Annotated in this window: 67 protein-coding genes and 1 tRNA gene (2 of these 68 cut by a window edge); 33 read left to right on the top strand and 35 right to left on the bottom strand. The window is 62.7% G+C overall.

Annotated features, from left to right (window positions below; translation table 11 throughout):
* The 22 genes from RFN30_RS06915 to RFN30_RS07020 all read left to right on the top strand — a co-directional run.
* Positions 1-95, top strand: the final stretch of a protein-coding gene (locus tag RFN30_RS06915; protein ID WP_320261357.1) for an undecaprenyl-phosphate glucose phosphotransferase. It extends 1,441 nt beyond the left edge of the window; only the last 95 of its 1,536 coding nucleotides appear in the window; its start codon lies off the left edge, out of view; it ends in the stop codon at positions 93-95.
* A complete protein-coding gene (locus RFN30_RS06920; RefSeq protein ID WP_320261358.1) occupies positions 92-1,417 on the top strand; it encodes an O-antigen ligase family protein in 1,326 nt (441 codons plus the stop codon). The genes RFN30_RS06915 and RFN30_RS06920 overlap by 4 nt, the downstream gene beginning before the upstream one ends.
* A gap of 461 nt (positions 1,418-1,878) precedes the next feature.
* Entirely contained in the window at positions 1,879-3,114 is a 1,236-nt protein-coding gene (locus RFN30_RS06925) for a site-specific integrase (protein WP_320261359.1), read from the top strand.
* Positions 3,114-3,611, top strand: a complete 498-nt coding sequence (locus RFN30_RS06930) for a hypothetical protein (protein ID WP_320261360.1) — start codon at positions 3,114-3,116, stop codon at positions 3,609-3,611. Before RFN30_RS06925 ends, RFN30_RS06930 begins: the two co-directional genes overlap by 1 nt.
* A 67-nt stretch (positions 3,612-3,678) precedes the next feature.
* Entirely contained in the window at positions 3,679-3,891 is a 213-nt protein-coding gene (locus tag RFN30_RS06935; protein WP_320261361.1) for a helix-turn-helix transcriptional regulator, read from the top strand.
* Complete coding sequence (locus RFN30_RS06940) at positions 3,888-4,079, top strand: hypothetical protein (RefSeq protein ID WP_320261362.1); 192 nt, start codon at positions 3,888-3,890, stop codon at positions 4,077-4,079. Before RFN30_RS06935 ends, RFN30_RS06940 begins: the two co-directional genes overlap by 4 nt.
* Positions 4,076-4,246, top strand: coding sequence for a hypothetical protein (locus RFN30_RS06945; protein WP_320261363.1), 171 nt, complete (start codon positions 4,076-4,078; stop codon positions 4,244-4,246). Before RFN30_RS06940 ends, RFN30_RS06945 begins: the two co-directional genes overlap by 4 nt.
* Before the next feature lie 106 nt (positions 4,247-4,352).
* Positions 4,353-4,574, top strand: coding sequence for a hypothetical protein (locus tag RFN30_RS06950; RefSeq protein WP_320261364.1), 222 nt, complete (start codon positions 4,353-4,355; stop codon positions 4,572-4,574).
* Positions 4,561-6,270, top strand: coding sequence for a DUF3987 domain-containing protein (locus tag RFN30_RS06955; RefSeq protein ID WP_320261365.1), 1,710 nt, complete (start codon positions 4,561-4,563; stop codon positions 6,268-6,270). Before RFN30_RS06950 ends, RFN30_RS06955 begins: the two co-directional genes overlap by 14 nt.
* Before the next feature lie 169 nt (positions 6,271-6,439).
* Positions 6,440-7,492, top strand: a complete 1,053-nt coding sequence (locus tag RFN30_RS06960; RefSeq protein ID WP_320261366.1) for a hypothetical protein — start codon at positions 6,440-6,442, stop codon at positions 7,490-7,492.
* Positions 7,493-7,621: 129 nt separating this feature from the next.
* On the top strand, positions 7,622-8,047 hold the full coding sequence (locus RFN30_RS06965) for a MerR family transcriptional regulator (RefSeq protein WP_320261367.1): 426 nt from the start codon (positions 7,622-7,624) through the stop codon (positions 8,045-8,047).
* Positions 8,048-8,166: 119 nt separating this feature from the next.
* Positions 8,167-9,264 carry a phage portal protein gene (locus tag RFN30_RS06970; protein WP_320261368.1) on the top strand — a complete coding sequence of 366 codons (1,098 nt, stop codon included), beginning with the start codon at positions 8,167-8,169 and terminating at the stop codon, positions 9,262-9,264.
* A complete protein-coding gene (locus RFN30_RS06975; protein ID WP_320261369.1) occupies positions 9,261-9,794 on the top strand; it encodes an HK97 family phage prohead protease in 534 nt (177 codons plus the stop codon). Before RFN30_RS06970 ends, RFN30_RS06975 begins: the two co-directional genes overlap by 4 nt.
* Positions 9,795-9,797: 3 nt before the next feature.
* Positions 9,798-10,931 (top strand): phage major capsid protein, encoded by a 1,134-nt coding sequence (locus tag RFN30_RS06980; protein WP_320261370.1) that lies wholly within the window; start codon positions 9,798-9,800, stop codon positions 10,929-10,931.
* A 71-nt stretch (positions 10,932-11,002) separates the two neighbouring features.
* On the top strand, positions 11,003-11,386 hold the full coding sequence (locus tag RFN30_RS06985) for a hypothetical protein (protein WP_320261371.1): 384 nt from the start codon (positions 11,003-11,005) through the stop codon (positions 11,384-11,386).
* A 167-nt stretch (positions 11,387-11,553) separates the two neighbouring features.
* Positions 11,554-11,922: an HNH endonuclease gene (locus RFN30_RS06990; protein WP_320261372.1), complete on the top strand. Its 369-nt coding sequence runs from the start codon at positions 11,554-11,556 to the stop codon at positions 11,920-11,922.
* Between the two features lie 286 nt (positions 11,923-12,208).
* Positions 12,209-12,403 (top strand): hypothetical protein, encoded by a 195-nt coding sequence (locus RFN30_RS06995; protein ID WP_320261373.1) that lies wholly within the window; start codon positions 12,209-12,211, stop codon positions 12,401-12,403.
* A gap of 127 nt (positions 12,404-12,530) precedes the next feature.
* Positions 12,531-12,821, top strand: a complete 291-nt coding sequence (locus RFN30_RS07000) for a head-tail connector protein (RefSeq protein WP_320261374.1) — start codon at positions 12,531-12,533, stop codon at positions 12,819-12,821.
* On the top strand, positions 12,818-13,159 hold the full coding sequence (locus tag RFN30_RS07005) for a phage head closure protein (protein ID WP_320261375.1): 342 nt from the start codon (positions 12,818-12,820) through the stop codon (positions 13,157-13,159). Before RFN30_RS07000 ends, RFN30_RS07005 begins: the two co-directional genes overlap by 4 nt.
* Positions 13,156-13,650, top strand: coding sequence for a CHAT domain-containing protein (locus RFN30_RS07010; RefSeq protein WP_320261376.1), 495 nt, complete (start codon positions 13,156-13,158; stop codon positions 13,648-13,650). The genes RFN30_RS07005 and RFN30_RS07010 overlap by 4 nt, the downstream gene beginning before the upstream one ends.
* Positions 13,651-13,766: 116 nt before the next feature.
* Positions 13,767-14,063, top strand: a complete 297-nt coding sequence (locus tag RFN30_RS07015; protein ID WP_320261377.1) for a phage terminase small subunit P27 family — start codon at positions 13,767-13,769, stop codon at positions 14,061-14,063.
* On the top strand, positions 14,023-15,735 hold the full coding sequence (locus RFN30_RS07020; RefSeq protein ID WP_320261378.1) for a terminase large subunit: 1,713 nt from the start codon (positions 14,023-14,025) through the stop codon (positions 15,733-15,735). Before RFN30_RS07015 ends, RFN30_RS07020 begins: the two co-directional genes overlap by 41 nt.
* A 5-nt stretch (positions 15,736-15,740) precedes the next feature.
* Here the strand turns inward: RFN30_RS07020 and RFN30_RS07025 are convergent, their stop codons facing one another.
* From RFN30_RS07025 to RFN30_RS07035, 3 genes are all read right to left on the bottom strand, one after another.
* A complete protein-coding gene (locus RFN30_RS07025) occupies positions 15,741-16,286 on the bottom strand; it encodes a lysozyme inhibitor LprI family protein (protein ID WP_320261379.1) in 546 nt (181 codons plus the stop codon).
* 71 nt (positions 16,287-16,357) lie between these two features.
* The gene (locus tag RFN30_RS07030; protein ID WP_320261380.1) at positions 16,358-16,795 is read right to left on the bottom strand and encodes a hypothetical protein; all 438 of its coding nucleotides are present in this window, start codon (positions 16,793-16,795) and stop codon (positions 16,358-16,360) included.
* 68 nt (positions 16,796-16,863) lie between these two features.
* Complete coding sequence (locus RFN30_RS07035) at positions 16,864-17,139, bottom strand: hypothetical protein (protein WP_320261381.1); 276 nt, start codon at positions 17,137-17,139, stop codon at positions 16,864-16,866.
* On the opposite strand from RFN30_RS07035, the gene RFN30_RS07040 reads away from it, so the two are divergent.
* The 3 genes from RFN30_RS07040 to RFN30_RS07050 all read left to right on the top strand — a co-directional run bounded on the left by RFN30_RS07040 (position 17,138) and on the right by RFN30_RS07050 (position 18,673).
* Positions 17,138-18,010 (top strand): ATP-dependent DNA ligase, encoded by an 873-nt coding sequence (locus tag RFN30_RS07040; protein WP_320261382.1) that lies wholly within the window; start codon positions 17,138-17,140, stop codon positions 18,008-18,010. The genes RFN30_RS07035 and RFN30_RS07040 overlap by 2 nt on opposite strands.
* Positions 18,011-18,049: 39 nt before the next feature.
* Positions 18,050-18,361: a hypothetical protein gene (locus tag RFN30_RS07045; protein WP_320261383.1), complete on the top strand. Its 312-nt coding sequence runs from the start codon at positions 18,050-18,052 to the stop codon at positions 18,359-18,361.
* A gap of 105 nt (positions 18,362-18,466) precedes the next feature.
* On the top strand, positions 18,467-18,673 hold the full coding sequence (locus tag RFN30_RS07050; RefSeq protein WP_320261384.1) for a hypothetical protein: 207 nt from the start codon (positions 18,467-18,469) through the stop codon (positions 18,671-18,673).
* Between the two features lie 92 nt (positions 18,674-18,765).
* On the opposite strand, the gene RFN30_RS07055 is transcribed toward RFN30_RS07050, so the two are convergent.
* From RFN30_RS07055 to RFN30_RS07065, 3 genes are all read right to left on the bottom strand, one after another.
* Positions 18,766-18,842: transfer RNA gene (locus tag RFN30_RS07055), tRNA-Pro, on the bottom strand.
* 69 nt (positions 18,843-18,911) lie between these two features.
* A complete protein-coding gene (locus RFN30_RS07060) occupies positions 18,912-19,370 on the bottom strand; it encodes a YbaK/EbsC family protein (protein ID WP_320261385.1) in 459 nt (152 codons plus the stop codon).
* 172 nt (positions 19,371-19,542) lie between these two features.
* The gene (locus RFN30_RS07065; protein ID WP_320261386.1) at positions 19,543-19,809 is read right to left on the bottom strand and encodes a helix-turn-helix domain-containing protein; all 267 of its coding nucleotides are present in this window, start codon (positions 19,807-19,809) and stop codon (positions 19,543-19,545) included.
* A 304-nt stretch (positions 19,810-20,113) separates the two neighbouring features.
* Here RFN30_RS07065 and RFN30_RS07070 point away from each other — a divergent pair, with 304 nt between their 5' ends.
* A complete protein-coding gene (locus RFN30_RS07070; protein ID WP_320261551.1) occupies positions 20,114-20,713 on the top strand; it encodes a hypothetical protein in 600 nt (199 codons plus the stop codon).
* A gap of 231 nt (positions 20,714-20,944) precedes the next feature.
* On the opposite strand, the gene RFN30_RS07075 is transcribed toward RFN30_RS07070, so the two are convergent.
* The 7 genes from RFN30_RS07075 to RFN30_RS07105 form a co-directional block, all read right to left on the bottom strand.
* Positions 20,945-21,247, bottom strand: coding sequence for a glycine zipper domain-containing protein (locus tag RFN30_RS07075; protein ID WP_320261387.1), 303 nt, complete (start codon positions 21,245-21,247; stop codon positions 20,945-20,947).
* Between the two features lie 105 nt (positions 21,248-21,352).
* Entirely contained in the window at positions 21,353-21,892 is a 540-nt protein-coding gene (locus RFN30_RS07080; protein ID WP_067000781.1) for a MerR family transcriptional regulator, read from the bottom strand.
* Between the two features lie 126 nt (positions 21,893-22,018).
* The gene (locus RFN30_RS07085; RefSeq protein WP_010915609.1) at positions 22,019-22,342 is read right to left on the bottom strand and encodes an integration host factor subunit alpha; all 324 of its coding nucleotides are present in this window, start codon (positions 22,340-22,342) and stop codon (positions 22,019-22,021) included.
* 104 nt (positions 22,343-22,446) lie between these two features.
* Positions 22,447-23,418, bottom strand: a complete 972-nt coding sequence (locus tag RFN30_RS07090; protein ID WP_320261388.1) for a beta-ketoacyl-ACP synthase III — start codon at positions 23,416-23,418, stop codon at positions 22,447-22,449.
* A 9-nt stretch (positions 23,419-23,427) separates the two neighbouring features.
* Complete coding sequence (plsX, locus tag RFN30_RS07095) at positions 23,428-24,498, bottom strand: phosphate acyltransferase PlsX (protein WP_320261389.1); 1,071 nt, start codon at positions 24,496-24,498, stop codon at positions 23,428-23,430.
* 130 nt (positions 24,499-24,628) lie between these two features.
* Positions 24,629-25,177, bottom strand: coding sequence for a YceD family protein (locus RFN30_RS07100; RefSeq protein WP_320261390.1), 549 nt, complete (start codon positions 25,175-25,177; stop codon positions 24,629-24,631).
* Between the two features lie 11 nt (positions 25,178-25,188).
* Positions 25,189-25,731, bottom strand: coding sequence for a ubiquinol-cytochrome C chaperone family protein (locus RFN30_RS07105; RefSeq protein ID WP_320261391.1), 543 nt, complete (start codon positions 25,729-25,731; stop codon positions 25,189-25,191).
* A 117-nt stretch (positions 25,732-25,848) separates the two neighbouring features.
* Between RFN30_RS07105 and RFN30_RS07110 the strand changes: the two genes are divergently transcribed.
* A complete protein-coding gene (locus tag RFN30_RS07110; RefSeq protein ID WP_320261392.1) occupies positions 25,849-26,370 on the top strand; it encodes an outer membrane protein assembly factor BamE in 522 nt (173 codons plus the stop codon).
* A gap of 142 nt (positions 26,371-26,512) precedes the next feature.
* Here RFN30_RS07110 and RFN30_RS07115 read toward each other — a convergent pair whose 3' ends face one another.
* From RFN30_RS07115 to osmF, 5 genes are all read right to left on the bottom strand, one after another.
* Positions 26,513-28,654 carry a sodium-translocating pyrophosphatase gene (locus RFN30_RS07115; RefSeq protein ID WP_320261393.1) on the bottom strand — a complete coding sequence of 714 codons (2,142 nt, stop codon included), beginning with the start codon at positions 28,652-28,654 and terminating at the stop codon, positions 26,513-26,515.
* A gap of 252 nt (positions 28,655-28,906) precedes the next feature.
* Positions 28,907-29,656, bottom strand: coding sequence for an ABC transporter permease (locus tag RFN30_RS07120; protein ID WP_320261394.1), 750 nt, complete (start codon positions 29,654-29,656; stop codon positions 28,907-28,909).
* Positions 29,653-30,588, bottom strand: a complete 936-nt coding sequence (locus RFN30_RS07125) for an ABC transporter ATP-binding protein (RefSeq protein WP_320261395.1) — start codon at positions 30,586-30,588, stop codon at positions 29,653-29,655. Before RFN30_RS07125 ends, RFN30_RS07120 begins: the two co-directional genes overlap by 4 nt.
* Entirely contained in the window at positions 30,585-31,748 is a 1,164-nt protein-coding gene (locus tag RFN30_RS07130; RefSeq protein ID WP_320261396.1) for an ABC transporter permease, read from the bottom strand. The genes RFN30_RS07125 and RFN30_RS07130 overlap by 4 nt, the downstream gene beginning before the upstream one ends.
* Before the next feature lie 249 nt (positions 31,749-31,997).
* Entirely contained in the window at positions 31,998-32,909 is a 912-nt protein-coding gene (gene osmF / locus RFN30_RS07135; protein ID WP_320261397.1) for a glycine betaine ABC transporter substrate-binding protein OsmF, read from the bottom strand.
* 208 nt (positions 32,910-33,117) lie between these two features.
* Here osmF and RFN30_RS07140 point away from each other — a divergent pair, with 208 nt between their 5' ends.
* The gene (locus RFN30_RS07140) at positions 33,118-33,690 is read left to right on the top strand and encodes an NADPH-dependent FMN reductase (RefSeq protein WP_320261398.1); all 573 of its coding nucleotides are present in this window, start codon (positions 33,118-33,120) and stop codon (positions 33,688-33,690) included.
* Positions 33,691-33,751: 61 nt separating this feature from the next.
* On the opposite strand, the gene RFN30_RS07145 is transcribed toward RFN30_RS07140, so the two are convergent.
* The 15 genes from RFN30_RS07145 to RFN30_RS07215 all read right to left on the bottom strand — a co-directional run bounded on the left by RFN30_RS07145 (position 33,752) and on the right by RFN30_RS07215 (position 48,046).
* Positions 33,752-34,969 (bottom strand): MFS transporter, encoded by a 1,218-nt coding sequence (locus tag RFN30_RS07145; RefSeq protein ID WP_320261399.1) that lies wholly within the window; start codon positions 34,967-34,969, stop codon positions 33,752-33,754.
* Positions 34,966-35,460 (bottom strand): transcription antitermination factor NusB, encoded by a 495-nt coding sequence (gene nusB / locus RFN30_RS07150; RefSeq protein ID WP_320261400.1) that lies wholly within the window; start codon positions 35,458-35,460, stop codon positions 34,966-34,968. The genes RFN30_RS07145 and nusB overlap by 4 nt, the downstream gene beginning before the upstream one ends.
* The gene (gene ribH, locus RFN30_RS07155; RefSeq protein WP_320261401.1) at positions 35,457-35,951 is read right to left on the bottom strand and encodes a 6,7-dimethyl-8-ribityllumazine synthase; all 495 of its coding nucleotides are present in this window, start codon (positions 35,949-35,951) and stop codon (positions 35,457-35,459) included. Before ribH ends, nusB begins: the two co-directional genes overlap by 4 nt.
* A 139-nt stretch (positions 35,952-36,090) precedes the next feature.
* Positions 36,091-37,098 carry a methyltransferase gene (locus tag RFN30_RS07160; protein WP_320261402.1) on the bottom strand — a complete coding sequence of 336 codons (1,008 nt, stop codon included), beginning with the start codon at positions 37,096-37,098 and terminating at the stop codon, positions 36,091-36,093.
* Positions 37,099-37,179: 81 nt separating this feature from the next.
* Positions 37,180-37,797 carry a riboflavin synthase gene (locus RFN30_RS07165; protein WP_320261403.1) on the bottom strand — a complete coding sequence of 206 codons (618 nt, stop codon included), beginning with the start codon at positions 37,795-37,797 and terminating at the stop codon, positions 37,180-37,182.
* Between the two features lie 60 nt (positions 37,798-37,857).
* Entirely contained in the window at positions 37,858-38,985 is a 1,128-nt protein-coding gene (gene ribD, locus RFN30_RS07170; protein WP_320261404.1) for a bifunctional diaminohydroxyphosphoribosylaminopyrimidine deaminase/5-amino-6-(5-phosphoribosylamino)uracil reductase RibD, read from the bottom strand.
* Positions 38,986-38,987: 2 nt separating this feature from the next.
* On the bottom strand, positions 38,988-39,467 hold the full coding sequence (nrdR, locus tag RFN30_RS07175) for a transcriptional regulator NrdR (protein ID WP_059184872.1): 480 nt from the start codon (positions 39,465-39,467) through the stop codon (positions 38,988-38,990).
* A 116-nt stretch (positions 39,468-39,583) separates the two neighbouring features.
* Entirely contained in the window at positions 39,584-40,174 is a 591-nt protein-coding gene (locus tag RFN30_RS07180) for a hypothetical protein (protein WP_430698760.1), read from the bottom strand.
* Positions 40,175-40,253: 79 nt separating this feature from the next.
* Positions 40,254-41,567: a serine hydroxymethyltransferase gene (gene glyA, locus RFN30_RS07185; protein WP_320261406.1), complete on the bottom strand. Its 1,314-nt coding sequence runs from the start codon at positions 41,565-41,567 to the stop codon at positions 40,254-40,256.
* A 127-nt stretch (positions 41,568-41,694) separates the two neighbouring features.
* Positions 41,695-43,335 carry a Na+/H+ antiporter gene (locus RFN30_RS07190; protein WP_320261407.1) on the bottom strand — a complete coding sequence of 547 codons (1,641 nt, stop codon included), beginning with the start codon at positions 43,333-43,335 and terminating at the stop codon, positions 41,695-41,697.
* Positions 43,336-43,511: 176 nt separating this feature from the next.
* The gene (locus RFN30_RS07195) at positions 43,512-44,765 is read right to left on the bottom strand and encodes a L,D-transpeptidase family protein (RefSeq protein WP_320261408.1); all 1,254 of its coding nucleotides are present in this window, start codon (positions 44,763-44,765) and stop codon (positions 43,512-43,514) included.
* Positions 44,766-45,096: 331 nt separating this feature from the next.
* A complete protein-coding gene (locus tag RFN30_RS07200) occupies positions 45,097-45,549 on the bottom strand; it encodes a hypothetical protein (RefSeq protein WP_320261409.1) in 453 nt (150 codons plus the stop codon).
* A 174-nt stretch (positions 45,550-45,723) separates the two neighbouring features.
* The gene (gene ldtR, locus RFN30_RS07205) at positions 45,724-46,239 is read right to left on the bottom strand and encodes a transcriptional regulator LdtR (RefSeq protein ID WP_126094237.1); all 516 of its coding nucleotides are present in this window, start codon (positions 46,237-46,239) and stop codon (positions 45,724-45,726) included.
* Positions 46,240-46,583: 344 nt separating this feature from the next.
* Complete coding sequence (locus tag RFN30_RS07210; protein WP_320261410.1) at positions 46,584-47,006, bottom strand: DUF6163 family protein; 423 nt, start codon at positions 47,004-47,006, stop codon at positions 46,584-46,586.
* Positions 47,003-48,046 (bottom strand): 3-hydroxyisobutyryl-CoA hydrolase, encoded by a 1,044-nt coding sequence (locus RFN30_RS07215; protein ID WP_320261411.1) that lies wholly within the window; start codon positions 48,044-48,046, stop codon positions 47,003-47,005. Before RFN30_RS07215 ends, RFN30_RS07210 begins: the two co-directional genes overlap by 4 nt.
* A 167-nt stretch (positions 48,047-48,213) precedes the next feature.
* Here RFN30_RS07215 and RFN30_RS07220 point away from each other — a divergent pair, with 167 nt between their 5' ends.
* Both RFN30_RS07220 and hemB read left to right on the top strand, forming a co-directional pair.
* On the top strand, positions 48,214-49,029 hold the full coding sequence (locus tag RFN30_RS07220; protein WP_320261412.1) for a DUF2066 domain-containing protein: 816 nt from the start codon (positions 48,214-48,216) through the stop codon (positions 49,027-49,029).
* A 227-nt stretch (positions 49,030-49,256) separates the two neighbouring features.
* A complete protein-coding gene (gene hemB, locus RFN30_RS07225) occupies positions 49,257-50,288 on the top strand; it encodes a porphobilinogen synthase (protein ID WP_320261413.1) in 1,032 nt (343 codons plus the stop codon).
* Between the two features lie 112 nt (positions 50,289-50,400).
* On the opposite strand, the gene RFN30_RS07230 is transcribed toward hemB, so the two are convergent.
* Positions 50,401-51,105 (bottom strand): glutathione S-transferase family protein, encoded by a 705-nt coding sequence (locus tag RFN30_RS07230; RefSeq protein ID WP_320261414.1) that lies wholly within the window; start codon positions 51,103-51,105, stop codon positions 50,401-50,403.
* Between the two features lie 108 nt (positions 51,106-51,213).
* Here RFN30_RS07230 and RFN30_RS07235 point away from each other — a divergent pair, with 108 nt between their 5' ends.
* Positions 51,214-52,422, top strand: a complete 1,209-nt coding sequence (locus tag RFN30_RS07235) for a polyhydroxyalkanoate depolymerase (protein ID WP_320261415.1) — start codon at positions 51,214-51,216, stop codon at positions 52,420-52,422.
* A 175-nt stretch (positions 52,423-52,597) separates the two neighbouring features.
* A complete protein-coding gene (locus tag RFN30_RS07240) occupies positions 52,598-53,245 on the top strand; it encodes a dihydrofolate reductase family protein (RefSeq protein WP_320261416.1) in 648 nt (215 codons plus the stop codon).
* Positions 53,246-53,443: 198 nt separating this feature from the next.
* Here the strand turns inward: RFN30_RS07240 and ppk2 are convergent, their stop codons facing one another.
* On the bottom strand, positions 53,444-54,376 hold the full coding sequence (gene ppk2, locus RFN30_RS07245; RefSeq protein WP_320261417.1) for a polyphosphate kinase 2: 933 nt from the start codon (positions 54,374-54,376) through the stop codon (positions 53,444-53,446).
* 265 nt (positions 54,377-54,641) lie between these two features.
* On the opposite strand from ppk2, the gene RFN30_RS07250 reads away from it, so the two are divergent.
* A protein-coding gene (locus tag RFN30_RS07250) for an aldo/keto reductase (RefSeq protein ID WP_320261418.1) crosses the window boundary here: on the top strand, positions 54,642-54,670 show its start. The gene runs 1,015 nt beyond the window's last position; 29 of the gene's 1,044 nt are visible here — the first part of the coding sequence; its start codon is at positions 54,642-54,644; its stop codon lies off the right edge, out of view.

Here is a 54,670-nt window from a genome sequence, read left to right on the forward strand (position 1 = left end):
ATCTCTATTACATCGAGAACTGGTCGATGCTGTTCGACCTGCGCATCCTGTTCCTGACGCCGGTCCGCCTGCTCAACACGGAAAACGCCTATTGAGCGCCGTCGCACATGACCTGCCGGCGGCCGCGGTCAACAAGTTGCCGGCGTCAGCGGTCAACGCCAAGCTGATCGCGCTGGTTTCGTCGGCCGCGATCGTCGTCGGCATTCTTCTCTCCGGCTTCGTCATCAGCGAGCCCGCGCCTTACGAGATCTACATGGCCGGGCTGATCGCCGTCTGGGCGCTGTTCGGCCTGAGAATATCGCGCGCGATCGTGCCGCTGCTGGTGCTCCTGGTGGCGATGAACATCGGCGGCATGATCGCGATGACGCAGATGGCGGAGCTCGCCAACACGCCGCTCTATCTCGCGGTTTCGCTGTTCCTCGCCTTCAGCGCGGTCTTCTTCGCCTCGGTGACGTCGACACAGCCCAGCCTCAACCGGCTGATCTTCATCGCCTATGTGGTGTCGGCGGTCGCGACGTCGCTGCTCGGCATCGCCGGCTATTTCCACGCCTTCCCGGGCGCCGAGATGTTCACCAAATACGACCGCGCCGCCGGCGCCTTCCAGGACCCGAACGTGTTCGGTCCGTACCTGGTGCTACCCGGCACCTATCTGCTCTATCTGCTCTTGACCGGTCCGGTGTCGCGCATGCCGCTGCTGGCGGTGCCGCTGCTGATCATTGCAGCCGGCATCTTCTTTTCCTTCTCGCGCGGCGCCTGGGGCATGTTCGCGGTGTCGGCGGTGCTGCTCACCGGCTGCCTCTTCCTGCAAAGCGCCAGCGGCATGTTTCGGCTGAGGGTCGTGGTGCTGACGATCGCCGCTGTCGCGCTGCTCGTCATCGCCATCCTCGTCATCCTGCAGCTGCCCGGCGTGTCGGACATGTTCACGCAGCGCGCGCAGCTCGAGCAAAGCTACGACACTGCGCGCCTCGGCCGCTTCGCCCGCTACACGATCGGGTTCCAGATGGCGCTGGAGCACCCGTTCGGCATCGGACCGCTGGTCTTCGGCACGATCTATGGCGAGGACACGCACGACATCTGGCTGAAGGCGCTGATGGACTATGGCTGGCTGGGCTTCGTCTCGTTCCTGACGCTGACGCTATGGACGATTTGCGCCGGCTTCCGCATCCTGCTGCGCGACCGGCCCTGGCAGCCCTATCTGCTTTGCGCCTATGTCGCCTATCTCGGCAATATCGGGCTCGGCACTTTCATCGACATCGACCACTGGCGCCATCTCTATCTGCTGCTCGGGCTGATCTGGGGCGCGATCGCGCTGGAGTACCGGCATCAGAAGGAATTGCGGCTGACGCGGGCTGTTCCTGTTCCGGCAAGAGCGGCTTTACCGGCAAGGCAGGACTTCAGGGGACAAGGCTTAGGTTAAAAATGGTCGGAGTGGCCGGATTCGAACCGACGACCCCTTGACCCCCAGTTTTAAAATATACCTTATATAGCCATTCCAAGCGTTGCATTGGATGGCCAAAACCAGCATAAATGCAACGTTTTGCAACATAGGCCCGCTTGACTATTTTGTCACTACCTCCTAAATACTGGCTATAATTTGGCTATAAAAGGAAGGACGGACGTGACTAGGGCGGGCGGAATAAATAAAGCGGCAAGCCTCGGAATCTCGCACGGTGGCCGCAAATCAAATGTCATATCGGCCAAGACAGCGCGCAAGATAGAGAGGGCTACGCGCAAGGAGGATATCGCGGCGAGCAGGGCGGAGCGTGCGGCGCGCAAAGCCGCGATCGCGGCTGCGCATGCCGAGAAGGCTGCGAGGGCCAAGGCGCGCAAGGCGGAGCGAGCCGCTCTCGCCGCGACGCAAGGGAAAGACCTCTAGCCATGGCGACGATCAGCATCACGGCGGACACGGTTTCAGCCGTCATGAAGGCGGCGACGCCGAACAAGACAAAATTCTACTTTGACGATGACCTGGCGGGGTTTGGGTTTTATCGCACGACGAAGGGCACCGGCACATGGTTCGCTGAGTTCCGGCCGGTGGCGGGCGGTAGCAAGCGTCGGCTGAAGCTCGGCCGTGTCGGTACCTTAAAAGCCAACGAAGCGCGTGAAGCGGCACGCAAGGCGATAGCCAATGCGGCCTTGGGCAAAGATCTTGCAAAGAGCCGATCCGATGAGCGCGCCAGTGGAACGGTGAAAGAGCTTGTTGAAGCCTATATCGCCGGCAAGGCAATGAAGGAATCCAGCCGCGCATTCTACAGGACCACGCTGAAGACCCAGATAGAGCCGCACCTTGGATCCACGAAGGCGGTTGCCGTGCTACGCGTCGATGTCCAACGCGCGCACGACAAGATGTCGAAGAAGGCGAAATATAGCGCCAACCGTGCAATGGCGTTGCTGTCTGCGGCTTTTGTGTGGGGCTCGAAACGAGGCTACGTGCCGGAAGGCATGAATCCGGCATCGGCAATCGAGCGCAACCGCGAGGAAGCGCGCGAGCGCTACTTGACCGCTGACGAAATGGCGCGGCTCGGTGATGCACTACGCGAGGCTGAGACGAGCGGCATTCCGCACAAGGCGTCGAAATCCAAACACGCGCCAAAGGAGAAAAACCGCACCGTGTACGGCCCGCACGTTACAGGCGCTATCCGCCTGTTGATGCTGACTGGTTGCCGCTTGCGGGAAATCCTGCATGTCCGCTGGGACGAATACGACGAGAAACGCGGGCTGCTTTTGCTCCCAGATAGCAAGACGGGCAAAAAGACTGTGGTGCTTTCGGCTGCGGCACAGGCCGAGATTGATAGCCTGCCGCGCGTGGGCGTGTACGTCATCGCTGGCCAGTCGGCGGCGACCGAAGATGAGAAGCCCCGCGCCGATTTGAAGAAACCTTGGGCAGCAATTGCCGGACGGGCTGGGATCGGCGACGTTCACATCCACGATTTGAGGCACACTTTCGCCAGCGTGGGCGCCGGTGACGGCATGTCACTCCTGACCATCGGCAAGCTGCTTGGCCATGCCGACACCGCCACGACGCAGCGCTATGCCCACGTCGACGTCAACCCGACGCGTGCCGCCGCCAACGCGATCGCAGGACAGATCGCGGCGGCGATAGGAGGCAGGTGATGGCCAACGACGAAAGCTTGCCGCATTGGGTTGACGTCCTAGGTCGCGGGCCTATGGCCGTTGACGAAGGCACCAGCGACGATGAACTGGCCGCCGAAATGGCGGAGCGGCTGCAGGCGCTGCTCGCGTCGCACAATGGGCTGGAGCCAACGGCAGATGGTTGGCGACAGTTAGCATTGGAACTCGCACTGAAACACGAACCGGCTTTTCAGATCGAGACGCCGGTTGACCGCAATGGGCGAAGCGGAATCGGCGGCCGCCCGGTAGGCTGGCAAACATTCGTGCTGCGGTCGCTGATGCGCGCCGAAATGCGAAAGGGCGCCAACCAGAAAGAGGCGGCGCGCAAGGTCGCCCGCAGCACGGGAAAGGCCGCAGGAACACTCAACAACGTCCTGTCGCGCAGAGCGCAGGCGCCGGACTCTATGCGCCGCGCGCCTTTCGAATGGAAGGCCGAACGTGCGGCGAAATTGGCCGCGCGGAAGCTGTCACAAGAATGACCCCCGTTTAGTGTGAGGCGAAAACGCTTACTTACGGGTTGCCACACAACGAAACGGAGGCAACTCGATGGCAAACTTACGGGTACGCGATGCCGCGACTTACTGCGGCCTTTCCAAATCTACTCTCGACAAATTTCGATGCTATGGCGGCGGGCCGGCCTATATCCAACTCGGCTCCATTGGCGCCGTCATCTATTCAACTGACGACCTCGACAAATGGCTTGCCGCCAACCGTCGCGCCAGCAACGACAACGCACGTGCGATGAGCGTCGCTGCATGACCAAGACCGTCGAAAACAGGTTGCGCCGCGAAGCTAGCCGCCAGGGTATGCGACTGCAGAAATCACGGACGACTGGCGGCTACATGCTGGTCGACGGCCAAACGAACGGCGCCGTTTTGGGTGCGTGGCCATCGGCGTTTAGCGCCTCGATTGAAGATGTTGAGGGGTATCTTGGGGAGGAGACATGACGGAAGATTACGAAGAGCTTTTGGCACGGTTCAAGGCACGTCGCCGCGGCCACGTCGACCAGTTGGTGCAGGACGACGAACACACCACTGCGGCCGTGCTCGCCGACATTCAACTGTGCATCGAGGCCATTGAGGCCGTTATCGAAGAGGCGAAAAGCTTCTCTTAATTCCGGAAAATTTTCCGGATTTGACCCGCCCGCGGCCACCGTCCGGTCGCAACCCATTGCCGCAGTGCCGCGGGCGGAATTCCACAACATCAAGGGAGGTTTCCTTTTGGAGATCGTAAATCACCGGCCTGCACGGCCGGGCAATAACGTACGCGCGTTTTTTGACGTGCGATTTGATAACGGCATTTTTGTTCGAGACCTTCGGCTCGTCGAAACGCGCAGCGGCCTGCGCGTTTACGGGCCGACAAAGGGAGGCGAGACGATCGTCACCATTCCGCCGGCAGTCGCCGACATCATCGTGGAGGCGGTTGCCCATGAGCGCGCCTGATACACGCCGTGAAAAAAGCCAGGCATTCCTTGAACAACTCTGCGACCGCTACGGCGGCGAGATCGATTACCCGTACCTGAAGGGCTGCGTGGTCGCCGGTCAGTTATGCGACCTCTATATCGCGGCGGCGGGGAATGTCGTCGCTCAGACGAAGGCTGATGGATATTCCTGGCGCGAACTAGCGAAGTTCGTGCGCATGGATTTCGGATTGCCGGATCCTCGTGGGCAGGCGGCGAACCAGAATGGTCCGGTCGATCTATGGGCTAATCGGGCCAGTCCCGCACTGCCGCCTGATCTCTTGCCAGGCCAGATATCGGATTTCGCCGACATCATGGCCGACACCATGGGCGTTGACCCCGGTGGGCTTGCCATGGCCGCGCTGACGGTGTGCGCCGCTGTAGTACCAGACAGCATTAAAATACAGCCAAAGGAACACGATCCGTCATGGGTGGAATCGGCGCGCATCTGGACGGCAGCTATCGGCTTGCCGTCGACAAAGAAGTCGCCACTGATAGCGGCGGCGGCACGTCCGCTTAAGGCGATTGACCGCGGAATGTATCAATCCTTCGTCGAGGCAAAAGAGCGCTACGATGCACTCGACCCGAAGGACCGCAAGACTGCTGATAAGCCGCGCCACGAGCGTCTAAGGCTCGAGGACACCACGACCGAAGCCGCGCAAGATGTTTTGAGAGACAGCCCGGAAGGGCTTCTGCTCATACAGGACGAATTATCGGGATGGTTCGGAGCGATGGACAAGTACGGCGGCGGCGGACGCGGTGCGCAGAAGGACCGCGCTTTTTGGCTCCAGTCGTTCAATGGCGGGAGCTACACGGTCAATCGAGTTGGACGTGGCTCGTCGTTCATTCCGAACCTGTCAGTTTGCCTGCTCGGCGGTATCCAGCCTGAGTTAATCCGATCGATTGCGCGCGATACGCATGACGACGGCCTTCTCCAGCGCTTGTTTCCAATAGTGCTGCGGCCAGCCAAGCTCGGCAAGGACGTGCCACAACCGGATGTAGCAAAAGTCTATGAAGCCTTGGTCTCGAAGTGTCACCAACTGCGCAAACCGCTTCGCGGTGGCATGCAGGACGTGCCGGTTCGCTTTTCCGGCGCGGCCCAGCGCATATGGGGGGATGTAGCTCGCCGCAACTTCGAACTCGCGGCAAGCTGGGAAAGCGTAAACGTCAAGCTTGCCGCGCACATAGGCAAATACGATGGATTGTTCGCGCGGCTTTGCCTTGTGTGGCACTGCATCGAATCTAGCGGTGAACGCCCGGCCAGCATCATCAACGAAGATGTTGCGGCTCGCGTGCGAGATTTCCTGTTCCGATATCTCTATCCGCATGCCGTCGCCTTCTACACTGACGTGATCGGACTGTCGGACAGGCAAGACAAAGTTCTTGCCGTCGCCGGCTGGATACTGGCGCATAGGCCGGCGAGTGTCACCATCCGCGCCGTGCGACGTGGCGACAGGATTATGCGTGGCATGGACAACGACGAGGCGGAAGCTGTCCTGCATCAGCTTGACGCGTTTGGGTGGCTGGACCCCGTGCCGACAATCCGCCGCGACAGCAAGGAATGGCACGTAGACTCAAGGGTTTATGAGTTATTCGACGAGCGAGCCGAAGAAGAAGCCGAACGTCGTTCCACTATCCGCGAAATTATAGCTAGCAACGACGAATTGCGAGCGGCATAAGTTTAGCTGTCACCAACTGTCCCTTGCGTACGCGATTCACAGAGTAAAAGGGGATTTCTCTTTCTATGCGAAATCTACTTTTATGACTCTCGCGCGCAAGGGCCGCTTGGTGACACTTCGCCCCACCATCAGCCGCCAGAGAGCGGCGACCACACGGGAACCATATCTGATGACCTACAATCTTCCGGCCGTTCGCTGGCTGGCCAAGAAAGACCCTGATGCAGCGCTTGCCGTGCTTCAGCGCATTCGAGACACGACATGCACCTTCGGGGCAGAAGTCGAGCCCGGATATCTTGATCCGCGGGACCGCAATGCCGACGACATGGAAACGCACATTGTGCCCGAAGCGCCAATAACCGGCGCCACCATGAGCGAGCCAGCCCAGGACGGGCCAGATGAAGTCCACCCGGAGATGCTGCACGAGATAAAGCCGGACCTGCATGAGATGCTGCGTTCGGCTGGAGGTGTTGCGTGGCCATGGTGTGGCAGACGCGGCAAGCGGCGTGGAAAGGTGCGGTGGGTTGGCGAGCCGTGGGCTTATCTATTCTGCCTGCTACCCCACGGCACAGACCCGCACGTCCTTACGCTAGGCGGTTTGACGTTCTACACGCGGCCTGGCGCACGGCGTAGTGCTGACGGCGGCTTGCTGGTCAGCTACACCGACGCGCATGGCGCGGTGCAGCGGCCATACTACCGCGCCACCAAGCCCCGCGGAGGCAAACGGCCACACAGGACGAAGGAAGCCGCACAGGCCTACCTCGATCTGCCTTGCGCCGTAGCGCCACCCATGGACGCGCAGCCGTATCAGCGGCCGATGTCCGGCGAGCCAGCGCTACCTCCAATGCTCGACCCCACAGTTGCATGCGCGGCGGCCAAGAAAGAACTAGATGCGGCTTATGCCAATACGCCGGTACTACCGCCCGTCACATACTATGAGCCCGGCCTGCCTTGGAAGGGCCTGCGCCTCATTGCCGGCATATCCGGCAGAAGCCAAACGGCATCGGCTGGCGTCATCGGCAAGGTCGAGGAACCGGCGAGGCTCGACGCCAGGACTGAGGACGTTCTGGACGAGGTTGCAGCCCGCGGCACGCTGGCATCGATCGGTGCGCGCCTTGGCTACCGCGGCGGCTCGAGAGATCGTGCGGGCGGCAAGGCGTTGTTGCAGGCTGGTCGCGCTCTTGTGGCTGCTAACGATAATTCCGAAAGAAAAGTCGCAGCATAGGTGCCAAATCTAGCGCGCATGGCGCGTATATAGTGAGGGAATAGTGTTCCCCTTCCTGTGATTTCAAGGCGGCTTCGGCTGCCTTTTCTTTTGCCCAATTTAAATTCTTACAAATCAAAGGAGGCAGCAATGCCTGAAACCTGGCGTATGCGCTGCTTCTCGACAGAAGAGGCAGCGCAGATATCCGGCATGCGCCGCGGCACGCTTGACTTGTGGATTTTCCGCGGCCCGGAAACGCTATTCAGCGCGAAGCGCGGCAGCCGGCGTTACTTCAGCCCGCAGGACATCGCCACCTTGGCCGTGTCGCGTGAGCTTGAACGCGGCGGCGTGGTGATCCTGACCGCGGTCGCTTGCGCGTTCGAGCATCTTCAGGAGCCGCCAGCCGAGAACGCAATCCTGATTGTGCGCAACGGCGCGATATCCGCCAGGACCGGCGAAATCATCAGTCCGGCCGATATCCCGCGCGCGGTCCACCATTCCATCCAACTCATCCCGATCGGCAAGATCGTCGCGGAAATCCGCGCCGCGTGCGCGAAGCTATATGGAGGCGCCTAGTGTGGCCTTTTCGAAGATCCACCACCGCCGTTGAAACCAAATCCGAACTCACCGATCCCACGTCGGACTCTTGGGCCACGCTCGTTAGTTGGTTTATGTCATCGTCAACCGGCGTGACCGTGACGGCAGATGCCGCGATGCGCGTTCCTGCTGTCAACGCGGCCGTAAGCCTGATTGTCACCTCGATCGGCACGCTGCCCGCCAAGGTGTACGAAGCCGGCGCAGCCGGCAAGGAACCGGCACCAACACATCCGGCTTACCCACTCGTGCATGACGACGCGAACGACTGGCAGTCAGCCGGCAAGGTTCGCGAGCTGGTCACAGTCGACGCGGTGCTGCATGGAGACGGCTTTGGCTTCGTCAATAAGATTGGCGACAAGCTGGCCGAAATCACGCATCTGCCGCGGCACGCCATCACCGTCGAATGGCTCGATAGCGGGGAACCTCGTTACAAGGTCGGGCAGACCTATTATGGCCCGGATCGTATTCTCCATATCCAGGCACCATCGCTGGACGGGAAGCGCGGCGTTGGCTTGCTCCATGCGGGCCGTGAGGCGATCGGCCTCTCCATTCTGCTGGAACAGACCAGCGCTCGCCTGATGAAGAACAACAGCCGCCCCGGTGGCGTTCTGTCGTTCGATGGCAAGCTGACTGCGGAAGCCGCAACACGCATAGGTGCTTCGTGGAAGGCAACGCACGGCGGCGACAATTCAGGCGGCGTGGCCATTCTCGACAATTCCGGCAAGTACGCCCCTGTGGCGTTCACGTCGGTTGAAAGCCAGCACGCCGAACAGCGCGCATTTTCCATTGCCGAGGTAGCCAGGCTCACGCGCGTCCCTGTGACGATGCTTCAGGCGCTTGAACGCGGCACGTACAGCAACACCGAGCAGCAGGCGCTTCAGTTCCTGCAGCTTTGCCTGCTGCCGTGGCTGAAGGCTTGGACGGACGCCTATCGGCGCTGCCTCCTGAACAAAGAGGAACGCGGCCGGCTCTCAATCGAGTTCATTGTGGACGACTTGCTCCGGGCAGACACGGCAACGCGCGCGGAAGCTTACGGCAAATTCCGCAGCATGGGCGCCTTCACGGCGAACGACGTCAGGCGGCGCGAAAACATGCCCGCTCTGCCGGATGGAAACACCCTGGCCAGCCCATACACGACGCCAGCATCACCAGCCGCCAATGACAACAAACCCAAACCAAAGGAGGCCGCCGCGTGAGCGTAGCCACCAAGCATGGTCTCATTCTTGAGATCGACACCAAGGCCGTCAGCGAAGACGGCCTTTTTTCTGGCTATGCCTCAACGTTCGACGTTCTGGACAGCCACAAGGAAATCGTCGCCGCAGGCGCTTTCACCAAGAGCTTGGCGTCTCGCCCGGCCAACAAGGTGAAGATGCTTCGCGGCCACGACCAGAGCGAGCCCATCGGCGTTTGGGAATCGCTATCCGAAGACGCCCGAGGGCTGAAGGCAACCGGTCGGCTAATCCTCGATACTGCCAAGGGACGTGAAACTCACGCCCTGCTCAAAGCAGGCGCTCTGGACGGCCTGTCCATCGGCTTCCGAACCATACGGGATCGTCTGGATAAGACCAAGGGCGCTCGCATTCTGGAAGAACTCGACCTCTGGGAAATCTCAGTCGTCACTTTCCCAAGCAACGCTCAATCGACCGTCACCGCGGTCAAAAACACCACTTCATTTTCCGAACTCGTTGCGGCGATCAACTCCGCCCGCACGACGCTGAAAGGCTAATCCATGACTTTCCATTCCACCAATTTCCCCATTCTCGAAACCAAAAACGCTGCTGATGACGTCGATCCCATCATTGAGGTCAAGACCGCGCTCGACGCTCTGACTGCCGACGTGAACAAGAAGACGGCTGGCGTCGACAAGATCACAGAACGCCTGGACGGCATCGAGGCCAAGCTTGCCCGGCCGAATATCCAGACCAAGAAGGATGACGAGCCGTCCGCCGAAACGAAGGCGTTTGCGGACTATCTGCGGATGGCCGATCGTGCGCCGGAACTGAAGACGCTGACGGTTTCCAGCGATCCGCAGGGCGGCTATTTGGCGCCGGCCGAAATGAGCGCGGAGTTCATCCGCAATCTGGTCGAGTTCTCGCCGATTCGCGCGATTGCCAGTGTCCGCACCACGGGCAATGCGTCGGTCCTATACCCGAAGCGCAATACCGTTACGAATGCTTCCTGGCGCGGCGAGACGCAGGCTCAGACTGCCTCCGAGCCGACCTTTGGCCAGCATGAAGTCGTTATTCGCGAGGTTAACACCTACGTCGATATCTCGAATGCGCTGCTTGCGGATTCTGCCGGCCAGGCTGAGGCCGAAGTGCGCCTCGCGCTTGCTGAGGACTTCGGCCAGAAGGAAGGCGCTGCCTTCGTGAACGGTACTGGCGTTCTCGATCCCGAGGGCTTGATGACCAACCCCGATATCGGGGAAACCGTCTCGGGTGGCGCTTCGACGCTGACGGCCGATGGCCTCATTAATGCCATGTACGCCATCCCTGCCGCTTATCGCAACGCTGGCACCTGGCTGATGAACGGCACCAGCTTGGCCGCTGTCAGAAAGATGAAAGACAGCGTCACCGGGGCCTATATCTGGCAGCCGGCCCTTGCGCTCGGCCAGCCGGAAACCCTGCTTGGCCGCCCCGTTGTCGAGGCCGTCGACATGGACGATGTTGGCGCTGGTAACTATCCGGTGCTGTTCGGCGACTTCAGCGGTTATCGCATCGTCGACCGTCTCGCGCTGTCGATCTTGGTCAACCCCTACGTCCAGGCGACCAACGGCATCACCCGCATTCATGCAACCCGTCGTGTAGGCGGTGGCGTGATCCAGCCGGCGAAGTTCCGCAAAATCAAGGTCGCGGCTTCCTAATCAAACGGCGTTGGGCGGTCCTTCGCGGGCCGCCCGTTCCTCATCCATTCTCATAATTTTAGGATTGTCTAATGCGCGATCTCGCGAATAACATTGCCGCCGTGCAGGCCGTGGCGCCCGCCGTTCTCACTGCCACCAACACCTCCGCCGCTATCGACCTTCTCGGCTACAACAGCGCTGCCGTCATCATCAACACGGGTGCGATTGTCGGCGCCGGCAACTTCACACCGAAGCTGCAGGAGTCGGACGCGTCGGGCAGCGGATACACCGACGTTGCCGCCGCAGACCTTGTTGGCACGTTCCCTGCCGCTCTTGCCGCGGCCAGTGTCGTCAAGGTCGGCTACACCGGCAACCGCCGTTATGTGCGCACGGTTCTTACGCTCAACAGCGGCACGTCTATTGCGGCGGGCGCCGTCGTTATCAAGGGCAACGCGGCGTCGAAGCCTTCCGCCTAAAATTCACGGCGGGTGTTTGAACGGTGCTGGCCCGCGCCGTGGAAAGATCGCTGCGGCCCGCCAACCTTACCGCATCGATCACGGCAAGTGGGAGTAGTGACCCCGCGCAGAACTGCGGGCGGATATGCAGGACGCTATCCGCCCGCTTTTTCACACAGGAGATCACCATGCCATTGAAAGGCCCGCGCCTGTGCGCGTGCGGTCGAGTCGTGCCGGCTGGTCAGATGTGCGTGTGCGCTTCGGCGCGCAAGGCGGCAAGCGACGCTGCCCGTCCATCGGCCCGCGCTCGCGGCTATACGTCCAAATGGAGCCGCGAGTCGAAGGCGTTCCTGGCTTCGCTGGGAAGCCCGCTATGCGCCTGTGGCTGCGGCAGACCGGCGAACATGGTCGACCACAAGGTCGCGCCGAAAGGCAACATGACGTTGTTCTGGGACCGCACCAATTGGCAGCCGTACAATTCAACCTGCAACACCCGAAAGGCCATCCGCCACGAAGGCGGATTTGGCAAACCGGTCAATAGAGGAGAGAAAGCATGAGACAGAATGTCAGAGAATGTAATCCCGATCGAGCAATTCGAAGCTGAATACAAATGCGTCTATGACAATGGCAAAGTAGAGTGGCTACCTTGCACTGTCGTTGGTGTCACCTATGTCGACAGATGGTCTGATGGCCAGTTCATTACCATCATCGAAGGCACTGACGGCTTGCTCTATCCGTATAGCTCTGGCGCAGTTCGCAAGCCAGAGACTTACTATCCACGAAGGCCAACCGCATGACGGTCACCGCTCCGATTGGTGGCGCCAACCGTCTCGGGCGCAGCGTGTGCTTCTGACCACTGGGAAGCACGAGATGAAACCAACAATTGCCGAACGCCTTCACGATATCGCCGATCGCCTGGCACGCCTCACGCCATCACACCGCGATCCGCATCGCTATCACGAAGACAAAAGCGAACTGATCGACGCCTTGCGCAGGCTCGCAAGCGAGGCGCCACAGTCGGCCACGCAAGCCCGCTGACGCTCGTTAGGGCCCGGGCGAAGGGTCGGACTTTGGCCAAGGCCGCCGAGACCGGCGTGCCCCCATCGCGCGCGAAAAACCCAAATTGGGCCGTTCACTAAAATTGGACAATGAAAAGGAAACGTCAATGGAATTGATAACACTAGCCGAATTCAAGGAGCACGCCCGCATCGTGGCGACCGACGAGGATTCCGCCATTCAACTGAAGGTCGACGCCGCAAACGCCTACGTTTCGAGCTTCCTGCCGGCGCCGACAGACCCGCCTGCGGCAATTCCTGACGAGGTGCGGCAGGCGACGCTCCAGATCGCCAGCACTTGGTGGGAGACTCGGGAAGATATAGTCCCCGGCCAGATAGCGGAAGTCCCGCTCGATGCCATGGAAATCCTGATCAACCATCGTGAGTGGAGCTTCGGATGACCGCCCGTCCTGGCCAGTTGCGTGAATCGGTAACACTGCAGGATTTCATGACCATCGACGATGGACACGGTAATGAAATTTCTGATTTTTTTGACGTGGCAACGGTCCCGGCACGCATCCAATTCTTGAAGGGTAGCGAGGAAGTCATTGCCGCCCGTTTAACCGGCACCCAGCCGATCGTCATCACCATCCGCAACGGTGGCCCATCCGCAGCCGTTTCAACTGACTGGCGGGTGATCAACGATCGTACCAGTGAAACCTACAATATCCGTTCAATCATCCGGTCAGAGCGCGGCGACTGGATTGAATTACTTGTCGAATCTGGAGTTGCGACATGACCTTGAAAGTTAAGGGACTGCGGTTCTTCGATGAGGATGACGGCCGCAATGGTTTCTTTGTGCTGGCCCACGCTGAAATCGAAGTAGAAGAACTGGAAATGAACTTCTGCGGTGTGACGCTGGCATGGTCAGCAGAACGCGGCTACACGGCCCTTGCGCCGATGGGACGCGACAAGTCTGGCGTTCGATCGGTCGTCTGGAATTCGGACTCTCCGTTCGCCCAATTGGCCGCGAAACGGATGCGTGAAATGTACCGCCGCATGGGCGGCAAGAATCCACCCGCGGCTGACCTTCAACATGCCAAGGAACGCGAAGCTGCCATCGCGAAAGCCAAGTCGGGCGAGATCGAGCACCGCCTTTTTCCTGCGACATTCACCATAAAAGAAAGCATGTCGGTGGCCCGCGAGCCGGAAGCGGACGACGCTGCCGGCCTACACCGGATGCTTGGCGTTGACCCGGTTTCGGAAACGATGGCGAGGGCTGGGCTGTGAGCCATCACACCAGAGGCCGGAAGGCCGACCCGAAGCCGGTTGCCGATGCCGTCCGCAAGGTTCCGAAACCGCCTACGGAAATGAGCGCCGAGGGCAAGGCCGAGTGGAAACGCGTTATGCCTGTGCTCGTGGAAAGGCGCGTCCTATCCCAAGCTGATATCGGCGCCGTCGAGCGCTTCTGTGAGGCTTCCGGCGATATTCGCATTGCGCGGGCCGCCATCGCAGCGGACGGCGCCTATGTCGAGAACCGATTAGGCGAACTGAAGCGCCACCCCGCCTTCGCCACGCTGCGCGAGGCCACGGCCGAAGCCCGCCGCTGGGCTGCTGAGCTTGGGCTTACGCCGGCAAGTCGCAGCCGTGTCGGCTCGTCCGATGATGGAGATGACAGTGCCGGCAGCGCAATGGACCTCTGACCGCAGCGCAAAAGCTGACGTAAAGCGCCTGCAACGGCCGGCGAACGACAATACCGCTTCGCATGGCGGGACATTTCCAACGTGGATCTTTGACGGCAGTGAAATCGCCGACCCGTTTGGCTACGGCCAGCGGGCGGTTGATTTCCTGCGGATGTTGAAGCACCCGAAATCGCGCCTGCCGGATAGGGCCTTCCAGCTTGATCCTTGGCAGGAGCGGATTGTGCGCCGTATTTACGGGCCGCGCGATTCAGACGGCCAACGGCAGGTGCGGACTGTGTTCGCGCTCATTCCCCGCGGCGCCCGGAAAACTGCTCTAGGCGCGGGCTTGGCCTGCCTTCATACGTTCGGCCCCGAGCGCGTGCCGCACGGCCAAGCCGTGTCGGCAGCCGCCGACATGAAGCAGGCGCGGATTGCCTATGACGAAGCTTTCGGCATCGTCCAGGCGGATTCAAGCATTGCGTCACGGCTGAAACTTCGGCCCGGAACATACAAAATCCAGCATCCGCGCAAGGGCGCCACATACGAGGCAATTTCTTCGGATGGCGCGACCCAGCATGGCCGCAGCGTGAATTTTCTTTTGAGTGATGAAATCCACGCCTGGTCTAAGCGCGACCTCTGGGAAGCATTGCGGACCAGCTTGGCCAAGACGCAGGAGTCGCTTCACATCATCACGACGACGGCCGGACGCGGGCAGGAAAACCTGGCGTTCGACACTTATGATTATGCGCGTCGTGTCGCGAAGGGCGAGATTGACGATCCGTCGTTTCTGCCAATCCTGTTTGAACCGTCGCCGGATGCCGACTGGCGCGACGAGGCCATGTGGCATTTTGTTAATCCCGGCTTGTCGCTCGGGTATCCCGACCTGAAGGGCCTACGAGCAATGGCGCGGGAGGCCGAAAATCGGCCCGCCGAACGGGAAGCTTTCAAGCAGTATCATTGCAATTTCTGGCTGGACCATAGCGCCGCTCCATTCGTTGACATGGCCGTTTATGACGAAGGCGCGGAGCCGGTCGACCTTACCGAACTTGAGGGCGAGCCTTGTTGGCTGGGCTGCGATCTTTCGTCATCCGGCGATTTGACGGTAATCGTCGCGGCATTCCGCGTTGGCGACGGCTATGTGGTTGTGCCATGGTTTTTTTGCCCGAAGGAAAATCTTCGTCAGCGGCAGGAAGCTTCCGGGGCGCCTTATGTGCGCTGGGCAGACGAGGGACTGATAACGGCCACGCCTGGCAACGTGGTCGACTTCCGGGCGGTCGAGGGGAAGATTCGCGAACTATGCGACCAGTTCGACGTGCGGGAAATTGCGTTCGACCCGGCATTGGCCCGCAACACTCTCAACAACCTCTTGGAAGACGGCTATCCGGCCGTGGAACATCGGCAGGGTAGCTTGTCGATGATGCCTGCGATTCACGAATTGGAGCGCGCGATCGTTGCCAGGCGGTTCCGACATAGCGGGCACGAAATCCTGCGTTTCTGCTTCTCCAACGTGGAGGTCGAGACGAACAGCCACGGCCACAAGGTGAGGCTGCACAAGGGCAAGCGGCATCTATCTATTGATGGCGCAATCGCCGCGGCAATGGCCGTGAATCGTGCGGCTGCAGGCGGCTCGGCCGAGAGTGGAAGCCTGTACGACGATCCGGCTTGGGAGACGGCGCTGGCGGCGTTTGGGTAGCGCGATCAGTTCAGCCGTTTGTAAGCCTCGATTTGTTTCTCGTAGCAGTATTTGACCATGCGATAGTCGTACCCAGCGGGTTTTCGCCATTCGTTAGCGCACTTGCCTAGAATTTCACGCTCAACGGGAGTCGCTGAGTCTGCCACCGGCTTCATCGCTTGCAATGCTTCGACCTGTTGGTTGATGCAGTACTCTTGCATGCTGTAATCGCCTTGCCATTCCGCCGCGCAGTTGGCGCGGATTTCTGACAAGGTGGAATCCGTCTTCGCGGGCTCGGGCTCGGGTTTCGGCAGTTGAGCGCCAAGCACGCCAAAATCAAGAACGGCCTGCGTCTGTGCATTGGCGATGCAGTCAATGTCGGCACCGCAGGCCGCTCTAGTTTTGAGGAAGGAACGTGCCGCAGCTAATGCGGCCTTCCGGTTCTTGGCCTTGGCTTGGTTGAAAGCGTTCGTAGTTAGCTGGTCGTTTTTGGCAAGTTGCTCGTTGCCGCAAATGGCCTTTTCATCCGCTTTAGTTGCCCCGTGGCAATCAAAACTCGGGGACGTAGCCAAGGCGGGTCCTGCGCTAATCAACAGAACGCCAGCGGTCTTAAGCACGAGTAGTTTGGCGGGATGTGTGGGCATCATAGTACGCCGTATTGCTTGCACGTTGCCATGACTGCGTAGGTTTCGGAATCGGTCCCACCGATTCCGCTCACCGCAAAGACTCGGAGAACCTTGTCGCCAGCCTTTAGGTGCGTCAGCATGCCCATAAACGGCTCATCACCCGTATAGCCGCCAAAGCTATTCTTCGCGTTGACTGTGCCACAAACCCACGAATGATCATCACCTTCCTGCGCCGCGGCCATAGCACCAAACCTGGCACTATCGGGATCCTTCAATCTCTCTCGAACACCTTTCTGAATCACCGCGACTTCTTCGGCGGTGAGTTGTCTTTTGACCGTCTGCTTGACGGTTGGCTGAACGGTTGGTTGAGGAGAATAAGTTGATGGTGGCGGTGTCTGACATCCCACAAACATCGCCCCGCAAAATGCGAGCGCAGAAATTGTTCTGAACTTCATGATTTCCCCCCTTGCCCAGCGCTATGTTGAGGGCGGGTGGGGTAGGGAGTCAATTGGCTTACTGCGCTTCAATCGGCTCCGGCCAATTTCTCAACCGTGGCAATGATGGCTTTCGCAAGCGCTTCCGCCTCACCAAGCAGGGTCGGCCCAAAGGTGGCGTTCACGGCTTCTTCGCTTGGCAGCACTCCGGGCGGGCAATGTTCCTCGATAGTCATCCTGATCAACTGGAGCGCGGCACGACAGTCCGGATCGTTCTTCATAACCGCTCCTACATACAATTTTGCTAAAATATGCGGAACTGGATTGCCGCGCTCGGCTTGAATCGCGGTTGGGGTTTTGTGCATGCGTAACGCCAAAGAGCAGCTGAAGTTCATCAAGCCGATGGAGCCCGAGCTGGTTGAGCAGCCGCCCAAGAGCGACGGATGGAGCCACGAGGTCAAGTTCGACGGCTATCGAACGCAGGTGATCAAAGATGCTGACGGCATTCGCCTTTACACCAAGACGGGGATCGACTGGACGTCGAAATACCAGCCGCTTGCCGCCGAGGCGAAGAAGCTCGAGGCCGAAAGCTTCATCATCGAAGGCGAGATGATTGTCACCAACGAGGCCGGGCTGTCGGACTTCCATTCGCTGCGCTCGACCATCACGAGGCGACCACAAGACCTTTATCTGGTCGCTTTCGACCTCCTGCACCTCAATGGCCACGATCTTCGCGACATGGCGCTGAAGGACCGGCGCGACATCCTCCAGGCGCTGATCCCCGCCAGCGGCCGCGTTCAGTTCAGCGAGGCTCTGCCGGGCACAGGCGACGCTGTATACCATCTTGCCTGCGAAGCGAACCTTGAAGGCATCGTTTCGAAGCGGTTGGACAGCGTCTACCGCAGCGGCTCAACGATGAACTGGCGAAAAATCAAGTGCTACGTCGAAAAGGAAATGGACATCATTGGGGTCAAACGGGAAACCGGCAAACCGGCGATGGTGCTAATGGCGGACAAGGGCCGTTACATGGGTGGCGCCTTTGTCACCTTCAAAGCCGACAAGCGGCAGGCCCTGTGGGACCGCGTGCAGGGCAAGGCTGGCGCTCCTCCACCAAAGGGACTGGCGAAGGAGAAGGCCGAATGGTTGCGGCCAGGCTTGATCGGCCGCGTGAAGTTTCTGAAAGGCGAGGAAAAGCTTCGCCACGCCTCGCTGAAGGACTTTTGGGAGCGGGATTGAGGGCTTGACGGAACAGGAAAATGTTCCTCTTCTGTTCTCATGCCCGAGACCTATGCCCCGAAGCGGAAGGACTTCCCGCTATCGAACCTCAATGACAGCATGCGCCTAGTTCGCGTGCGCTGCGCCTACTGCAAGCGCCAGCATTGCTATTTCCCGTCCGACCTTATCCAGATTTTCGGCGACGTTGACGTCGATTCGCTTGCCTACCGTATGAAATGCGAGAGCGACCCCGCCCACGGCTTGCTCAACGTCGAGGCTTTCTGGCCGACAGGCGAGGAAGCCGTCAACCTGCGTATCCGCCGATTGGTCGCGATCAAGATTCAGCGCATTCCTGTTTGGCGGGAGGAATAGCCGTAATGCTCTACCGCTTTCTCAATCGGCAAAATACGACAAACGCGATTGGCACCAACGCTCACTCAGGTTACGGATGCATTGATTAAGCAGAGGCACCCCGTCATGAGATATTCCGTACTGGTCGACGGCAAGCCGGTTCCCGATCTGAAATTTCTTCGCGTGTTAGCGGACGCGAAGTTGCGCGGCGAAAAGATCGCAGCGGAAAACGTTGCAGCCGAGGTTCAGATCGAGGGCTACCCGGAGCAACCCGGAATAATGCTGACTTGGCGCTTGGACCGAGAAGTGAACGCCTGGGTCGAAACCCGCTGAAAGCCACTCGTTTGTAGCCAAGTCTCTGGCTACAAACTGGCTACAAAATTTATAGCCACCTCTGGGGGAAATGACTAAGGCTCTGATTTTATTGGTCGGAGTGGCCGGATTCGAACCGACGACCCCTTGACCCCCAGTCAAGTGCGCTACCGGGCTGCGCTACACTCCGGACCGGCTGGCGATGTATCTTGATAACCCTGTGCGGGTCAACCGAATTCGGTGCCTCCTTCAGCAATCCCTACTGGCAAACATCGACCCATACGGCGCCGACCAGATCGGCCATGCGTTGCGGCGCGATCCGCACTGCGGCATTGGTGGCGCCCGCAGCAGGAACAACCTCGTCGAAAGCTCTGAGCGTCACGTCGCAGTAGACCGGCAGAGGCGCCGGCAGGCCGAACGGGCAGACACCGCCCGGCGGATGGCTGGTCGCCGCCAGCACCTGCTCGCCGTCGAGCATGCGCGGCTTGCCGCCGAGCGTGTCCTTGCACTTGCGGTTGTCGAGCCTGGCGGTGCCGCTGGTCACGACCAGCATGGTCTCTTCGCCGACGCGCAGGCAGATGGTCTTGGCGATCTGGGCCGGCATCACACCATGGGCGTCGGCCGCCAGAGCCACGGTCGCCGAGCTCGCTTCGGTGACCAGGACCTCGATGTCGGGCGCATGTTCGGCAAAGAAGGCGCGGACCGATTCCAAGCTCATAAGCGACCTCTCGTCAGATATGTCGGCCGGCGCCATCCGAATCGCGGCACCGGTCGGGATTGGCACATGCCGCCTCGGCTGTTGGCAAGAGCCAGGGACCTTGCACGGAAGGCGCAAAAAACCCGCCAGGACTGGGCCGTGGCGGGCTTTTCACGCGGACGCTTCGGCGTCTCTATTGCTGTGTGGGCCGATTCTCTTCGGTCGGCACTCTGATCAATTCCTCTTCCGGTACCTGCAGCGCGGAAGCGATTCGCCTAAGCTTGGCGGGATCGGCGTCCTTGCCGTCCTCGATGTCGACGATCTCGCCTACGGCCAAGCCGCAGGTCAAGGAGAGCTCATCGATCGTATATCCCCTCGTTTCGCGCGCGGCTTTCAGCGGATTGAGGCCGGACGCGGCAATGATGTTGTTGGAAACAGCGTTCCTTGCGGTGTTGGGCATGGCAACTCCTTGGGATGAAACAAGACAGATGAAATGTGGCGTTGCCTGAGACGGGCGGGAGAATGGCCGTTAACAGGTGATTTGCCAAGAGGGACCGTTGCGGCCGTCACGCCATCGTGAACCGGTCCTGTCGACCGGGGCCGAGCCGCAGGCCACCAACATGTAAGGTGGCGCAACGCCCAATCAAGTTCTTTTGAAGCGCTGGAGGCCGGACCCGCCGGCATTTTGCCCGCCCCAATTCGTTAGAGTTCTGTCGCTGGTCGACGGCGGGCGGCGTCAAAACCCTTTGGAAGGATCGGATGCCATGAAACTGAAATTGTTCGCGATCGTGCTCGCCTCGGTCTCAAGCCTCGCGGGCGCGGCGCATGCGGACACCGTGCGCGTGCGCGGCACGGTGGTCGACCTCGCCGGAACGGCGCTGACAGTGAAAGCCCGGGACGGCAAGACCGATACGGTCACCCTTTCCCCCGGCTGGATGATCTCCGGCGTCGCCAAGGCATCGGCCGCCGATATCAAACAGGGCGATTTCCTCGGCATCGCATCGGTTTCCAAGGCCGATGGCGGCAGCGGCGCGCTGGAGGTCGTGATCTTTCCGGCGGCGCTGAAGGGAACGGGAGAAGGCGACCGTGCCTGGGACTTGCAACCCAACAGCCGGATGACCAACGGCACTGTCGCCGACGTGACCCAGGTCAGCGGCCGGACAGTGACACTCACCTATGGCAACGGCCAGAAGAAGCAGATCGCCATCCCGCAATCGACACCGATCGTGAAATTCGCGACCGCCAAACCGGCGGACCTCAAGCCGGGTATGGCGGTGTTCGTCAGCGCCGAGCGCGGCAGCAACGGCAAGCTCGTTTCACGCCGGGTGGTGGTCGGGAACCACGGCATCGCTCCGCCGATGTGAGGCGCGAGGCCGGCGCGCCGGCTCCAAAAATCATGATGCTGAAGCGCCCTTTGCGCGTCCGAAAGGGCGCGCGGCGCGACTGAACGAGGCTAAAAGCGGATTCCATCCCGATGAAGTCGGGAGAAAGCTTTCCGAAAACCCGATTCCCCTATTCGGGGCCACGTCGTAGTGGCACGGAAATGGCGGCTGGCTCGAACTGCCGCCATTTCTGTTTTGCAGTCCGTCGAAAAGTCAGCGCCGGCTGATGAGAAGGCCGGCAAGCAGTCCAACCACGACCAGCCCCACGGCGGCCGCGGTGGCCGGATGGTCGCGCGCGGTGCGCTCGACCGCCCTGCCCTTGCGCCGGATTGCCGGCAGCGCCTCGTGCAAGCGATCGGCGAGCTGCGAATAATAATCGGACGCCGTCCCGCGGCCGTCCTCGTAATAGGCATCGCCGCGTTTGGCCAAGGCCTTCCTGAGATCGTCAAGCTGGCGCGAGAGCGCTACAACCTGCCTGTCCAGATCCACATCGGAAAGCGTCAAAAACAATGCCATGCCTGATGTCCTTCTCCTGCAGAGAAGGGCTAACGCATGGACGCGACGGCAGTTCCGACCGTCGGAGACGCCGGCCATTCATCCCGCAGGAGCGGCAAACGAAGCTCAACGCACCTGGTCGAGCAGGCGCTTGCACTCCAGGAGGTCGAAGAGCGCCTCCTGCAGCAAGGCCCGGTTGTCGCGCGACAATTTCGAGGAGTCCGGCTGCACGGGACCTTCGTCGTCGCCCTTGCCGAGGCCGAAGAAACGACGGCTGGGCTTCACCTTGGGCTGACCGACCAGCGCATCCTCGTCGCCGCGCGGCTGGGCAGCCGCGGTCAGCGGCACCTGCTCGGCCTGCCGGCGTTGCGCGATCGCCTCGACGGCGGCCATGTCGCCGTTGCCGATGGCGACCAGGAAATGATTGCCGTTCTCGCGCAGGAGCTTCTGCACGCCTTTGATTGTATAGCCCTGATCGTAGAGCATGTGCCGGATGCCCTTGATCAGTTCGACATCCTGCGGCCGATAATAACGGCGGCCGCCACCACGCTTCATCGGCTTGATCTGGTTGAAACGCGTTTCCCAGAAGCGCAGCACGTGCTGCGGCAGGTCGAGATCTTCCGCGACTTCGCTGATGGTGCGGAAAGCATCGGGGCTCTTGTCCATGGGCGAATCCTCACGCTGGACCGAGATCCGGAGTTGATCCGAATCGCGGCTTATTTCAGCGGTTTATGAAACAATATTCAAGCCCGGCGTCAAAGCGGGCCGCGGTTTTCAACCGGCATTCGCGGGTTACTTGCCGCCCTTGGCCTTGCTGTTCTGGTGCGAACGCAGGATGCGGTTCTTCAGCACGTTCGACGATTTGAAGGTCATCACGCGGCGCGGCAGGATCGGCACTTCCTCGCCGGTCTTGGGATTGCGGCCGATGCGCTCATTCTTGGAGCGGACATGGAAAGTCGCAAAGGAAGACAGCTTCACCGTCTCGCCACGAACGATGGCTTCGCAAATCTCATCCAGGACGGCCTCGACGAGCTCGGCCGATTCAGTTCGCGACAAACCAACCTTGCGGTAAACGGCTTCGGCAAGGTCGGCACGCGTAAGTGTCTTTCCCCCCATGCAACCGTCCCATCAGCTCAAAAAAACGTAAATCGATACAGCCAGCGGCAGAGCCTAAGTAATTGATCCGTCAAGGTCAAGGACCGAACCGGCGCGTTCGGCACTTACCAGCGGAGCAATACCGCGCCCCAGGTGAAACCTCCGCCCATCGCCTCAAGGAGGACGAGGTCGCCCTTCTTGATGCGGCCGTCGGCGACGGCCACCGACAAAGCGAGCGGCACGGAAGCAGCCGAGGTGTTACCGTGCAAATCGACGGTGACCACCACTTTCTCTTCGGCTATCCCGAGCTTCCTGGCGGAAGCGTCAATAATCCGTTTATTGGCCTGATGCGGCACGAACCAGTCGAGGTCTTCCGCCGTGATGCCGGCCTGGGCGAAGGTCGCTTCGATGACATCGGTGATCATGCCGACGGCGTGCTTGAACACCTCGCGGCCTTCCATCCTGAGATGGCCGACCGTCCCCGTCGTCGACGGGCCACCGTCGACGAAGAGCTTTTCCTTATGGACGCCGTCCGAGCGCAGGCTGGCGGCCAGCACGCCGCGATCGGCGATGCCGCCCTTCCCCTCCTGCGCTTCCAGGACGACCGCGCCGGCGCCGTCGCCGAAGAGCACGCAGGTCGAGCGGTCGTTCCAGTCGAGGATACGCGAGAAGGTTTCGGAGCCGATGACCAGCACGCGCTTGGCAAGGCCGCCGCGGATATAGAGATCGGTGGTGGCGACCGCATAGACGAAGCCGGAGCACACGGCCTGCATGTCGAAGGCGAAGCCATGATGCATGCCGAGCCGGTTCTGGATCTCCACCGCGGTCGCGGGAAAAGTGTTGTTGGGCGTCGACGTCGCCAGCACGATCAGGTCGATGTCGGCAGGCGTCAGGCCGGCGCTGTCGAGCGCGGCACGCGCCGCGGCTTCGCCCAGCGAGGCCGTCGTCTCATCATCGGCCGCGACGTGGCGCTGGCGAATGCCGGTGCGCTGGACGATCCACTCGTCGGAGGTCTCGACCATGCCTTCGAAGTCGGCATTCTTCATGATGCGGCGGGGCAGCGCGGCACCGTTGCCGCGCACGACTGATCTGATCAAGGTTCGTTCCTATTCCTCGGCGTCGACGGCGACGCCGGATTTCCTGTTTGCCTGGGCATTCGGATTGCGCGCATGGAACAGATCGAGATCGGCCTCGATCCGGTCAAGCAGATTGTTGCGCACCATGTCGTAACCGAGCTCGATCGCTGCCGCGAAGCCATCCGAATCGGCGCCGCCGTGGCTCTTCACCACGATGCCGTTCAAGCCCAGGAAGACGCCGCCATTGGAGCGGCCGACATCCATCTTCTCGCGCAGCCGGTCGAAGGCGCCCTTGGCGAAGACGTAGCCGATCCTGGCCATCAGCGTGCGGCTCATGGCGGCGCGCAGGTAGCCGGCGATCTGCTTTGCCGTGCCCTCCGCGGTCTTGAGCGCGATGTTGCCGGCAAAGCCTTCGGTGACGACCACGTCGACCGTGCCCTTGCCGATGTCGTCGCCCTCGACGAAGCCGCGATAGTTCATCGAGGCCATGTTGGCCTCGCGCAGCATGCGCCCGGCGTCCTTGACCTCTTCCTGGCCCTTGATCTCCTCGACGCCGACATTGAGCAGGCCGACGCTCGGCCGCTCGATGCCGAATACCGAGCGCGCCATGCCGGTGCCAAGGATGGCGAAGTCGACGAGCTGATGCGAATCCGCGCCGATGGTGGCGCCGACATCGAGCACCACGCTCTCGCCGCGCGTCGTCGGCCAAAGTGCTGCGATCGCCGGGCGATCGATGGTGGCCATGGTGCGCAGGCAGAATTTCGACATCGCCATCAACGCGCCTGTGTTGCCGGCCGAGATGCAGGCCTGCGCGGCGCCGTTCTTCACCGCCTCGACCGCCTTCCACATCGAGGATTTCCAGCGGCCGTGGCGCAGCGCCTGGCTGGGCTTGTCGTCCATCCTGACTGCGACCTCGCAATGGATGAACTCGCTGACCTCGGCGAGCTTGGGAAACTTGGCCAGTTCGGGACGCACGGCGTCCTCTCGGCCATAGATGACGAAGCGGATGTCAGGGCGGCGGATGGCGACCGTCATCAGCGCGGGGATGACGACGCCTGGTCCGTGATCTCCGCCCATGGCATCGATGGAAATCCTGATCACGCGGTGTTTTTCTCACGGTTTGCCTGGCTAGCGGCGCGCGCATGCCAAGGTAAGGGGGCTCGCGAAGGTTCGGCGAAAATAGCGGTTTTGGGCTGCCGCACAACCAACTTTTCCAAAATCCAGGCCGCCTTCAGGATTTTCCGAGCAGCGAACGCAGCTTTTTCTGGAATTCGCTTTCTTCCGGCTGATCGTCGCCTGCGGTATCGAGCGAGGCGCCGGGCTTGCGCGGATAAGGATCGATCGCCAGGCCGAAAAACTGCTCGGCGAGCGCGCCGACATCGATGGTGTCGCCGGAAAATGTTTCCGGGCTGTCCGGCCCGTCGGCGTCGAGGACGATCTCGCCGCCACCCTCGAAGCCTTCGCGTCCGAGCTTGGACTGCTCCGGCAGGAACAACGCCTCGACGGGCTCGTCGATGTGGGCGGCGACCGGATCGAGGGTGACGATGCAGGCCTGGGTGATGTCGGCCTCGACGTGGCCGCTGACCTTGACGCCGTTGCGTTTCCAGGACGCCACCAAGAGTTCAGCGCGGTAGCTCTCGACGGAAAGCAGGTCATATTCGGCGGCAAGCGCCGCGCGCTGCCGTTCGTCGGCCTCGATCATGACCGGCAAACCCTTTTGCGGCAGACGGGCGACATTGGCGACGAAGGATACGGGGCTTCGCTGTTCGGCGTGTTTCATTCTCGCCTCCATCACGCGGTTCCGGCCACCGGGAACGCGACGGTGCCGGACACGATCGATTCGGTCGGCTGCGCGGCAAGCTGCCCGGACGCAGCGGAAACATAGTTGGCCAGCAGCGGCGCCTCGGGCCACTCGCCGGCGTCGGGCCTGACGTTACGGGAGAGCGCCGCGGCAAGGGCGGCGCGATCGTCTTCCCGCAAGGCGTCGTCGTAGGCCGCCGTGCGGCCATAGAACATCTTTGCCAGCTTCTTCATGCGCTTCGGCACACCGACATCGCTGATGCCGAGTTCCCTCAGCGAATGGTCGACATCGAGGAAGAACTCATCGATCAGCACCTGCGCAACCTCGGCCGCGGCTCCGCCTTCCCCGCGCAGCCGGTGCTGGATGAGGTACATATGCAGCGACAGCATCTCGAAGCGGCCGAGCGGCATATCCGGCACATTCCAGTCGGAATAAAAGACGGTTTGCCGCGCCGCCGCCACGATTTGTGCGTAGAGCGCCTCGGTGATGGCGCGGTTGGCGTGACGTTCGCGGCCAAAAAGGCGCTGGAACATTGAGGGCGGTCTCCCGGGGACCTGTTGTTTGATTTGGCCTTGTTGCATCGGCATGCAAGCTGGTTTACCGGTTTTGCGGCCCAGCGCAAGTTGCGGGGATGTGATGGAGAATTGTTGTTGGGTGCGCTGAAATTCAAGTCGTTTCTTACGCCTGTGCCGGCGGGCGTAGCTTCTCTGCTGGTGGTGGTGTCCGCGCTTTCGGGCTGCAATTCGTCCAAGATGATCGGCGACCTCAGCCCGAGCGAGACGCTGACGCAGGGCTATGTCATTGACCAGGCGGCGATCGACTCGGTGCCGGTCGGCTCGAGCCGCGAGCAGGTGCTTCTGGCGCTGGGCACGCCGTCGACGACGGCGACCTTCGACAATGAGGCCTTCTATTACATTTCACAGACGCGCAAGCGCTATGTCGCCTTCGACAAGCCGCATCTGGTCGACCAGCATGTGCTGGCGGTCTATTTCGGCGCCGACGGCCGCGTCACCCAGATCGCCAATTACGGCCTGAAGGACGGCAAGATCTTCGACTTCATCTCGAGGACGACGCCGACCGGCGGCAAGGACCAGAACTTCCTCAGCCAGATCATCAACGGCGCCAGCAAGCTGGCGCCCGGCATCCCGGGCGGCGGTGGCGGCACGCCCTGAGTCCGGCTGACAGGAATTCAGACAAGCAAGACCCGCCAAATCGCACCGGCGGGTCTTTTTGTTTCAACGAAACCAGTCGGTCCAAAACAAAACCCGCGGGATCGCTCCCGCGGGATCTCTGTCTTGAAACAAGCAGCTTGGCTCAGCCGTGCGCGAGCACAGCCAAGAGCAGCAGCGCCACGATGTTGGTGATCTTGATCGCCGGATTGACGGCGGGGCCGGCGGTGTCCTTGTAGGGATCGCCGACGGTGTCGCCGGTAACCGAGGCCTTGTGCGCCTCAGAGCCCTTCAGGTGCTTGACGCCGCCCTTGTCGGTAAAACCGTCCTCGAACGACTTCTTGGCATTGTCCCAGGCTCCGCCGCCGGAGGTCATCGAGATGGCGACGAAGAGGCCGTTGACGATGACGCCGAGCAGCGAGGCGCCGAGCGCGGCGAAGGCCGACGCCTTCGAGCCCGAGATCAGGAACACGCCGAAATAGACGACCATCGGCGCCAGCACCGGCAGCAGCGACGGGATGATCATTTCCCGGATCGCCGCCCTGGTCAGCAGGTCGACCGCGCGCGCGTAGTTCGGCTTCGACGTGCCGGCCATGATGCCCTTGTCTTCGCGGAACTGCTTGCGCACCTCCTCGACGATCGAGCCCGCCGCGCGGCCGACGGCCGTCATGGCGATGCCGCCGAACAAATACGGGATCAGGCCGCCGAAGATCAGGCCGGCGACGACATACGGGTTGGAGAGGTCGAAGGAGACCTCGCCCATGCCCTGGAAGTAAGGGAATTTGTCGCCATTGGCGGCAAAGAACTTCAGGTCATTCGAATAGGCGGCGAACAGTACCAGCGCGCCGAGGCCGGCCGAGCCGATGGCATAGCCCTTGGTCACCGCCTTGGTGGTGTTGCCGACCGCGTCGAGCGCGTCGGTCGATTGGCGCACTTCCTTGGGCAGGCCGGCCATTTCGGCGATGCCGCCGGCATTGTCGGTGACCGGGCCGAAGGCGTCGAGCGCCACGATCATGCCGGCAAGGCCGAGCATGGTGGTGACGGCGATCGCGGTGCCGAAGAGGCCGGCGAGTTGGAAGGTGGCGATGATGCCGCCGACGATGACGATGGCCGGCAGCGCGGTCGATTCCAGCGAGACCGCCAGGCCCTGGATGACGTTGGTGCCGTGGCCGGTCACCGACGCCTGGGCGATCGAGTTCACCGGGCGCTTATTGGTGCCGGTGTAGTATTCGGTGATCACCACGATGAGCCCGGTCACAGCCAGGCCAATCAGCCCACAGATGAACAGGTTCTTGCCGGTGATGGCGAGGCCGCCGACAGTGCCGATCTCGCCCCATCCCAGCACCGCCGACGTGGCGAGCGCGAGGCCTACGATCGACAGCAGGCCTGTGACGATCAGGCCCTTGTAGAGGGCGCCCATGATCGAGCCGTTGGACCCCAGCTTGACGAAGAAGGTGCCGACGATCGAGGTCAGGATGCAAGCGCCGCAGATGGCGAGCGGATAGAGCATGGCGGCGCCCAACACTGCCGTGCCGCCGAAGAAGATGGAGGCCAGAACCATGGTGGCGACGACAGTCACCGCATAGGTCTCGAACAGGTCGGCGGCCATGCCGGCACAGTCGCCGACATTGTCGCCGACATTGTCGGCGATGGTGGCCGGGTTGCGCGGATCGTCTTCCGGAATGCCGGCTTCGACCTTGCCGACGAGGTCGCCGCCGACGTCGGCGCCCTTGGTGAAGATGCCGCCGCCGAGACGGGCGAAGATCGAGATCAGCGAAGCGCCGAAGCCGAGCGAGACCAGCGAGTCGATGACGACACGGTCGTTCGGCTGCAGGCCGAGCGGGCCGGTCAGGATGGCGTAGTAGATGGAGACGCCGAGCAGCGCGAGGCCCGCCACCAGCAGGCCGGTGATGGCGCCGGACTTGAAGGCGATGTCGAGGCCGGCGGCGAGGCTGTTGGAAGCGGCCTGCGCGGTACGCACATTGGCACGCACCGAGACATGCATGCCGATGAAGCCGGCAGTGCCCGACAGCACGGCGCCGATCAGGAAGCCGATCGCCGAGGTGATGGAGAGCAGCCACCAGGCAAGCAGGAGCACGACGATCCCGACGACGGCGATGGTGGTGTACTGGCGCGCCAGATAGGCCTGGGCGCCTTCGCGGATGGCGGCGGAGATTTCCTGCATGCGCTGGCTGCCCTGATCGGACGCGAGGACCGAACGTGTCGCCCAGATGGCGTACAGGACTGAAAGCAAGCCGCAGGCGATGACGGCGGTAATGATGGTCATTGCCGGATTTTCCTCGATTGTTGGCCCAGAAGAACCCCTCCCTGGGCCGTTGGGACGGAGATGAACGCCGCGCGCGGAATCCACCCCTTGGCTGCGGTGTATGCGAAACAGGGCCCGGAACGTCAAGATATTGTTCGGTTTTTGCCCTGCTTTCGCCGGAAAGACGAAGACGGCGATGTCCGCCCAAGCAAGAGATTCTAATTAGATCGATTGAAATGACGCAAGGGCAATTGGGCGATCAGCAGTTGCCCGCTACTCCGCCTCCCGCCCCATCCGGCGCGCGGCGTAGCGCTCGATCGCCGACAGGCCATCATAGATCAGCACAGCAAGCGCCGCGACGATCAGGCCGCCCTGCAGCACAAAGGCCAGGTTGTTCGAGATCAGGCCGGCGATGATCACCTCGCCCAGCGTCTTGGCCGCCACCGTGGAGCCGATGGTCGCGGTGGCGAGGCTGATGACCACCGAGAGCCGGATGCCGCCGAGAATCACCGGGGCGCTGAGCGGCAATTCGACCTTCATCAGCCTTTGCCAGCCGGTCATGCCGGCGCCGCGCGCGGCTTCCATGACATTGCCCGGCAGCGTGGTGAGCGCGGTCAGCGCGTTCTCGAAGATCGGCAACAGCCCATAGAGGAAGAGCGCGATCAGCGTCGGCTTCTCGCCGAAGCCGACCGCCGGCACGGCGAGCGCCAGCACCGCGACGGGCGGAAACGTCTGGCCGATGTTGACCAGGCTACGCGACAGCGGCAGGAACTCGGCACCGACGGGCCGGGTGACCAGGATGGCGAGCGCCACGGCGACGATCGTCGCGGCGACCGTGGCGACGAGCACGGTCCTCAGATGCAGCAATGTCAGCGTCAGCAGGCTCCCCTGGTTGTAGATTGCCGGCGCACCGTTTTCGGTCAGGGGCTTCAGCAACGGCTCGAACCAGCCCGGATTGGCGATGAAGACCACCAGCAACACCAGAAGCGCCAGCCTCAACAGCGCGGGCAGCCAGGCCCTCATGCGGGCCTCGCGCGCTTCACCAGCCCTTGAACGGTGACGCGCCCGAGCGGCTTGCCGTCGGCGCCCTTCACAGGCAGCGCCGGACGGCCCGTCCACAGAAGCTCGGCCAGCGCGTCGCGCTGGCTGGCGTCGCCGGGGATCGCCTCGCCCTCGGCGCCGCCGGGCTCCACGGCATCGCGCACGCGGCCAAGCGACAGAAGCCGGAACGGCCGTTCGCTGGCGCCCACCAGGGTTTCGACGAAGCCGTTGGCGGGCCTCGCCAGGATCTCCGCCGGTTTGGCGTATTGCAGGACCTTTCCGGCATCCATGACGGCGATCTTGTCGCCCATATGCACTGCCTCCTCCATGTCGTGGGTGACGAGGACGATGGTGGTGCCGAAGCGCTTCTGGATCGCCAGCAGATCCTCCTGCGCCTTGGTGCGTATAATCGGGTCGAGCGCGCCGAAGGGCTCGTCCATCAGAAGCACGTTGGGCTCGGCGGCTAAAGCGCGGGCAACGCCGACACGCTGTTGCTGGCCGCCGGAGAGTTCATGCGGATAGCGCGGGCCATAGGCCTGCGGATCGAGCTGGTAGAGCGTCATCAATTCCTCGACGCGCGCCTTGATGCGGTCCTTGTCCCAGCCGAGCAGCAGCGGCACGGTGGCGATGTTCTGCGCCACCGTGCGGTGCGGGAACAGGCCATGGCCCTGGATGGCGTAGCCGATGCTGCGGCGGAGCTGGTGTCCGGGCAGCGAACGATTGTCGGCGCCGTCCAGTTTGATTACTCCGGCAGTGGGCTCGACCAGCCGGTTGATCATCCTGAGCAGCGTCGTCTTGCCGGAGCCGGAGGTGCCGACGATGACGGCAATGGTGTGCGGCTCGACGACCATCGAAACATCGTCGACAACGGCCGTGCCATTATAGCGCTTGGTGATGCCTTCGATCTCGATCATTCGGTGCCTGCCCTGCGCTTGGTGGGGGTCATTTCGATGACCGCGTCGAGGATGATCGCGGCTGCAAAGGCCAGCGCCACGGTGGGCACTGCGCCGAGCAGCACAAGGTCCATCGCCGTCTGGCCGACGCCCTGGAAGACGAAGACGCCAAAACCGCCGCCGCCGATCAGCGCCGCAATGGTGGCAAGGCCGATGTTCTGCACCAGAACGATGCGGATGCCGGTCAGGATCACGGGAAAGGCGAGCGGGAACTCGACCTCGAACAGGCGCTGGCGGTCGGTCATGCCCATGCCGCGGGCGGCATCGTTGGCGGCGCGAGGCACACCGGCAAGGCCGACCACGGTGTTCGCCACAACCGGCAGCAGCGAGTACAGAAACAGCGCGACAAAGGCCGGCGCGGTGCCAATGCCCCTGATGCCGGCCGCCGCCGCGCCCGGCACATGCGCGGCGATCCAGCCGAGCGGCGCGATCAGCAGGCCGAACAGCGCGATCGACGGGATGGTCTGGATGATGTTGAGCACATTCAGCACCCCTGCTCGCAGCGGCTCGACGCGGTGGCAGAGGATGCCAAGCGGAACGCCGGCGACCACCGCGGCTGCCAGCGAGCCCAGCGCCAGCGTGATGTGCTTGGAGCCTTCCGCCCAGAAACTGTCGGCGCGGCTGGCATATTCCTTGAGAATGGAAAGGCTGTCCCAGCTTCCCGAGACGAGCAGCGCGCCGACGGCGAGCGCGGCGACGGCAAGAACGCCGACGCGCGCCCATGGCGAGAGGTCCAGCCTGGTCAGCACATCGGCCAGAAGCAGCGTGAAGGCGAAGATCAGCAGCCAGAAGCCGGAGGCCGGCGCGACGCGGGCGAAAGTGTTGCCGGCGGGCGTCAGGAAGCCGCCGGCAACGCCGATCAGGATGGCAAGGGCGACCAACGCGACGACGCTGGCGGCCAGCCTCAGGACAAGCGGCGTCCGCAGCAGCGCGACGATGCCCCCAACGATCAATATCGCCAGCAGCAGGGTGCCAAGCGCTTGGGGTAACGCTTCGAGGATCGAGCGCGCCTGTCCCGGCACGATCCGATTAGCGCGGAATGTGGCGAAGGGGGCCGCGAAGGCGGCGTAGGCGACGATCGCGGCGATCACGACGCCGAGCTTGTCGAAGCGGAGGGTCATCGGCTGCTTGCGCGGCGCTTTGGAGGGGCAGAATTAGGAAGGCCTCGTTCCTTCGCGCCCCCCTCTGTCCTCCCGGACATCTCCCCCACAAGGGGGGAGATTGGCAGCTTCGTCGCTGGCGCTCTCCTTGCCACGCTGGAGATTGGCGAAAGCCAACGCGACATCCGATCTCCCCCCAAGTGGGGGAGATGTCCGGCAGGACAGAGGGGGGCGCCTCGCACCGGCGTCGCGCTTTTCAAGCCAGACTTATTACTTCAAAAACCCATTCTTCTTCAAAAAGTCTTCCGCTACCCCCTTCGCCGGCTCGCCACCCAGTTGGACGCGGCCGTTGAGCTGCTGCAGGGTGACGAGGTCGAGCTTGGCGAAGACCGGCTTCAGCAGCGTATCGATTTCCGGATGCTCCTTGAGCACCTGCTCGCGGATGATCGGCGCCGGCTGGTAGACAGGCTGCACATTCTTGTCGTCCTGGAGCACGACAAGGCCGGAAGGCTGGATGCCGCCGTCGGTGCCGTAGACCATGGCGGCGTTGGCGCCGTTGGTCTGGTTGGCGGCGGCGGCGATGGTCGCGGCCGTGTCGCCGCCGGAAAGCGTGATCAACTGGTCGGGCTTCAGCTTGAAGCCGTAGGTGGTCTGGAAGGCAGGTAGCGCCGCCGCCGAATTGACGAACTCGGCCGAAGCGGCAAGCACCACCTTGCCGCCGCCCGAGACGTATTTGCCGAAGTCCGAGAGCGTGGTGAGCTTGTTCTCGTCGGCCACCTCCTTGCGCAGCGCTATCGCCCAGGTGTTGTTGGCGGGCGACGGCGACAGCCAGACGATCTTGTTGGCATCATAGTCGAGCTTCTTGGCGGTCTTATAAGCCTTGGCTGCGTCCTTCCACACCGGATCGTCCGCCTTCTGGAAGAAGAAGGCGGCGTTGCCGGTGTATTCGGGATAGATGTCGATCTCGCCGGCGGCAATCGCCTTGCGCACCACAGGCGTCGCGCCAAGCTGGATGCGGTCGGTGGTCTTGATGTTGTTGGCGTTCAAGATGAGCTGGATGATGTTGCCGAGCACACCACCCTCGGTGTCGATCTTCGAGGAGACAACGACCTGCGCATTCGCGGAGGCTATCGTAATGCCGAGCGCGATCGCTGCTACGGAGAGCTTTCCGATTGAAAACATTATGAAAATCCTTTGCTGTGAGCCGATGGACCGGAGGCGGCATATGAGCATGGCGTTAACGCGCCGTCGGGGCACACGGTTTCATAACTGAGAGGACACACGCAATAATTTTGTTCGAGGCCATCGGCAGCAACAACGGGCTGGCGATCTGCGGCCGCCCGTCTGATAATATCGGAAGGCGTCGGGCGATACGCAGGGAGCGTGTGTCATGGCCAAGCATAAAGTCGGCTACCTCATCGGAAGCCTTGCCAAAGGATCCATCAACCGCAAGCTTGCGAAGGCCCTCGTAAGGCTGGCCCCTCCAGAGCTTGAAATGACGGAGATCTCCTTCAAGGAGCTGCCCCTCTACAGCTACGACTACGACACCGATTTCCCGCCGGTCGCCTTGGAATTCAAGAGGGCCATCGCTTCCGTCCAGGCGGTGCTTTTCGTCACGCCGGAGTACAACCGCTCAATTCCAGGCGGTCTGAAGAATGCAATCGACTGGGCGAGCCGCCCTTATGGAAAGAATTCGTTTTCCCGCAAACCGTCCGCCGTCATCGGAACGTCGCCGGGCGCGATCGGTACTGCTGTCGCCCAGCAAAGCCTGCGCAGTGTCCTGAGCTTCTGCAACTCACCCCAGATGAACTCTCCGGAAGCCTACATTCAGTTTACCCCGGGATTGATCACCGACGACGGCGAGGTCACAATGGAGTCAACCGAAACTTTCCTGCGCAACTATATGGACGAGTTCCACATGTTCATAGCGCGGGTCCTGCAGGTTCTGCCGCCGGATGCCTGACGCTGGCCCTCTTCGGGTCGGGCTGTTGTAACAACCGAGGAAGGCCGCGGTCCGGTTGGCATCAGGTTTTGGCGGCGCCCATAATCTTCAACGTGCCCAGCGCGACAAAACACAGCGCGGTGACCGGGAACACCAGCCAGTTCAGCATGGTCCAGCCCCAGGCGTTGTAGATCGCGCCCGACATCAGCGAAGAGAAGGCGACGGAGCCGAACAGGACGAAGTCGTGGAAACCCTGCACCTTGCCTTTTTCGGATGGATGGTAGCTCGCGGCGACCATGGAGGTGGCGCCGATGAAGCTGAAATTCCAGCCGAGGCCGAGCAGGATCAGCGCCGTCCAGAACTGCCATAGCGCAAGGCCCGAAAGCGCCACCACGGCACAGCCTGTAAGCAGAACCAGCCCGATGGCGACGATGCGCTCGGCGCCGAAGCGGTGGATCAGCGAACCGGTGAAGAAACTCGGCCCGAACATCGCCATGACGTGCCAGGAAATGCCGAGCGTCGCGTCGTCCGTCGACAGGCCGCAGCCGACCATGGCGAGCGGCGCGCCGGTCATGACGAAGCTCATCAGCGCGTAGCTGCCGACGGCGCAGAACAGCGCCGCGACGAAGCGCGGCTGAGTGGCGATCTCAGCCAGCGGGCGGGCATCGCCACCGGCGACCACCGTGGCGCTGCTCGTCCGCCCGGACGTATGCAGGAAGGAAAGGATCGTCGCTCCGACGGCGGCCAGCACGAGGATCGATGCAAAGGACCCGGCGAACATCACCGGCGCCAGGAGCTCGCGCGTGTAGATGACAATCTGCGGTCCGAGGATGGCGGTGACGATGCCGCCCGCCAGCACGAAGGAAATGGCGCGCGCCTTGAACTCCGGCGGCGCGTTGTCGGCGGCGGCGAAGCGGAACTGCTGGACGAAGGCACCGCCCACGCCGATCACGCCGAGGCCGAAGGCAAACAGCCAGAAGCTCGACTGAAAGAGCGCGAGCGTCGCAATCAGGCCGCCGAGCGCGGTGATGACGGTGCCGGTCATGAAGCCGCCGCGATGACCGAGCCGGCGGATGATCGCGGCGGCCGGCAGCGCACCGAGCGCCACCCCGAGATTGAAGCCGGTGACCGGCGCCGTCGCCAGCGATTTATCGGGGCCGAGCAGATACTGTCCCGCAAGCGCGCCGAGCGAAATGGCGATCGGCGCGGCCGAGCCCACGATCGCCTGGGCGGCCGCGAGGAGCACCGCCGTGCGGCGCGCTTCCCCGCCGGCGCCTGCGACGACTGCCGCAGCCGTCACGACGCGTCCTTGCCGCGACCTTCGCCGCGCACCCGGCGCGAGACGCGATCGAGCACTGCGTTCACCAGCTTCGGCTCGTCTTCCTCGTAGAAGGCTTTGGCGATATCGACATATTCCGAGACGATGACGGCCACCGGCACGTCGTCGCGCTTCATCAGCTCGTAGACGCCGGCACGCAGGATGGCGCGCAGCGTCGAATCCAGCCGCGACAGCGGCCAGTCATCGGTGAGCGCCTGGCGAATGACAGGATCGATGGTCTTCTGGTTCTCGACGACGCCAGTCAGGATGGCGCGGAACCACTGCGCGTCGGCCTCGCGATAGAGCGCACCGTCGACTTCCTTGCCGAGGCGGAAGGCTTCGTATTCAGCAGTGATCTCGAAGACGCCGCTGCCGGCCACATCCATCTGGTAGAGCGCCTGGACGGCGGCAAGACGGGCGGCACCGCGCTTGTTGGCTTGGCGCGCCGTACCGGTATGGGCAGGCTCGCTCACGATTGGGCTCCGAATTTCTCTTTCAGCGCGATCATGCTCAGCGCCGCGCGCGCGGCGAAACCGCCCTTGTCGCCTTCAGTCCGACGGGCACGCGTCCAGGCCTGCTCATCGTTTTCCGTGGTCAGGATGCCGTTGCCGATCGCGATCGCTTCCTGCACGGAAAGATCCATCAGCGCACGGCTCGATTCATTGGCGACGATGTCGAAATGATAGGTGTCGCCGCGGATGACGGTGCCGAGCGCGACGAAGCCGTCATAGTGCACGCCGCCTTCGCCGGCGCCGTCCAGCGCGAAGGTGATGACGGCCGGAATTTCGAGCGAGCCAGGAACGGTGACGACGTCGTAGGTGGCGCCGGCCTCGTCCAGCGCGCTGGTCGCGCCTTCGAGCAGCGCGTCGGCGAGGTCGTCGTGGAAACGCGCCTCGACAATAAGCAGATGCGCCTTCGCCTTCGGACGAATGAACGCTTTGCCGTGTTGGGATGTGCCTGCCATAAAAGTCTCCGGGGGGTTGCCGGTGACTTAGGCCGAAGCCGGGTTGATCGCAAGCACAAGATTGTCGGGCCGATACCGGCCCAGCATTTATCGACGGTTTCGGGTCCCGCTCGGCGTGATCTTTCGGAACGTTCTTTGGCTAGGCAAGCGAAGCCTCAAGGATCGAGATCGGTGCCCGGGTGCCGATCACCCGCTCGAGCTTCAGTCCCGCGCCCTCGAACAGCCTGGCGTATTGCGCCTCCGTCCGCTCGAGGCCGCCGGTGACCGCGAGCATGACGACATCGATGGCCTTGATCTGATCCGGCGCGTCGCCTGGTGGCACGAGCGTCTCGGCCACGAGCACCCTGCCGTGTGCTGGCATGGCCTCGCGGCAACGCCGCAGGATCAGCCCGGCACGTTCATCGTTCCAGTCGTGGATGACCTTCTTGATGACATAGATGTCGCCTGCCGGAACACTCTCGAAGAAGTCGCCTGCGACGAAGTCGGTGCGCGGCAGATCGCCACCGGCGCCCCGGCGCGCCGCCGCCACCCCGGACGGCAGATCGAGCAGAACGCCGCTCAAATGAGGATTGCGGGCAAGGATCGCCGAGAGAAGCTGTCCGTGCCCGCCGCCGACATCGACGACCCGCGTGTATCGGCCAAAATCATAGGCGTCGGCCACCGCCTCGTTGCTGCCCTGGCTCAAGGCGACCATGGCTTTCTGAAACAGAGCGGCCTGTTCCGGGTGTGCCGAGAGCCAATCGAACCTCGGGCTTCCGAATACCTTGTCGAAGGCCGGCTTTCCGGTGCGTACGGAATGCAGAAGCTGCTCGAAGGCAAGATAGGCCTCGGTGTTGATCATCCGGATGAAGTCGCGCGGTCCCGGCCGATCGGAACGCAGCACCGCGCCAATTTCCGTCAACGCAAAATGGCGAGGGCGAATTTCAGTGAACACCCCCTCTGGCGCCAGAAGCCGCATCACGCGGTAGAGCGGTTCGGCATCCGCCTTCGTGGCGGCCGCCAAATCTTCAACCGACTGCCCGCCGGAGGCCAGAAGATCGGGAATGCCGAGTTCGATAACGACACGCAGCGCCTGTGACACGGCAAATCCGAAACCAAGTCTTACGACTTGTTGCGACGGGCTGCTCATGGCTTCGCCTCCGGCCAAGGAGAAAGCTTATGCGGAGCGTGATCAGAAGTGAAGCGGGAAGCCGTGAGGGAAAGCGGATTGCTCCGGCAGAGGATTGCCTCACAGCCCTTCTTTCACCGCCTCCGCCAGGCGCGCGGCATAACGCGCCATCGTATCGATCTCCAGGTTGACGCGGTCGCCGACCTGGCGCTCGCCCCAGGTGGTGACGCTCAGCGAATGCTGGATCAAAAGCACGTCGAAGCGGGTGCCTTCGACCTTGTTGACGGTGAGCGAGGTGCCGTCGAGCGCGACCGAGCCTTTCGGCGCGATGAATTTTGCCAGATGACGCGGCGCTTCCAGCGTGAAGCGAACCGCGTCGCCCTCCTCCTTGCGCTCGACGATCTCGGCCGTGCCGTCGACATGGCCGGAGACGATGTGGCCGCCGAGCTCGTCGCCGATCTTCAGCGCCCGTTCGAGGTTGATCCTGGTGCCGGATTTCCAGCCCGAGGCTGTGGTGAGCCGCAGCGCTTCCTCCCAGGCCTCGACCTCGAACCAGCGTGCGTTCGAACCATGCTCGGGCAGCGCCGTGACGGTCAGGCAGACGCCGCCGCAGGAGATCGAAGCGCCGATGGCGATGGTTTCGGGATCGTAGGCGGTGTCGATGCGCAAGCCGACGCCTTCGCTGAGCGGCTTCACATTGGCGACAGTGCCGACGTCCGTGACAATTCCAGTGAACATCAGAGTGTGTCTTTCAGTTGCCCATGATATTAGCCAAAAACCGGCTCCCACTTTTTGGGATCATGGTCGTACCCATTCGGCGTAGCTGTCCTCGCCGAAGCGCATCTCGCGCAGTTTGCGGAAACCTGACGGGATATGGTCGGCATCGATAGGCGATGCAATGCCGTCCTCGCCGATCGCTTCCGGGCCTTGGAACAGCACGATGCGATCGATCAGCTCTTCATCCAGGAAAGCCCTGGCGACCTTGGCTCCTCCCTCCACCAGAACGCTTGCCATGCCAAGGGCCGCGAGGTCCTCCAGCAGCTCGGGCAAGGCTATCTCGCTCTCATAGGTTTCAGTGCCGATGAAGTGCACGCCTGCGCGTTCGAGCGCGGCCCGCCGGTGCGCATCGGCCTCCGGACAGGCCGCGACATAGAGCGGCACGCGGTCGACGCCGGAAACCAGCTTGGACGTTTCCGGCAGCCGGATCTGGCGATCGAGGATAATGCGGGCCGGCGAACGATTTTCGAGTCCCGGCAGGCGCACGGTCAGAGCCGGGTCGTCCTCCAGCGCGGTGCCGATGCCGACCAGGATGGCGTCGGCTTCCGCGCGCATCAGATAGACCTCGCGCCTGGCGATCTCGCCGGTGATGGCGACCTGGCCGGCGCCTTTCCTGCCGATCTTGCCGTCACTCGAAAGCGCAAGCTTCAGCGTCACTTCCGGGCGTTTTTTCAAAGACCTGATCAAATAGCCGGCCATCTGCTCGGTGGCCTCGGTGGCGAGCACCTTCTCCACAACCTCGATGCCGGCGGCGCGCAGGATGGCGTAGCCCTCGCCGGAGACGCGCGGATCGGGATCGCTCGCCGCGCCCACAACGCGCGCGATGCCGGCATTGACCAGCGCGTTGGCGCAAGGCGGCGTGCGGCCATGATGGGCGCAGGGCTCCAAGGTAACGTAAGCCGTGGCACCACGCGCGAGCTCGCCGGCCTCGGCCAGCGCCTCGGTCTCGGCGTGCGGCCGGCCGCCGACAGCAGTCACACCGGTGCCGACGATCATCGGGCCGGCGCCGTCGTCGCGCACGATGATGGTACCGACGGAAGGGTTGGTCGAGGTGCGGCCGGCGTTGCGGCGCGACAACCTGATGGCAGCCGCCATGAAACGGCGGTCAAGGGCCGTCTGATCGGCCTCGCTCAGTTGCGGCTTCGCCATGATCAGCCGGCGTCCTCTTCGGTCTTTTCCTCGTCGCCCTTCAATTCGCCCAGCAATTCATGGAAATCCTTGGCTTCACGGAAATTGCGGTAGACGGAGGCGAAGCGGACATAGGCGACGTCGTCGAGCGACTTCAGTGCCTCCATGACCAGGCGGCCGACCTCGCCGGAAGCCACTTCCGTCTCGCCGGAGCTTTCGAGCTGGCGCACGATGCCAGTCACCGCGCGGTCGATGCGCTCGGGATCGACGTTGCGCTTGCGGACCGCGATCTCGACGGAGCGCAGAAGCTTGTCGCGATCGAAAGGCACCTTGCGGCCGGATTTCTTGATGACGACGAGATCGCGCAGCTGCACGCGCTCGAAGGTGGTGAAGCGGCCGCCGCAATCCGGACAGACGCGGCGCCTGCGGATTGCCGCGCCGTCCTCGGCGGGACGCGAATCCTTCACCTGCGTATCTTCGGACTGGCAATAGGGGCAGCGCATGGAGAGCCTTCGGTTCGCGATTCTCGGGTGGCGGAAAGGCTTAGAGCCTTTCGTGCCTCAGAGATAGCGAGGCGCGAGGAAGATTGCCAGCGCCCTGCCCCGAACGCCCAATCGCCTCAGGGCGCGACATCCTTCGTGGCGAAGCCGCAGGACGCGCCGAGATTGCGGTAGGCCTTGGTGAAGCCGTCCATCGGGATGCTGGCGACGGTCTGCTTGCCGAAGGCGACGTCGAGCGAGGTGACTTTGCGCATGGCGCGCAGCAAAGTGAGACTGGTCTTGGCCTTGTTGTCGACCATCCAACTGGGACGACCACCGGCGGCTGCGTTGGAGGTTACGGCGGCGGCAACCTTGACGCCGGGATCGCCGAAGGTCGCGGCGATGTTCTTGCCGGTCGGCAGGTCCTTGTTGTCGACGGTGATCATGATGGCGGGATAGGCATCGGGCGGCAGGGCGTCGCCGGTCGAGATCGAGAGCGTGAGAGTGCCCGCATTGCCGACGCCGTCGACAAAAGCCGTGGAGGCGGCGCAGGTCTTGTGAGCGTCCTGCCCGGTATCGAGCGTATCGATGATCGTGGTCCACCTGCCGAAGGTGGTGGTGGCCGGCAAATTCGAGTCCGGCTGTGTTTGCTCCTGGGCGGCCGCGGCGGACATAGTGAATGCGGCCAGCGAGCCGAACAGGGCCAGGGCGGCAGGACGGAAAATGCGCATCATCAAGTCTCCAGTTCGGAGCGCCGTCCAATCAGGACGGCGCTCTGACGGCGGATAAAAGATGATGCGCGGCGCGCGGTCAACCGAGATAGGGATAGAGCGGGAAACGATCAGTCAGCGCCGTGACCTTGGCCTTGACCGCAGCCTCGACGGCAGCGTTGCCTTCGTCGGAATTCGCCACCTTCAGCCCGTCCAGCACCTCGGCGATCAGCTTGCCGATCTCGCGGAACTCGGCTTGGCCGAAGCCGCGCGTGGTGCCGGCCGGCGTGCCGAGACGGACGCCGGAGGTGACGAAGGGCTTTTCCGGATCGAAGGGGATGCCGTTCTTGTTGCAGGTGATGTTGGCTCGGCCAAGAGCTGCCTCGGCGCGCTTGCCGGTGGCGTTCTTCGGTCTGAGGTCGACCAGCATCAGATGGTTGTCGGTGCCGCCCGAGACGATGTCGAGGCCGGTCTCCTGCAGGCTGGAAGCCAGTGCCTTGGCGTTGGCGACGATGCTCTCGGCATAGGCCTTGAAGCTCGGCTTGAGCGCCTCGCCGAGCGCCACCGCCTTGGCGGCGATGACATGCATCAGCGGGCCGCCCTGAAGCCCCGGGAACACCGCCGAGTTCATCTTCTTGGCGATCTCCTCGTCGTTGCACAGGATCATGCCGCCGCGCGGCCCGCGCAGCGACTTGTGCGTGGTCGTGGTCACAACATGGGCATGGGGCAGCGGCGACGGGTGCAAGCCGCCGGCGACGAGACCAGCGATATGGGCCATGTCGACCATCAGATAAGCGCCGATCGAATCGGCGATCTCGCGAAAGCGCTTCCAGTCCCAGATGCGGGAATAGGCGGTGCCGCCGGCCAGGATCAGCTTCGGCTTGGTCTCATGCGCGGTCTTCTCGATCGCGTCCATGTCGAGCAGATGATCATCCTTGCGCACGCCGTAGGAGACGACCTTGAACCACTTGCCGCTCATGTTGACCGGCGAGCCGTGGGTGAGATGGCCGCCGGAATTCAAGTCGAGGCCCATGAAGGTGTCACCGGGCTGCAGGAGCGCCAGGAACACGGCCTGGTTCATCTGGCTGCCGGAGTTCGGCTGGACGTTAGCGAAGTTGCAGCCGAACAGCTTCTTCGCACGCTCGATGGCCAGTTCCTCGGCCACATCGACGAACTGGCAGCCGCCATAGTAGCGTTTGCCGGGATAACCCTCGGCATATTTGTTGGTCATGATCGACCCCTGCGCCTCGAGCACGGCGCGGGACACGATGTTTTCCGAGGCGATCAGCTCGATCTCATGGCGCTGGCGGCCAAGCTCGTTGCGGATGGCGCCGAAAATATCCGGATCGGCATCGGCAAGCGTGGTCTCGAAGAAGGATTCGAATTTGCTGGAGGCTGCCGCGGCATTTGACATGGCTTGCTTTCCCTTGGGGCCGGAGGTCTGCGAGGTCGCCGCGCCATTAACACAGTTGTTTGGAGCCCGCCACGTTTGCGGCGCGAAATTTGCTGGTCGGATTGCGCCAAGCAAATCGGCTGAAGCATTATTTCCTGCCTTGCCGGCTTTTGAGCAGGGCTTCGGTCAGCGTGATCTCGGAAAACAGCGCCCGCATCGTATGGTCGTTGATCTCGCGGCTGCGGAACATAGCGCGCACGGCGGCGCGCTCCGCCTCTAAGCCGGCGTGTCTCAACTCCAGCTCCAGCCGTCCTGCTTCGCGCGCCTCGGCCCGCGCTTCATCGGCTTCGTCTGAGGCCGCGATGCGACGCCGGTAGCCGGCAACGATGCTGTCGGCGACCGCAAGCCAGGCTTCGGCCGCCTCACCTTCGCCGCCCTCGCTGGCGAGGCTCTCGATCCTGACGATGGCCGCGTTGGCGGCGCCGACGCGCGCCCGCCGCTCTTCGGCCGCACCCGGATCCTCACCCGGCTCGACCAGCCCGCGCGCGATCCTTGGCAAAGCAAGGCTGGCGATGAGCAACGAGCAGACGATGACGCCGGCGGCGAGGAAGATCACCACGTCTCGGGCCGGAAAGGGTGAGCCATCCTGCAGCGCGAACGGAAGCGACAGGATGCCGGCGAGCGTGATCGCGCCGCGCACGCCTGCCACCGATCCGGCAAGCCTGACGCGGAAACCAAACGGTTCCGCCTTGCACTTGCCGAGCCGCGCAGCGATCACCGCCGCCATGTCGCCGATCCATATCCAGAGGAAGCGCAGGCCGATCAGGCAGAGGGTCAGAAGCAACACGGTCAGCGCCGGCTCGAACAGCCAGTGCCGGCTGGTCAGCTCCGGCGGCACCCTGCGGATGATGTCGGGGAGTTGCAGGCCGAGCAGGATGAAGAGCGCGCCGTTGAAGACGAAGGTGAGCGTCGACCATAGCGACATCGCCTGGATGCGCGCCGAGACCGCTAGATAGCGGAAAATGCTCGAGGTCCCGGTGAGCAGGCCGGCGGTGACCGCGGCCAGGATGCCGGAGGCGCCGACATGTTCGGCGATGAGATAGGCGACGAAGGGCAGCAGGATCATGACCAGCACCTGCGCCTCCGCCGGCGCGCCGCCGATGCGGCCGAGGATCTGCAGCGCCTTCGCCGCGATGAAGAGCGCCGCGATGCCGGCGAGGATGCCGGCGGCCACGGCATAGAGAAAGGTCAATGAAGCTGCTGCGAGAGAAAAGCTGCCGGTCAGCGCCGCCGCAACGGCAAAGCGGAACATGACCAGGCCGGAGGCGTCGTTGAGCAGGGATTCGCCTTCCAATATATGCATCAGCCGCGCCGGAACGACATTGCGGTCAACGATCGAGGACACCGCGACCGCATCGGTCGGCGACAGCACGGCGGCCAGAGCGAAGGCGACCACCAGCGGGATGCTCGGCACCAGCCAGTGCAGCGCGTAGCCGAAGCCGACGATGGTGAAGAAGACCAGTCCGATCGCGAGATCGAGGATCGGGCCGCGCAGCTCGATCAGCTCCCGCTTCGGCGCCGCAAAGGCGTCGCCGAACAGAAGCGGCGGGATGAACACCAAGAGGAAGAGTTCCGGGTCGATCTCGACATGCAGGCCCTTCGCCGGCCAGGCAAGCGCGGCGCCGATCGCAATCTGCAGCACCGGCAACGGCAACCGCACCAGGCGCACCAGCGCCCCCGAAAGCGCCACGAAAGCGAGCACGACGAGAATGAATACAGCGACATCCATGATGCGATTCCGGCTCTCCGGCCGACCATGCGCAATTGCCGGTGCGGCGTCCAGACAGGCAGTTTCAGCTGGCTTGGCTTCCCGCTAATGAGCGCCGCGGTTACAGTCCACCCTCATGCGCCCAACATAAAAAGGCCGCTCACGGAGCGACCCTTTTCATGTTTTATATCAGCCGCTTACAGCGCAGAGGTAATCTGCAGCTCGCTGTTGCCGTCGAGGCCGTAGATGTCGTCGCGGAACTGCACGACGCCGGGTCCAGTCGACCATGCCGACAGATAGAGGAAATGGACCGGCACCGGATTGACGACCTGAACCGGCGTGTTCTCGCCGGTCTTGATCGCCGCCTCGAAATGCTGGCGGTCCCAGCCGGGCGTGTCGCGCAGGATCCAGGTGACGAGGTCGCGCACGTTCTGGACGCGCACGCAGCCGGAGGAATCGAAGCGCATCAGCTTGCCGAACAGGCTCTGCTGTGGCGTGTCGTGCATGTAGACGCCGTCCGGGCTCGGGAAATTGATCTTGACCGAAGCCATGGCGTTGTTGCCGCCCGGGTCCTGGCGGAAGCGGTACTTGGCGGCATCGTCCGTCGACCAGTCGATCGACATCGGATCGACCTCGCTGCCGTCCGGCGCGAACAGGCGGATATGGCTGTCCTTGAGGTAGTTGGGATCCTTTCGCATCAGCGGAATGATGTCCTTGCGCACGATCGAGACCGGCGCGTTCCAGTAAGGATTGACGATGATCTCGTTGATCTTGGAATTCACGATCGGCGTCTGGCGATCGATCTTGCCGACGATTGCGGTGTGGCGAAGGACCACTCGCTCGTTCTCGACGGCCTCAATCTGCGCCGCCGGGATGTCGACCAGCACATAGCGGTTGCCCAGCGTGCCGGCCTTTTCCTTGAGGCGCTGCAGATTGGTCTGCAACTGGCCGAGGCGGATCTGCGCGGAAACGTTCATCGCCGCATAGGTGTACTTGCCCATGGCGCCGTCGGCCGGCAGGCCGTGGCGAAGCTGGAAGCGCTTGACTGCCGAGTCGACATAGGAATCGAAAGCCGTCGAAATGCCGGCGCTTTGCGGCAGGTCGCCCGAAATCATCAGCCGCTTGCGCAGCGGCACGACATCCGGGTCGTCGACGCCGAGCTGAAGCTTCTTGGTCGCCGGAACCTGCTCCCAGCCGCCCTGGCTGACGATGTTCTGGTATTGCGCCACCGCCTGCTCGGTGAAAGCGACGGTCTGCTGACTGAAGATCGGCAGCGTCGAAGCGACCTTGTTCGTGTTGTTGGCGCGAGCGTCGAACTGGTCGTCCCAATTGCCGCGGGTCGAGGATTTCAGGATATCCCCGACCACATCCTGCGCACTGGCATGGCCGGCGACTACGGCGGCGGCGAGCGCGGAGGCTCCGGTAAGGAAGAAACGGCGGCTGGTTCTCATGGACGTTCCAGACATTCTAGCTGTATCTAATCTCGCTCAGTTCGCTCTACTGGCGGGTTGCCCGCACTCTAGGGTCGGCAATCTTAACAATTAGCCAACCATGACTTGCGTCACCAGGGAGTGAAAACGCAGGACCACGACACCTGTTCCAGGAAGCGCAGGGCACAGGCCCGCAGCATCACCCGCATTCTCGCTTTCACCGCGATTATGGCGGCAACGTGGCCTTGGCCCGCGATTTGCGTCCAGCGATACGGTGAAAGAAAAGGGACCGATGCTTTTGTGCATCGCCGACCGCTGCCGGTCCCGACCGATGCTCTCTGACCGGCTGCCCTTACTTCACCCGGTCAGGACACAAAGCTTTGAACTGATCGAGGGTATAGTCGTAGCCCGAGGCGCCTGAGCCATCGAGCACCACGTTTTCGTCGGTATCGGTAATCTGGAAGTCCGTCGAACTTCCGTCGGGACTGCGGCCCTGGAAAAGCATGTTGGCGCCGTAGAAAGTGGTGAATTTGCCGCTCTTGCAGTCCGCCGTGATCTCCAGATGCAGGGGCGTATTCATTTCCTTGGCGATGCAATCCTCGGTCACCTTGCCGACATAGTCGCGGCAATAACCGATGGCGTTCTGCCTCGTATGCTTGGTCTGGATGCTGGCATGCGAGGTGTTGATGCCCGATTTCTTGACGATCGTGACCTCCATTCCGGCCTTTGAGCCATAGCCGAGGGTCCTGGCGGAGGCTGGCGAAGCAAGGACCACGACGGAAATCGCAAGCAGGACGTAGCGCATGAAGCCCTCCCCTATTGGCTGGAGAGCTTCCACGCGCTCTGCTCGGCGGTCAAGCGCCCTGCCGCAGCCGCTTTCGCAAAAGAAGGGACCGGCACCTTTTGGCACCGGTCCCTTACCGTTTCCCCCGCTCGCGCTTCTTCGGCACGGCTTTGACGTCTCAGATCTCGAATGCGCTTACATCCGGTAAGCGATCGTGTCGTTCCAGAAGCGGTCGAGGCGCTGCAGGGCGCGGTTCATCTGCTTGAACTCGTCGGTGTTGATGCCGCCGACGGCCTCGATCGAGCCGACATGGCGCTCGTAGAGCCCGGCGACGACGTCCGCCACGTCGTTGCCCTTCGGCGTCAGCGAGACGCGGACCGAACGGCGGTCGATGCGTGAGCGCTGGTGGTTGATGAAGCCGAGGTCGACCAGCTTCTTCAGATTATAGGAGACGTTCGAGCCGAGATAATAACCACGCGAGCGCAGTTCGCCGGCGGTCAGCTCCGAATTGCCGATGTTGAACAGCAGCAGCGCCTGGATGGCGTTGATGTCGGAGCGGCCGTTGCGGTCGAACTCGTCCTTGATCACGTCAAGCAGACGGCGATGCAGACGCTCCACCAGCTGCAGCGATTCCATGTACAGCGAACGGATCGCCTCGCGGCGGTCGTCGGATACGTTGGCGGTCTTCGCCGCCGGACGCGAATTGATCATTGTCTTTGCCTCTCGTTTGTCGCCCGGTGATTTTTTGTTCTTCACCTTGATCGCGACACTATCGAATACTCATAAAATTCGACTTAAACGCCAGGGCTAACAAGAGCTTACCGGTAAGAGGTTTCGAAAGAGGCTTAACGAACGGTCACGCGAGCAAGAACAATTAACCTAAAGATTTAGCCAATGGTTTTTGGGCAAATCGTGGGCCTGAATCTAGGGTCCCGGGGGGCGTCCGGCAAGCTAATGCGCGTCGCGCTGAAGCGGGCTCAGGCGACGCGCATTAGGTTTTTGTTTTGATGCATGTCGTTCTCCCGAAACCGGTGCCCACTTTCGGGCGACATGCATTACTGCCGGAGCTGGCGCTTCTGCAGCCAGATCACCACGCGAAAGACGATATAGAGCAGCGCCACGCAGGCATGCGAGGCGACGATCAGCAGCCGGTGACCGAAGAGATCGGGAAAGCCGGCATACATGACGGTCTCTGTCGCCGCGCAGATGAACCAGATCACCGGCCCCCACGAAGCCAGCATCCAGAGGCCCGCGGCGGCGAAGGGAAAGAAGACGGCAAGCGTGGCCGCAGCGACTTGCCAGTGCACCGGCATCAGATCGAAGCGCCATAGCTCGCCGGGATAGATGCCGATCAGCCGGATCCAGTAGAGAATGCCGAAGAGCAGGCAATAGCCGGCGATGACCCGCTGGAACCAGGCGAAGATGACCTCGGTGGTCGAGGGCTGCAGCACCACGCGCCTGGAGGTGACCTCGCTCACAGATCGAGCTCCCCAGCCCCGAGCGGCGCGAAATAGGCATCGACATCGGCCGCGCTCACCGCACCGAGGCTGGCGGGCCGCCATTCCGGCTTCAAGTCCTTGTCGATGATGGCGGCGCGGATGCCTTCGTAGAAGTCGTGGCCGGCCAGCATGCGGTTGAGGATGCGGAACTCCATCTTCATGCATTCGTCCATCGACAGCGTCAGTCCGGCGCTGATCTCGCGCCAGGCGACGTTGAGGCTGGTCGGCGAGCGCGCCCTCATCGTCGCCAGGGTCTTTGCGGCAAACGCATCGGTGGCGGCAGCCTCCTCGAGGCTGGCGATGATACCGGCGAGCGAGGTTTGCGAAAAATGCCGGGCGATCGATTCCAGATCCTGCCGCTCCGTCTCGCGCTTGGCGAGCGTGAAGAAGCCGCGCAACTCCTCACCCGGATCGCCCGATACCGCCAGCTCGTCGAGCAGGCCGGCCTGGTCCTCGGCCTTGATGGTGTGCGTGGCAAGCCCGGACCACAGCGCGTCGCCATGGCGAATCCGGTTTCCCGTCAGCCCGAGATACATGCCGAAGCTGCCGCCGAGATCCGGCAGCAAATGGCTGGCGCCGACATCGGGAAAGAAGCCGATACCGACTTCCGGCATGGCGAACTGCGCGTTCTCGGTCAACACACGGTGCGAGCCGTGGAAGGAGATGCCGACGCCGCCGCCCATGACGATGCCGTCGATCAGCGCGACATAGGGTTTCCTGAAACGCGCGATCCGGGCGTTGAGCCGGTACTCGTCGGCGAAGAAGTCGACCGGCGGCTTGCCGGCGCGGCCGGCCTCGTAAATGTGCAGTATGTCACCGCCGGCGGAAAAAGCCCTGCCCTCGGCCTTGACGACGACGACGCTCACGCCGACATCGCCCTCCCAGGCGTCGAGCGCCCTGCCGAGCGCCTTCACCATACGGTGGGTGACGGCATTGAGCGCCTGCGGACGCGTCAGCGTGACGACGCCCGCCTTGCCCAAACGCTCGAAGCGAATCTCATCGCCTCCGCCAAAATCCATCGCCAGAGAATCCTTCTCTCCGCCCTTCCAGGGGGATTGAAGTGCTAAAGGCGGCATGGGGATGCGTCAATGGCGGCATCGCCGCGCTGGCGGCCAGCCGTGTCCGGTGTTAGGTAACCGGCAAAGCGTTGCGCCCGCGCGGCCCGACAGATTTCGAGCAAATCGACATGGCTGGATTTTCTCGTTTCGTGGCTGGATTGGCAGGTCTCCTTTGCCTGGGAGTTCCGTCGGCCGTCGCCGCGGCGACCTCCGAACTCTACCAGGCGCAGACGATCGTCACCGGCACCGGCGAGCCGAACCGCGACATCGGCTTCAAGGATTGCCTCGACAGGGTGCTGGTCAAGGTTTCCGGCGATCAGCGGCTGACGCAGAAGCCGGAGATGCTGGCGCTGCGCAACAAGGCGGCCGACTTCGTCCAGTCCTTCCGCTACCACGACCGGCTGGAAGGCATTCCGATCCATGACGAGCAAGGCACGCATGACCGGCCGCATGATCTGACTTGCCTCTACAAGCCCGCGGTGGTCGACAAGCTCCTGGCGCAGCTCGGCAGCAGGCCCTGGCACGGCGAGCGGCCGCTGATCGCCGTCTTCCTCGCGACCGAACAGGGCGCGAGGCACTTCGTGCTGACGGCCGACGAGGGCCGCGGCGAGACGATGCGCGAATCCTTCGCCAATGCCACCGGTCCGCTTCTGATGCGCGTCACCTTTCCAAAGGCCATGCAGCTTGCCGGATTGGATGAGAAGGCGCTCTCCGCAACGGATATGGCAAGGCTCGACCAACTCGCGAAAAAGGCAGGAGCGGCCCGGGCGCTCGCCGGCAGCATCGTGTGGAGCGACAAGGAACTCGGCTGGATCGCCGACTGGCGGCTGGCCGATCGGGGCAAGACATATCGATGGCAGGCGCGCGGCGTCAGCTTCGATGAGGCTTTTCGCGTGGCTGTGAGGGGCGCGGCGCAGATTTTGTCGGGCAACGGACAGCCTTGAAGCTCAGCTTCCTCGCCCCCCACGAGAGTGGGGGAGAGGTGGCTCGGCGAAGCCGAGACGGAGAGGGGGAGCGCCCCACGAAGGCCCCCTCTCCGTCCGCTTCGCGGACACCTCTCCCCCGCCTTTGGCGGGGGAGAGGAAGCTGAGCTTCAGCCTGGCACAATCGTGTCGCATTGGTCTGCGGTGAAACCGCGTGGTAAAAGCCGATCCAAAAGAGAGTTTTGGCGATGAACAGATTCACCCCCGCAAAACCTGCCGGCGCGCGCAGCGTCGACGAAATCACCGGCAGCCGGCGGCTGCGCCGCATGCGCAAGGCCGACTGGTCGCGCCGGCTGGTGCAGGAAAACCAGCTCTCGGTGAACGACCTGATCTGGCCGATCTTCGTGGTCGACGGCAAAAATGTCCGCGAACCGATCGCCGCCATGCCGGATGTCTACCGCCTGTCCGTCGACCTCGCGGTCAAGGAAGCCGAGCGCGCCGCCAGGCTCGGCATCCCAGCGATCGCCACCTTCCCCAATATCGAGCTATCGCTGCGCGATCAGACTGGCTCGCACATCCTCGACCCGGAAAACATCATCAACCGCACCACGCGCGCCATCAAGGATGCGGTGCCGGAGATCGGCATCATTACCGATGCTGCGCTCGATCCGTTCACCAGCCACGGCCATGACGGCATTTTGCGCGACGGCATCATCGTCAACGACGAGACGGTTGAGCAGGTTACCGCTGCGGCCGTCATCCAGGCGGCGGCCGGCGCGGACATCATCGCGCCGTCCGACATGATGGACGGCCGCATCGGGGCCATCCGCGACGCGCTGGACGCCAACGGTTTCCAGGACGTGGCGATCATGTCCTATGCGACGAAATTCGCTTCGGCCTTCTACGGACCGTACCGCGAGGCGGTCGGCACCGCCGGCCTGCTCAAAGGCGACAAGAAGACCTATTACATCGACCACGCCAATTCGGACGAGGCGGTGCGCGAGGCCGAGCAGGACCTCGCCGAGGGTGCCGACATGCTGATGGTGAAGCCGGGTCTTCCGTATCTCGACATCATCCGCCGGCTGAAGGACGAGTTTGGGATGCCGACCTTCGCCTACCAGGTGTCGGGCGAATATTCGATGATCAAGGCCGCCAGCGCCAATGGCTGGATCGACGGCGAGAAGGCGATGCTGGAATCGCTTCTCGCCCTCAAGCGCGCCGGCTGCGACGGCATGCTCACCTATTTCGCACCGACCGTGGCGGAGATGCTGAAGGGCTAAGGCAATTCCTGGAAAAGTGTCAGCGGTCAGGCTCGGCGACTTCGCCATAGCCTTCCGTCCGGAGTTGCGACAAAACAAAATAGAACCGGCAAGCGGCGCCGCTGACCAGCCGTCAGAATTCCACGTCTAGCTCGACGATCTCCTCTGGCTCGGCGAGCGCTCCTTCCGTCCATTCCCGCACCAGCGGCCAGGCGAAGACCGTTTCGCAGAAGGCGGCGAGCGGCGCTTCGAGGTCAACCGCGTAGGTGCGGAAGCGGGTGCTGACCGGAGCATACATGGCATCGGCCATGGTGGGCCGTGCCCCGAACAGCCACGGTCCACCATAGGTCGCCAGGCATTCCGACCAGATCGCCTTGATCCGCTCCACATCGGGCCGCGCGCCGGAAAAGATCTTGAAGCTCTTGTGCCTCGCCTTGAGGTTCATCGGCAGTGCCGAGCGCAGATTGTGGAAGCCCGAATGCATTTCGCCCGACACCGCGCGGCAATGGGCGCGCGCCACGCGCTCGGCTGGCAGCAGGCCGGCGCCCGGCATCGTCTCCGCCAGATATTCGGCGATGGCCAGCGTATCCCAAACGGTGACGCCGTCATGCGTCAGCCGCGGCACCAACACCGATGGCGACAGGAGCAGCAATTCCTGCCGCTGCTCCGGATCATCGATGTCGACGCGCTTCTCCTCGAACTCCAAACCGGCCATGCGGCACAGCAGCCAGCCGCGCAGAGACCACGACGAGTAGTTCTTCGACGAGATCGTCAACGTCGCCTTCGTCGCGCTTTCCGGCTTCGCCGCAACCACCTTCGCCTTCCCCGCCTTGGCCATGTCGTGGAACCCCCAAGCCTTTCGCCGGCAACAATCCTCTCGCAATGCAAAATAAATTGCACTAGCTTTTTTGCACTGCACGATGGGCTGTCAGCGGAACGAGGCGCAATGCTTTACCAGGCCTACCAGCTCCAGGACGACCTCATAGCTCCGGCGCGCATGCTTGCCGAACTGATGGGTTCCGTGACGGGCGGGATGGCGCTCGGCGACGCCGCCAAACGGCGTATCGCGGCCGGGCTGGAGATGATCGCCCGTTTCAGGCTCACCCATACGCGGCCGGATTTCGGCATCGGGACTGTCAGTGTCGGCCGCCGCGAGGTGCTGGTCGCCGTCGAAACGGTGCTCGCCCTGCCCTTCGGCAAGCTGCTGCGTTTTGCCAAGGACATCGACGCCCGCCAGCCGAAGGTCATGGTGGTCGCGCCCCTGTCGGGACATTTCTCGACGCTGCTGCGCGGCACGGTGGAGACGCTCCTGGCCGACCACGAGGTCTATGTCACCGACTGGGCCAATGCCCGCGACGTGCCGCTTTCGGCCGGCAGCTTCGGCGTGGACGACTATGTCGACTACCTCATCCGTTTCCTGGAGGCCATCGGCCCGGGGGCGCATATCCTGGCGGTCTGCCAGCCCTGCGTCCAGGCGCTCGCCGCCGTCGCCATCATGTCCGAGGACAGGCATCCGGCGACGCCGCGCTCGATGACGCTGATGGCGGGGCCGATCGACCCGCGCGAAAGCCCGACCGAGGTCAACGAATTCGCCGTGAGCAAGTCGCTAGCCTGGTTCCAGAGCTACGTCATCTCTGATGTGCCCTTCCGCCACCCGGGCGGAGGGCGGCGGGTGTATCCGGGCTTCCTGCAGCTCACCGCCTTCATGGCCATGAACAGCGACCGCCACGTCACGGCTCATCGCAAGCTCCATGAGCATCTGGCGGCCGGCGAGACCGCCGAAGCCGAGAAGATCAAGACTTTCTACGACGAGTATTTCGCGGTGCTCGACCTCACCGAAGAATTCTATCTCGAGACCATCGACCGGGTGTTCCAGAAGGCGGAGCTCGCCACAGGCGCGTTCGCCTTCCGCGGCAGCAAGGTCGATCCCGGCGCGATCCGCAACACGGCGCTGCTCACCGTTGAGGGCGGCCGCGACGACATATGCGCGCTGGGCCAGACCTCGGCGGCGCATGATCTGTGCCGCTCGCTGCGCCCACATCTGAAGCGGCATCACCTGCAGGCCAATGTCGGCCATTACGGCGTCTTCAACGGCAAGCGCTGGGAACGCGAAATCTATCCTGTGGTGCGCAACCTCATCCTGGCGATGGAATAGCGAGACGCGCGCGGACGAGCGAACCGGCGCCGTGGCCGCCCGCTTCCTCGAGTCAAATCCATAAACCGGGATCGTACCGCGGAGCGCGATGCCGCTGCCCATCCGCTTGCAATTCGCAATCGGTCAAGCTATCAGTTAACCGCTTGCAAATCACAACTGGGTCAGGAGGCCAATGATGTCCAGGCTGCGTGTCAACGCTTTCACCTTGTCGCTCGACGGCTACGGCGCCGGTCCCGATCAGACTCTCGAAACCCCGCTCGGCGTGGGCGGCGAAAACCTCCACAAATGGATGATCAAGACCCGCTCCTTCCACCAGATGATCGGCAAGGATGGCGGGACGACGGATACCGATGACGAGTTCGCCGTGCGCAGCTTCGAGAATGTCGGCGCCTGGATCCTTGGCCGCAACATGTTCGGGCCGATCCGCGGCGAATGGCCGGACGAGAGCTGGAAGGGCTGGTGGGGCGACAACCCGCCTTATCACGTGCCGACCTTTATTTTGACGCATCACAAGCGCGCGCCGATCGAGATGGAGGGCGGGACGACGTTCTATTTCGTCACCGACGGCATCCGCTCAGCGCTCGACCAGGCGAAGGCGGCGGCCAACGGCAAGGATGTGCGCGTCGGCGGCGGCGTCTCGACCGTACGGCAGTATCTGCAGGAAAGCCTGATCGACGAGATGCATCTGGCGGTCTCGCCTCTCCTGCTCGGCTCCGGCGAGCATCTTTTCGCCGGCCTCGACATGCCGAAGCTCGGCTACCGCTGCACCAGCCAGGTCGCAACGGCCGACGCCACGCATGTGATGATCGGGCGGATTGAGTGAAAGCGTAATCTCCCCCTTGTGGGGGAGATGGCCGGCAAGCCAGAGGGGGGCGCTGTCCCGCAAGCGCACTTATCAGTAGCAGTTTTGCTTTTGGGCTGTTTTTCGTGGGCTACCATCGATAGGGCGGCGATCCTTCGCGCCCCCCTCTGCCCTGCCGGGCATCTCCCCCACAAGGGGGGAGATCGCAGCTTCACTGCCTCAATACTTCGCCGGCACGTAGAGCTCGCGCGGCAGCACCTGGCGCTCGTAGTCCGGGTTGAAGACGCGTTCCGGCAGCGTGATCTCCTCATGCGGCACGTCTTCGTAAGGCAATTGCTGCAACAGGTGGTCGATGCAGTTCAGCCGCGCCCGCTTCTTGTCGTTGCCCTCGACGATGAACCAGGGCGCTTCCTTGATGTTGGTGCGGGCGAAGGTCTCTTCCTTGGCCTTGGTGTACTGCTCCCAGCGCACGCGCGACTGCAGGTCCATCGGCGACAGCTTCCACTGCTTCATCGGATCGTGGATGCGCATCAGAAAGCGCATTTGCTGCTCCTCGTCGGTGATCGAGAACCAGTATTTCACCAGCGTGATGCCGGAGCGCACCAGCATGCGTTCGAATTCCGGCACGTCATGGAAGAATTCTTCCACCTGCTCGGGATTGGCAAAGCCCATCACGCGCTCGACGCCTGAGCGGTTGTACCAGGAGCGGTCGAACAGCACGATCTCGCCGCCGGCCGGCAGGTGCGGCACGTAGCGCTGGAAATACCATTGCGACTTCTCGCGCTCGGTCGGGGCCGGCAAGGCCACGACGCGAGCGATGCGCGGGTTAAGCCGTTGGGTGATGCGCTTGATGACACCGCCCTTGCCGGCGGAGTCGCGGCCCTCGAAGACCACCACCAGCTTCTTCTTGTGGTAGGCGACCCAGGACTGCAGCTTGATCAGCTCCGACTGCAGCCGCAGCAGCTCGCGGAAATAGGTAATCCGGTCGATGGAGGGCGGATGCGACTTCTTGTAGATCCTGGCGATCTCGAGCGAGAGCGCGGGTTCGGAAATCTCCAGCTCATAGTCCTCGTCGAGCGTGTCCTCGAGCTCGGCCTCCAGCCAGTCCTTGGCCCCGGAGTTCGGCTCGGAATTCGGTTTGAGTTCGTTCATCGCGCAGCTCCTGCCTGTCAGCCACTTTCGCCACGGATGCGTTCCGGCCGCGGCCGAGAACACAACTCCGTAAGCCGACTGAGATACAGACGCGCAATGACGGTTTTATTGCAAGCGCGGACCAGCACCTCTGGACTAGCCGATATGTGATCGGCCCGTATCGATGGCGGGGCGACAAGCCGCTCGAATTGTCCTACAAATGCCCTCACCTCGTTCCGGCGCCCGCTACGGCGCGCCCCTTCAAAACAAATCGCGAGGACCAGACATGGAATACCGCACGTTTGGCCGTTCCGG

It is taken from the genome of Mesorhizobium dulcispinae (assembly GCF_033977345.1).
GTDB classification, from domain to species: Bacteria; Pseudomonadota; Alphaproteobacteria; order Rhizobiales; family Rhizobiaceae; genus Mesorhizobium; species Mesorhizobium dulcispinae.

Coding starts and splice junctions, on each gene's coding strand:
- RFN30_RS06980 (WP_320261370.1), top strand. CDS start 9,798: ATGACTTTCCATTCCACCAATTTCCCCATTCTCGAAACCAAAAACGCT.
- RFN30_RS06990 (WP_320261372.1), top strand. CDS start 11,554: ATGCCATTGAAAGGCCCGCGCCTGTGCGCGTGCGGTCGAGTCGTGCCG.
- RFN30_RS06940 (WP_320261362.1), top strand. CDS start 3,888: ATGACCAAGACCGTCGAAAACAGGTTGCGCCGCGAAGCTAGCCGCCAG.
- RFN30_RS07200 (WP_320261409.1), bottom strand. CDS start 45,549: ATGCGCTACGTCCTGCTTGCGATTTCCGTCGTGGTCCTTGCTTCGCCA.
- RFN30_RS07115 (WP_320261393.1), bottom strand. CDS start 28,654: ATGACCATCATTACCGCCGTCATCGCCTGCGGCTTGCTTTCAGTCCTG.
- ribH (WP_320261401.1), bottom strand. CDS start 35,951: ATGGCAGGCACATCCCAACACGGCAAAGCGTTCATTCGTCCGAAGGCG.
- RFN30_RS07190 (WP_320261407.1), bottom strand. CDS start 43,335: ATGGATGTCGCTGTATTCATTCTCGTCGTGCTCGCTTTCGTGGCGCTT.
- RFN30_RS07060 (WP_320261385.1), bottom strand. CDS start 19,370: ATGAGCTTGGAATCGGTCCGCGCCTTCTTTGCCGAACATGCGCCCGAC.
- RFN30_RS07000 (WP_320261374.1), top strand. CDS start 12,531: ATGGAATTGATAACACTAGCCGAATTCAAGGAGCACGCCCGCATCGTG.
- RFN30_RS06955 (WP_320261365.1), top strand. CDS start 4,561: ATGAGCGCGCCTGATACACGCCGTGAAAAAAGCCAGGCATTCCTTGAA.
- RFN30_RS07240 (WP_320261416.1), top strand. CDS start 52,598: ATGTCCAGGCTGCGTGTCAACGCTTTCACCTTGTCGCTCGACGGCTAC.
- osmF (WP_320261397.1), bottom strand. CDS start 32,909: ATGTTTTCAATCGGAAAGCTCTCCGTAGCAGCGATCGCGCTCGGCATT.
- RFN30_RS07120 (WP_320261394.1), bottom strand. CDS start 29,656: ATGAGGGCCTGGCTGCCCGCGCTGTTGAGGCTGGCGCTTCTGGTGTTG.
- ribD (WP_320261404.1), bottom strand. CDS start 38,985: ATGGCGAAGCCGCAACTGAGCGAGGCCGATCAGACGGCCCTTGACCGC.
- RFN30_RS07030 (WP_320261380.1), bottom strand. CDS start 16,795: ATGAAGTTCAGAACAATTTCTGCGCTCGCATTTTGCGGGGCGATGTTT.
- RFN30_RS07045 (WP_320261383.1), top strand. CDS start 18,050: ATGCCCGAGACCTATGCCCCGAAGCGGAAGGACTTCCCGCTATCGAAC.
- RFN30_RS06945 (WP_320261363.1), top strand. CDS start 4,076: ATGACGGAAGATTACGAAGAGCTTTTGGCACGGTTCAAGGCACGTCGC.
- RFN30_RS07220 (WP_320261412.1), top strand. CDS start 48,214: ATGGCTGGATTTTCTCGTTTCGTGGCTGGATTGGCAGGTCTCCTTTGC.
- RFN30_RS06965 (WP_320261367.1), top strand. CDS start 7,622: ATGCCTGAAACCTGGCGTATGCGCTGCTTCTCGACAGAAGAGGCAGCG.
- RFN30_RS07085 (WP_010915609.1), bottom strand. CDS start 22,342: ATGGGGGGAAAGACACTTACGCGTGCCGACCTTGCCGAAGCCGTTTAC.
- RFN30_RS07005 (WP_320261375.1), top strand. CDS start 12,818: ATGACCGCCCGTCCTGGCCAGTTGCGTGAATCGGTAACACTGCAGGAT.
- RFN30_RS07130 (WP_320261396.1), bottom strand. CDS start 31,748: ATGACCCTCCGCTTCGACAAGCTCGGCGTCGTGATCGCCGCGATCGTC.
- RFN30_RS06935 (WP_320261361.1), top strand. CDS start 3,679: ATGGCAAACTTACGGGTACGCGATGCCGCGACTTACTGCGGCCTTTCC.
- RFN30_RS06925 (WP_320261359.1), top strand. CDS start 1,879: ATGGCGACGATCAGCATCACGGCGGACACGGTTTCAGCCGTCATGAAG.
- RFN30_RS07215 (WP_320261411.1), bottom strand. CDS start 48,046: ATGGATTTTGGCGGAGGCGATGAGATTCGCTTCGAGCGTTTGGGCAAG.
- RFN30_RS07035 (WP_320261381.1), bottom strand. CDS start 17,139: ATGCACAAAACCCCAACCGCGATTCAAGCCGAGCGCGGCAATCCAGTT.
- RFN30_RS07080 (WP_067000781.1), bottom strand. CDS start 21,892: ATGGACAAGAGCCCCGATGCTTTCCGCACCATCAGCGAAGTCGCGGAA.
- RFN30_RS07015 (WP_320261377.1), top strand. CDS start 13,767: ATGCCTGTGCTCGTGGAAAGGCGCGTCCTATCCCAAGCTGATATCGGC.
- RFN30_RS06960 (WP_320261366.1), top strand. CDS start 6,440: ATGACCTACAATCTTCCGGCCGTTCGCTGGCTGGCCAAGAAAGACCCT.
- RFN30_RS07010 (WP_320261376.1), top strand. CDS start 13,156: ATGACCTTGAAAGTTAAGGGACTGCGGTTCTTCGATGAGGATGACGGC.
- RFN30_RS07100 (WP_320261390.1), bottom strand. CDS start 25,177: ATGAAACACGCCGAACAGCGAAGCCCCGTATCCTTCGTCGCCAATGTC.
- glyA (WP_320261406.1), bottom strand. CDS start 41,567: ATGTCAAATGCCGCGGCAGCCTCCAGCAAATTCGAATCCTTCTTCGAG.
- RFN30_RS06985 (WP_320261371.1), top strand. CDS start 11,003: ATGCGCGATCTCGCGAATAACATTGCCGCCGTGCAGGCCGTGGCGCCC.
- RFN30_RS07125 (WP_320261395.1), bottom strand. CDS start 30,588: ATGATCGAGATCGAAGGCATCACCAAGCGCTATAATGGCACGGCCGTT.
- RFN30_RS07165 (WP_320261403.1), bottom strand. CDS start 37,797: ATGTTCACTGGAATTGTCACGGACGTCGGCACTGTCGCCAATGTGAAG.
- hemB (WP_320261413.1), top strand. CDS start 49,257: ATGAACAGATTCACCCCCGCAAAACCTGCCGGCGCGCGCAGCGTCGAC.
- RFN30_RS07105 (WP_320261391.1), bottom strand. CDS start 25,731: ATGTTCCAGCGCCTTTTTGGCCGCGAACGTCACGCCAACCGCGCCATC.
- RFN30_RS06930 (WP_320261360.1), top strand. CDS start 3,114: ATGGCCAACGACGAAAGCTTGCCGCATTGGGTTGACGTCCTAGGTCGC.
- ppk2 (WP_320261417.1), bottom strand. CDS start 54,376: ATGAACGAACTCAAACCGAATTCCGAGCCGAACTCCGGGGCCAAGGAC.
- RFN30_RS07235 (WP_320261415.1), top strand. CDS start 51,214: ATGCTTTACCAGGCCTACCAGCTCCAGGACGACCTCATAGCTCCGGCG.
- RFN30_RS07065 (WP_320261386.1), bottom strand. CDS start 19,809: ATGCCCAACACCGCAAGGAACGCTGTTTCCAACAACATCATTGCCGCG.
- RFN30_RS07195 (WP_320261408.1), bottom strand. CDS start 44,765: ATGAGAACCAGCCGCCGTTTCTTCCTTACCGGAGCCTCCGCGCTCGCC.
- RFN30_RS07070 (WP_320261551.1), top strand. CDS start 20,114: ATGAAACTGAAATTGTTCGCGATCGTGCTCGCCTCGGTCTCAAGCCTC.
- RFN30_RS07180 (WP_430698760.1), bottom strand. CDS start 40,174: ATGCGCATTTTCCGTCCTGCCGCCCTGGCCCTGTTCGGCTCGCTGGCC.
- RFN30_RS07140 (WP_320261398.1), top strand. CDS start 33,118: ATGGCCAAGCATAAAGTCGGCTACCTCATCGGAAGCCTTGCCAAAGGA.
- RFN30_RS07040 (WP_320261382.1), top strand. CDS start 17,138: ATGCGTAACGCCAAAGAGCAGCTGAAGTTCATCAAGCCGATGGAGCCC.
- RFN30_RS07230 (WP_320261414.1), bottom strand. CDS start 51,105: ATGGCCAAGGCGGGGAAGGCGAAGGTGGTTGCGGCGAAGCCGGAAAGC.
- ldtR (WP_126094237.1), bottom strand. CDS start 46,239: ATGATCAATTCGCGTCCGGCGGCGAAGACCGCCAACGTATCCGACGAC.
- nrdR (WP_059184872.1), bottom strand. CDS start 39,467: ATGCGCTGCCCCTATTGCCAGTCCGAAGATACGCAGGTGAAGGATTCG.
- RFN30_RS07050 (WP_320261384.1), top strand. CDS start 18,467: ATGAGATATTCCGTACTGGTCGACGGCAAGCCGGTTCCCGATCTGAAA.
- RFN30_RS07075 (WP_320261387.1), bottom strand. CDS start 21,247: ATGGCATTGTTTTTGACGCTTTCCGATGTGGATCTGGACAGGCAGGTT.
- RFN30_RS07020 (WP_320261378.1), top strand. CDS start 14,023: ATGATGGAGATGACAGTGCCGGCAGCGCAATGGACCTCTGACCGCAGC.